Annotated in this window: 41 protein-coding genes, 1 other RNA gene, 5 pseudogenes and 1 CRISPR repeat array (2 of these 48 running past the window's edge); of the genes and pseudogenes, 26 read left to right on the top strand and 21 right to left on the bottom strand. The window is 45.7% G+C overall.

The window, feature by feature from the left end:
* From rnr to ssrA, 3 genes are all read left to right on the top strand, one after another.
* Window positions 1-994, top strand: the final stretch of a protein-coding gene (rnr, locus tag ACTID9_RS26440) for a ribonuclease R (RefSeq protein ID WP_441068283.1). The gene continues 1,466 nt to the left of window position 1, outside the view; the window shows 994 of its 2,460 coding nt (coding positions 1,467-2,460); its start codon lies off the left edge, out of view; its stop codon occupies window positions 992-994.
* A gap of 140 nt (window positions 995-1,134) precedes the next feature.
* A complete protein-coding gene (gene smpB / locus ACTID9_RS26435) occupies window positions 1,135-1,602 on the top strand; it encodes an SsrA-binding protein SmpB (RefSeq protein ID WP_441068281.1) in 468 nt (155 codons plus the stop codon).
* 259 nt (window positions 1,603-1,861) lie between these two features.
* Window positions 1,862-2,217: a transfer-messenger RNA gene (gene ssrA / locus ACTID9_RS26430) on the top strand.
* 497 nt (window positions 2,218-2,714) lie between these two features.
* Here the strand turns inward: ssrA and ACTID9_RS26425 are convergent.
* From ACTID9_RS26425 to ACTID9_RS26360, 14 genes and pseudogenes are all read right to left on the bottom strand, one after another.
* Window positions 2,715-3,734 (bottom strand): annotated as a pseudogene (locus ACTID9_RS26425) (recombinase family protein); the annotation flags it as partial.
* A gap of 61 nt (window positions 3,735-3,795) precedes the next feature.
* The gene (locus tag ACTID9_RS26420) at window positions 3,796-3,969 is read right to left on the bottom strand and encodes a hypothetical protein (RefSeq protein WP_441068279.1); all 174 of its coding nucleotides are present in this window, start codon (window positions 3,967-3,969) and stop codon (window positions 3,796-3,798) included.
* 289 nt (window positions 3,970-4,258) lie between these two features.
* Entirely contained in the window at window positions 4,259-6,802 is a 2,544-nt protein-coding gene (locus ACTID9_RS26415; RefSeq protein ID WP_441068277.1) for a hypothetical protein, read from the bottom strand.
* 72 nt (window positions 6,803-6,874) lie between these two features.
* The gene (locus ACTID9_RS26410; RefSeq protein WP_441068275.1) at window positions 6,875-7,405 is read right to left on the bottom strand and encodes a hypothetical protein; all 531 of its coding nucleotides are present in this window, start codon (window positions 7,403-7,405) and stop codon (window positions 6,875-6,877) included.
* A 129-nt stretch (window positions 7,406-7,534) separates the two neighbouring features.
* Entirely contained in the window at window positions 7,535-8,107 is a 573-nt protein-coding gene (locus ACTID9_RS26405; protein ID WP_441068273.1) for a hypothetical protein, read from the bottom strand.
* Window positions 8,108-8,320: 213 nt separating this feature from the next.
* Window positions 8,321-9,244: a hypothetical protein gene (locus ACTID9_RS26400; RefSeq protein WP_441068271.1), complete on the bottom strand. Its 924-nt coding sequence runs from the start codon at window positions 9,242-9,244 to the stop codon at window positions 8,321-8,323.
* A gap of 251 nt (window positions 9,245-9,495) precedes the next feature.
* Window positions 9,496-9,975, bottom strand: coding sequence for a CopG family transcriptional regulator (locus ACTID9_RS26395; protein WP_441068269.1), 480 nt, complete (start codon window positions 9,973-9,975; stop codon window positions 9,496-9,498).
* A 146-nt stretch (window positions 9,976-10,121) separates the two neighbouring features.
* Complete coding sequence (locus tag ACTID9_RS26390) at window positions 10,122-10,259, bottom strand: hypothetical protein (RefSeq protein ID WP_441068267.1); 138 nt, start codon at window positions 10,257-10,259, stop codon at window positions 10,122-10,124.
* Window positions 10,260-10,354: 95 nt separating this feature from the next.
* A complete protein-coding gene (locus ACTID9_RS26385) occupies window positions 10,355-10,681 on the bottom strand; it encodes a DUF960 family protein (RefSeq protein ID WP_441068265.1) in 327 nt (108 codons plus the stop codon).
* Window positions 10,682-10,683: 2 nt separating this feature from the next.
* Complete coding sequence (locus tag ACTID9_RS26380) at window positions 10,684-11,145, bottom strand: JAB domain-containing protein (protein WP_441068263.1); 462 nt, start codon at window positions 11,143-11,145, stop codon at window positions 10,684-10,686.
* Window positions 11,142-11,546: a hypothetical protein gene (locus ACTID9_RS26375; RefSeq protein WP_441068261.1), complete on the bottom strand. Its 405-nt coding sequence runs from the start codon at window positions 11,544-11,546 to the stop codon at window positions 11,142-11,144. Before ACTID9_RS26375 ends, ACTID9_RS26380 begins: the two co-directional genes overlap by 4 nt.
* Window positions 11,547-11,865: 319 nt before the next feature.
* A complete protein-coding gene (locus tag ACTID9_RS26370) occupies window positions 11,866-12,738 on the bottom strand; it encodes a hypothetical protein (RefSeq protein ID WP_441068259.1) in 873 nt (290 codons plus the stop codon).
* 106 nt (window positions 12,739-12,844) lie between these two features.
* Window positions 12,845-13,723, bottom strand: a complete 879-nt coding sequence (locus tag ACTID9_RS26365; protein WP_441068258.1) for a hypothetical protein — start codon at window positions 13,721-13,723, stop codon at window positions 12,845-12,847.
* Between the two features lie 45 nt (window positions 13,724-13,768).
* Window positions 13,769-15,097, bottom strand: coding sequence for an Ig-like domain-containing protein (locus ACTID9_RS26360; RefSeq protein ID WP_441068256.1), 1,329 nt, complete (start codon window positions 15,095-15,097; stop codon window positions 13,769-13,771).
* Between the two features lie 154 nt (window positions 15,098-15,251).
* Here ACTID9_RS26360 and ACTID9_RS26355 point away from each other — a divergent pair, with 154 nt between their 5' ends.
* Window positions 15,252-15,614 (top strand): helix-turn-helix domain-containing protein, encoded by a 363-nt coding sequence (locus ACTID9_RS26355; RefSeq protein WP_441068254.1) that lies wholly within the window; start codon window positions 15,252-15,254, stop codon window positions 15,612-15,614.
* Between the two features lie 37 nt (window positions 15,615-15,651).
* On the opposite strand, the gene ACTID9_RS26350 is transcribed toward ACTID9_RS26355, so the two are convergent.
* From ACTID9_RS26350 to ACTID9_RS26340, 3 genes are all read right to left on the bottom strand, one after another.
* The gene (locus tag ACTID9_RS26350) at window positions 15,652-15,831 is read right to left on the bottom strand and encodes a hypothetical protein (protein ID WP_441068252.1); all 180 of its coding nucleotides are present in this window, start codon (window positions 15,829-15,831) and stop codon (window positions 15,652-15,654) included.
* A 10-nt stretch (window positions 15,832-15,841) separates the two neighbouring features.
* Window positions 15,842-17,008, bottom strand: a complete 1,167-nt coding sequence (locus ACTID9_RS26345; protein WP_441068250.1) for a hypothetical protein — start codon at window positions 17,006-17,008, stop codon at window positions 15,842-15,844.
* Window positions 17,009-17,238: 230 nt separating this feature from the next.
* Window positions 17,239-17,643, bottom strand: coding sequence for a hypothetical protein (locus ACTID9_RS26340; RefSeq protein WP_441068248.1), 405 nt, complete (start codon window positions 17,641-17,643; stop codon window positions 17,239-17,241).
* 761 nt (window positions 17,644-18,404) lie between these two features.
* On the opposite strand from ACTID9_RS26340, the gene ACTID9_RS26335 reads away from it, so the two are divergent.
* The 3 genes and pseudogenes from ACTID9_RS26335 to ACTID9_RS26325 all read left to right on the top strand — a co-directional run bounded on the left by ACTID9_RS26335 (window position 18,405) and on the right by ACTID9_RS26325 (window position 20,568).
* Window positions 18,405-19,025, top strand: a complete 621-nt coding sequence (locus tag ACTID9_RS26335; RefSeq protein WP_441068246.1) for a MamI family restriction endonuclease — start codon at window positions 18,405-18,407, stop codon at window positions 19,023-19,025.
* Between the two features lie 70 nt (window positions 19,026-19,095).
* Window positions 19,096-19,323: pseudogene (locus tag ACTID9_RS26330) on the top strand (ATP-binding protein); the annotation flags it as partial.
* Between the two features lie 399 nt (window positions 19,324-19,722).
* Window positions 19,723-20,568, top strand: coding sequence for a MamI family restriction endonuclease (locus ACTID9_RS26325; RefSeq protein WP_441068244.1), 846 nt, complete (start codon window positions 19,723-19,725; stop codon window positions 20,566-20,568).
* A gap of 46 nt (window positions 20,569-20,614) precedes the next feature.
* Here the strand turns inward: ACTID9_RS26325 and ACTID9_RS26320 are convergent, their stop codons facing one another.
* Window positions 20,615-22,696 carry an N-6 DNA methylase gene (locus tag ACTID9_RS26320; protein ID WP_441068242.1) on the bottom strand — a complete coding sequence of 694 codons (2,082 nt, stop codon included), beginning with the start codon at window positions 22,694-22,696 and terminating at the stop codon, window positions 20,615-20,617.
* Between the two features lie 576 nt (window positions 22,697-23,272).
* Between ACTID9_RS26320 and cas1 the strand changes: the two genes are divergently transcribed.
* The 12 genes and pseudogenes from cas1 to ACTID9_RS26260 all read left to right on the top strand — a co-directional run bounded on the left by cas1 (window position 23,273) and on the right by ACTID9_RS26260 (window position 43,138).
* Entirely contained in the window at window positions 23,273-24,283 is a 1,011-nt protein-coding gene (gene cas1 / locus ACTID9_RS26315; RefSeq protein WP_441068240.1) for a CRISPR-associated endonuclease Cas1, read from the top strand.
* Between the two features lie 3 nt (window positions 24,284-24,286).
* Window positions 24,287-24,541 carry a CRISPR-associated endonuclease Cas2 gene (gene cas2 / locus ACTID9_RS26310; RefSeq protein ID WP_441068238.1) on the top strand — a complete coding sequence of 85 codons (255 nt, stop codon included), beginning with the start codon at window positions 24,287-24,289 and terminating at the stop codon, window positions 24,539-24,541.
* The gene (gene cas4 / locus ACTID9_RS26305) at window positions 24,525-25,148 is read left to right on the top strand and encodes a CRISPR-associated protein Cas4 (protein ID WP_441072738.1); all 624 of its coding nucleotides are present in this window, start codon (window positions 24,525-24,527) and stop codon (window positions 25,146-25,148) included. Before cas2 ends, cas4 begins: the two co-directional genes overlap by 17 nt.
* A complete protein-coding gene (locus tag ACTID9_RS26300; RefSeq protein ID WP_441068236.1) occupies window positions 25,135-27,906 on the top strand; it encodes a PD-(D/E)XK nuclease family protein in 2,772 nt (923 codons plus the stop codon). The genes cas4 and ACTID9_RS26300 overlap by 14 nt, the downstream gene beginning before the upstream one ends.
* A gap of 4 nt (window positions 27,907-27,910) precedes the next feature.
* On the top strand, window positions 27,911-31,189 hold the full coding sequence (locus tag ACTID9_RS26295) for a UvrD-helicase domain-containing protein (protein WP_441068234.1): 3,279 nt from the start codon (window positions 27,911-27,913) through the stop codon (window positions 31,187-31,189).
* Between the two features lie 129 nt (window positions 31,190-31,318).
* Entirely contained in the window at window positions 31,319-32,290 is a 972-nt protein-coding gene (gene cas6 / locus ACTID9_RS26290) for a CRISPR system precrRNA processing endoribonuclease RAMP protein Cas6 (RefSeq protein ID WP_441068232.1), read from the top strand.
* 381 nt (window positions 32,291-32,671) lie between these two features.
* Complete coding sequence (cas3, locus tag ACTID9_RS26285; RefSeq protein WP_441068230.1) at window positions 32,672-35,122, top strand: CRISPR-associated helicase Cas3'; 2,451 nt, start codon at window positions 32,672-32,674, stop codon at window positions 35,120-35,122.
* The gene (locus ACTID9_RS26280; RefSeq protein ID WP_441068228.1) at window positions 35,106-36,842 is read left to right on the top strand and encodes a hypothetical protein; all 1,737 of its coding nucleotides are present in this window, start codon (window positions 35,106-35,108) and stop codon (window positions 36,840-36,842) included. Before cas3 ends, ACTID9_RS26280 begins: the two co-directional genes overlap by 17 nt.
* Window positions 36,839-37,783 (top strand): DevR family CRISPR-associated autoregulator, encoded by a 945-nt coding sequence (locus tag ACTID9_RS26275; RefSeq protein ID WP_441068226.1) that lies wholly within the window; start codon window positions 36,839-36,841, stop codon window positions 37,781-37,783. The genes ACTID9_RS26280 and ACTID9_RS26275 overlap by 4 nt, the downstream gene beginning before the upstream one ends.
* A 100-nt stretch (window positions 37,784-37,883) precedes the next feature.
* Window positions 37,884-38,477 carry a type I-A CRISPR-associated protein Cas5 gene (locus tag ACTID9_RS26270; protein WP_441068224.1) on the top strand — a complete coding sequence of 198 codons (594 nt, stop codon included), beginning with the start codon at window positions 37,884-37,886 and terminating at the stop codon, window positions 38,475-38,477.
* Between the two features lie 320 nt (window positions 38,478-38,797).
* A CRISPR array of direct repeats spans window positions 38,798-40,686; the repeat unit is 37 nt; unit sequence GTTACATTACGGACCCGAGGAACGAGGGGACTGAAAC.
* 30 nt (window positions 40,687-40,716) lie between these two features.
* Window positions 40,717-42,071, top strand: a pseudogene (locus ACTID9_RS26265) (IS1182 family transposase); the annotation flags it as partial.
* 467 nt (window positions 42,072-42,538) lie between these two features.
* Window positions 42,539-43,138, top strand: a complete 600-nt coding sequence (locus tag ACTID9_RS26260; RefSeq protein ID WP_441068221.1) for a hypothetical protein — start codon at window positions 42,539-42,541, stop codon at window positions 43,136-43,138.
* A 387-nt stretch (window positions 43,139-43,525) separates the two neighbouring features.
* Here the strand turns inward: ACTID9_RS26260 and ACTID9_RS26255 are convergent.
* The 3 genes and pseudogenes from ACTID9_RS26255 to ACTID9_RS26245 all read right to left on the bottom strand — a co-directional run.
* Window positions 43,526-44,331, bottom strand: a pseudogene (locus ACTID9_RS26255) (IS30 family transposase); the annotation flags it as partial.
* A gap of 233 nt (window positions 44,332-44,564) precedes the next feature.
* A pseudogene (locus ACTID9_RS26250) lies at window positions 44,565-44,690 on the bottom strand (IS701 family transposase); the annotation flags it as partial.
* Window positions 44,691-45,335: 645 nt separating this feature from the next.
* Window positions 45,336-46,256, bottom strand: coding sequence for a transposase (locus tag ACTID9_RS26245; protein WP_441068219.1), 921 nt, complete (start codon window positions 46,254-46,256; stop codon window positions 45,336-45,338).
* A gap of 177 nt (window positions 46,257-46,433) precedes the next feature.
* Between ACTID9_RS26245 and ACTID9_RS26240 the strand changes: the two genes are divergently transcribed.
* The 7 genes from ACTID9_RS26240 to ACTID9_RS26210 all read left to right on the top strand — a co-directional run.
* Window positions 46,434-47,948: a TIGR02677 family protein gene (locus tag ACTID9_RS26240; RefSeq protein WP_441068217.1), complete on the top strand. Its 1,515-nt coding sequence runs from the start codon at window positions 46,434-46,436 to the stop codon at window positions 47,946-47,948.
* Complete coding sequence (locus ACTID9_RS26235) at window positions 47,941-49,167, top strand: TIGR02678 family protein (protein WP_441068215.1); 1,227 nt, start codon at window positions 47,941-47,943, stop codon at window positions 49,165-49,167. Before ACTID9_RS26240 ends, ACTID9_RS26235 begins: the two co-directional genes overlap by 8 nt.
* A gap of 15 nt (window positions 49,168-49,182) precedes the next feature.
* Complete coding sequence (locus tag ACTID9_RS26230; protein ID WP_441068213.1) at window positions 49,183-51,885, top strand: TIGR02680 family protein; 2,703 nt, start codon at window positions 49,183-49,185, stop codon at window positions 51,883-51,885.
* The gene (locus ACTID9_RS26225; RefSeq protein ID WP_441068211.1) at window positions 51,851-53,356 is read left to right on the top strand and encodes an SbcC/MukB-like Walker B domain-containing protein; all 1,506 of its coding nucleotides are present in this window, start codon (window positions 51,851-51,853) and stop codon (window positions 53,354-53,356) included. Before ACTID9_RS26230 ends, ACTID9_RS26225 begins: the two co-directional genes overlap by 35 nt.
* Before the next feature lie 5 nt (window positions 53,357-53,361).
* Entirely contained in the window at window positions 53,362-54,783 is a 1,422-nt protein-coding gene (locus ACTID9_RS26220; protein WP_441068209.1) for a TIGR02679 domain-containing protein, read from the top strand.
* A gap of 6 nt (window positions 54,784-54,789) precedes the next feature.
* Window positions 54,790-55,290, top strand: a complete 501-nt coding sequence (locus ACTID9_RS26215; RefSeq protein ID WP_441068207.1) for a type II toxin-antitoxin system PemK/MazF family toxin — start codon at window positions 54,790-54,792, stop codon at window positions 55,288-55,290.
* A gap of 819 nt (window positions 55,291-56,109) precedes the next feature.
* Window positions 56,110-57,671: the 5' portion of an SWIM zinc finger family protein gene (locus ACTID9_RS26210; RefSeq protein ID WP_441068205.1), read on the top strand. The gene runs 139 nt beyond the window's last position; 1,562 of the gene's 1,701 nt are visible here — the first part of the coding sequence; its start codon is at window positions 56,110-56,112; the stop codon falls past the right edge of the window.

Raw genomic sequence — 57,671 nt, 5'->3', positions numbered from 1 at the left:
CGGCTATTCTGTTCGCGGCAGAGGAAACACCGTTCATCCACGCGCGCTGCAGCAGCTGTTGGAGGAAGTGAAAGGAACGCCGGAAGAAGTGATCATCAGCACCGTGCTGCTGCGCTCGATGAAGCAGGCGCGCTATGATGCGGAAAGCCTCGGACACTTCGGCTTGGCAACCGACTTTTACACGCACTTCACTTCACCGATCCGCCGCTACCCCGACCTTATCGTCCATCGCCTGATTCGCGAATGGGTGGAACACGGCGTAATGAGCGGCAAGCGCGAAGAGCAATGGGCAGAGCGATTGCCGGAAATCGCGGAGCATACATCTCGACGTGAACGCGTCGCAGTGGATGCCGAGCGGGAAACGGACGATCTGAAGAAAGCGGAATTCATGCTGGAGCACCTCGGTGAAGAATTCGAAGGCGTCATTTCCGGGGTCACCTCGTTCGGGCTGTTCATCGAGCTGCCGAATACGATAGAAGGCTTGGTCCACGTCAGCTTTTTGACCGACGATTATTACCACTATCACGAAAAAGCATACGCTCTCGTCGGCGAACGTACCGGCAAGCAGTACCGCATCGGGGACGTCGTGGAAGTGCGCGTCGCGAATGTGAATGTGGAAGAGCGCGCCATCGATTTTGAAATCGTCGGCATGAAAAAAGCCAATACGTTCCGTCATGAAGGAAGAAGCCGTGGAGCCAAAGTCATCGATGGCGGTGGCAGCAAAGGCGGACGCGGAGGGAAGCGGGAAAAAGGCCGTCGCAAAGATGTCGAACCCGCTGCAGCGAAGCGCAAACGCGCCAATGAACGCGGAGGCCGCAAGCAGGGCACAGGTGCTCAAGGCGCGGGCGTCGTTTCATTTAAAGGCAATGGTTCCGGTTCGGCAGAGGGCGGCGAATCAGCGCAAAAGCCTAAGCAATTTTGGGAAGACCTCGTGAATGCGAAAAAGAAACGCAAAAACAGCGTGGCCAAACAAGCCAAGCGCAAACGCAGGTAATATATAATAAGGAAGGAAAGGGGGAGGCACGAGTCGGACTCCTCCTTTCCGGGTCCTCCTGATGTAGGAGGCTATTGCCCGATGGTGCAGTTTGTGCTAAACTAACATTTACCAATCTGGCTAAAACCGAGGTGATCCACATGTCTGGAAAAGGGACCAAAACGTTGGCGCAAAACCGCAAAGCACGCCATGACTATCACATTGAGGACGTCTACGAAACCGGTATCGCCTTGACAGGCACGGAGATCAAGTCGGTGCGCGCTGGACGCGTGCAGTTGAAGGACAGCTTTGCCCGCGTGGAAAACGGACAAGTCATGCTGCACAACATGCACATCAGCCCGTACGATCAGGGCAATCGCTTTAATCATGAACCGGAGCGGACACGCAAGCTGTTGATGCACCGTTTGGAAATCCTCAAGCTGATCGGGCTGACTCGCGAAAAAGGCTATTCGCTCGTGCCGCTGAGCATTTATTTGAAAGGTGGCTGGGCCAAAGTGGAGCTGGGTCTGGCGAAAGGGAAGAAGAACTACGACAAGCGCGAGGATCTCAAGAAAAAGGATGCCATGCGCGAGGTCGAACGTGCGCTGCGGGAACGGCAGAAAGGATAAGACAGGGAAGAAGGAGATGCTTTCCCTGGTTGGCACAATCTCCTGCTGTTGGCGTAAACTCCCGTTGATTCACGAATAACGGAAGTGCTATAGTTATTACACGAAGCGAAATACTTTCGGATTCGCTTCAAGAAAAGAATGGCATCGGTAACGTTGTACGCTGTACCACCAACTCGTAGTGGAAGCTTTGCCTACACCATGGTGCCGGGCTTGTCTGCTGAAAGACGCAGCCATGTACCGTTGCATGCATGATGATCATGGGGGCGTTCTGGATTCGACGGGGATGGTAGAGCATAAGAAGCGAGCCGGGGGGTTGCGGACCTCGTCATCAACGCAAACGCCATTAACTGGCAACAAACAACTTTCTCTCGCTGCTTAATAACCAGTGAGGCGCTACCACTCCATCGCCCATGTGGCGTGACTAGCGCTCAACTTTAGTGGGATACGCCGGAGACCTCCGCCTGGGGTCAAAGGAAGAAGATCAATCAGGCTAGGTTACGGGTCAGCGCGTCACTCCGCGAATCCATCACCGAAACTCTAAATGAGTGACTGCGCTCGGAGATGCTTATGTATCGCTGTTTTCGGACGGGGGTTCGAATCCCCCCGCCTCCACCTAATAAATCCACAATTTTAATCTTGAAGATAACATCTACATGCTCTTTGTAGACGATCACCTTTTCGACATAGCTACCGATGAACTTTTTGATCTCGGGAATGTTTTTCTCAGCTACATAATACTTGAACATGCCAAACAGTTGTCGCAGGATTTCCTCCGTGATGACTGTTTTTTTGTTGTCCAATTCCAGCTCTTTGATGCTGAACGTAAGTTTGTTTTTCTGTTCCTCCAATTCCGTCATTTTCTCCAGGAAAGACGTTTGGGTAAAGCCTTGTACAACTGCCGAAACGATATTGTCGAGCTGCTTGCTGACGTCTTGCAGATTTGCTTTTAGTGCCGTCAGTTCCTCTTGCCTTTCGGTATTCAACGAATTCTGGTGTTCGTTTAGCTGCTCGACGAGTTGGGGAATCACATCGTCATTGAAAATTTTGTTGTGCAGCTCTGAGATGACGTAATTTTCGATGTGTTCCCGGCGCAATTCCTTGTTGTCACAGTTTTTCTTATTGTCTCGGTTGCCGCAGCGGTAGGTGACGTACTTCATTTTGTTTCTACCAATCGGGCGGCAGTTGCCCATCATGGCAAAGTTTTGGCCTTGTTTCTCCAAACACTCACCGCAAACAATCAAGCCGCTGAGGAGGTAGGATTCTTTTGCTTTGTAAGCGGCAGGGGAGCGTTTGTTTGCATTCATTTTTTCCACGACCTTTTGGTAGTCCTCGGGGGAGACAAGAGCGGGCATACCATCAGGAATGCGAATCACGTCTTCATCGCTTTTTACAGAATGACTGTTTCGCTTGCCGAATGCGTCTTTGCTTGCTGTTTTATTGAAAACATACACACCGGAATACTTTTCGTTCCGCAGGATGTCGTGAATACTGTTTTTGCCGAACGGCCTGCCCAATTTTGTCCTGTACCCCTTGGCGCTGAGTGCATCGAGGATTTTACTGTAGCCGTAGCCGTCGAGGTACATAGAAAAGATCAGTTTGATCGGTGCTGCCTCTCTTTCATTGATGATGTACTGCTTTGTTGTTGGGTCTACATCGTATCCAAGGGGAGCGAGGCCGCCTGTATGTTTGCACTGGTAGGCGTTTTCCCTCATGCCTTTCATCACTTCTCGGGCAAGGTTTTTGCTGTAGTATTCAGCCATCCCTTCCAGCAGGGATTCGAGAATGACACTTTCCGGTGAACCGTCCAAGTTTTCCGTTACACTAACCAGCTTGATTCCGTTTTGCTTCAGTTTTCGTTTGTAGGTGGCGCTGTCGTACTTGTCACGGCTGAAACGGTCTAGCTTGTGAACGATGACTACTTCAAACAGGCCGAGTGAGCTGTCCTGAATCATCTTTTGAAACTCGGGACGCTTGTCAGATGTGGCGCTTTTGGCGCGATCGGCGTACACCTTTACGATGTCGTAGTTGTTACGTTTAGCGTAATCCTCGATGGCGCGGATTTGCGCGTCGATTGATTCGTCACGCTGATTGTCGCTGGAGAAGCGAGCGTAGATGGCTGCTTTTTTGTTCATGTCTGGTTTCTCCTCTCTTGAAGTAAGCTCCCCTCCCCAGTTGGAGGGGAGGGGACATTGGTTATCGGTTCAACTCATGGTACATCTTGCCGAGCAGAGCAACTGCGGGTTCGTAGTAGCGGCGATTAGCGTCGTAATCAATGGGTGCCTCCTTGATCACGGTCAGTTTCTCAGGCAGGTACTGGCCGCTTTTCAGGCTTTTGCGAGAGATGGTTGTTTTGTATGAATGGATCATCGTATTATGCCTCCCATATTAGTTCGTTAGTTTTCAAAATCCCTAGCGTATCAGTAAGGATCAAATTTATGATATATGTCTGAATATTTAGTTTTTTCATTTTTCAACTTGCCTGCTTTCGCTCGGTGATGTTAACTCCCGTCACAATGACCTGCAAGTAGCGTCAGCAGGGTCAGTACCGACAACAGACAGGAATGGCACACTGTCGGTACTTCCGCTTCTGACGGTACACTAGGAGCATCACAGGTCGGTTCTATTCCTCATCCACGAACAGACCTTCCAAATCAGTCTATTCACTGTTGGCAAGTTGTGGCCGTGTTCTTGGCAGGGAGTTTTCATTCACTGGACTAGGCTCATTGTCACTGTTTCCTTGCGCTGGACTTAGTTTTTCGATGCGAATCACCTTTGCATCCCCAGCATGGCGAATGTCGTACACAATCCCCAACTGCTTCAAGTTCGATTTCACTTCCTTCAAACGACGACTCAGCATGTGAGCGGCTTTCGGGAAGGATGGGACAAACACGTTGATTTTCTCTTTCAGCGCAACCATTTCCAGAGCTTTCAGCAGTTCTGCCACCGTCCCCTTGTACTTGACTCTGTCATTCATCAACGCTACGACAGCAGCAGCGACTGGATGGGCAGAAACAGCCTCATCATTGGATTTGTTTTGATTGCTGAAATACGCCTCAAGGAATCGCTTTCCACCTAACCCTAGCGCTTCTGCGATGGCGTACCCCCAACGTGTAAAGTCTGCCATCCGTGCCAGTTTGTCCAATTGCAGAGTAGGGTGGATCTCCATCGCTTTGGAAAGTGCCTGAAGTGCGCCACCGACGATGAATGGCTTGTCGGCATTAAATGCCTTCCATACTTCTTTCTCTTCCTTACGCTCACTTTCGTCAATTCGCTCCAGTTCAATCACGATGGAACGATCCAACAGGTCAGCCCTTGTGGCTACAACATTGATCCCATTCAGTCCGACACATCGACGAAAATCCAAAATGGTTTCGTCATCGTCACTGTAGAGCGTGCGCTTGCTGAATCCTCCTCCAGTCGAGGCGATACAGAGCAGGTCACTTTTTTCGGCAGAAAGCGTGTCGAGATTGTCAAAGCAGGGCATGTAGTTGTTGGCGAGGGAGAGTGCCAGATCATTCTTACTATTAGGCATGGTAAGTAAATCACGAACGGCTGGGTCAATAATGGCCCTCGTCATTCTCATCGTTGTGGATTTCGACGCTCCCTTCTCCCCACTCAATACGAGAACAGGGTGGGGGATGTTCGGGATCAAGCAGGCGACAAGATAGACACGGTAGAGTAGTTGGTCATCAGCATCTTTTAATCGTACATGGTTAAGGACAAGGCTTAATTCTCCGTCAAAGTCAGGCTCTACCTGAGCTTTCAAATTCTTGTTTCGCAAAAAAAGAGTGGGGGGATCGTCTAAAATGCTACAACCCTGTGGTGTGATTTCTACTACCCTCCGTCTTGCGTCAGCAAGGTCGTAGTAAAATGCGTCATCAAGTTCTGCCACTCGCAACTGAAGCGAATGCCGATCTCCTTTAAACAGGGCTGTACTCTCCATGACACCGAGCGCTTGATTCATGGCATCGGTTCCAGGTGCTTTGCCTGTCGTCTCAAAAAACTTCTTTATCAGCCACAATTTGAAGGAACGACTCCTCACTTTCCATTGTTCCGTGTGGCCGTTGATCTCCACAGATGCGAAAGCTTCCTCGATTTCGTTGCTGAAAAAGGTAGCCTCATTCCCAAGTCGAATGAGAATGTCGGATTGCGTCTCTTCTCCACCCTTTGATTCGTCTGAAGTCTGTCTCCAGTCTGGTTCCAGAGAATCACGCAGCGTTTCCCATGTGTGATGGGAACAACTGTTGTGATGGCAGCCAGCCGCAATGCCTCCGCTGTCAAATTGGACGATGAAAGCACTCCGATTGGTGTGGGCTTCGTTCCACGGACACGTTTCCAGCACATATTTCGTTGCTTTGTTTTGCCAAGGTGATTTCAATGCCACATCGATTTCATGCTCGGCTAGCCACGATTCGAGGTCAAAATTAGAACGATTTGCTGCTGCCTTCTTTGCCTTTTTCTGAGGTTCCTTGACTGTTGGAACTTGGTTGGCTACCGTTTGCAATTGCTCAACAGACACCGGGACTAATTCTTCGGGACAATTAAGAATTAGTGACAAGCGATGGGGACGGTCTTGCGTATTGTCTCCTTTGCATGCAATCGTTCCGTACAGTTTGCAAATACGTGCAGCGTTATACGTTGTCGTGTCGATCTGTACCTGATCCGTACTGAATTGCAAATCGAGGGCTTGCAGAACCTTTTTGACAAGCTCTGTACTTTCATGGGTGTTGGGCAAGTCGATGTAGTAGAGTAGGTGAGCGCCATTCCCACTATCTGCAAGAACGGGAGCAGGCCACTCCTGTCCACGGAGAGCAGCTTCGACCTGTTCTGCCAGCTTCACTGCCGCCTGATGCTCTTCTTTAGTAGAAGAAATACCTGACGGACGTACAGGATCAAAATCGACGAGAAGCCAATACCGATGGGCAATGTCTGCATCGCTTGTGGTTTGCTTGGCTCGTTCCATGACCCGATTATCTGCCCGCGCAAGTAATGCTGGCATAACAGGATTTAGGGTCACGTAGACAGGAAACTTACCATTGTAGTCCTGCGCTGCTTCTGCAAGTGCGTCGTTGTCGCTAAAGTACCCACTCACTGTACCTTTATTTGTATGAAGTACGCGTAGCTCTCTCACTTCATCCGGATTGCTCAAGATCGCGAGCATTTGTATCATCTCAGCATATGATTTTTCCGTGTCAAACATGATGTTTCTCCTCTCTTTGTCTCAAGCATGGTGAAAAGGTCCCCCTGTAAATAACTTACAGGGGACAAGTGGTTACTCTTTTCCTTCTGCTAGATCCTCCAGTTCCAAATTCAAATTCTGATCGTCATCGTCAAAGAAATTGTCTTCATCCACTTCAACCGGTTTGATTGCTCTTTTTGTAGGGACGGGTGGCTTTGGTATAACAGCGGCCTTTCGTTTTGTCATTTTTACGATGTTGCTGTAGGTCTGGCCGTCTTTTTCGGTGTTCTCGACAACAACAGTCACTTTCATGCCTGTTAAACGATCCAAATCTAGTTCATCTCCTGGCTCTGGTAGTGATTCAAGATCGTCTAGCTGCTTGATAAACTTTCCTTTCAAGCTCCACGTAAAGGTAGGGGAGACGTACAAGGTTTCCGTTTCATCATCTAGAAGCTTGACGTTGACCTTGAAATTGACCACTTCACGTTTCCCATCGGGATGAAAGCGGCTTTCCATTTCTTTGATCTCTACCGATTCGAGCAGGCCGTCGTAAACGCCATCTGGTACGTTAGGTTGGGCAGAAACAGGACGCTCAAGAATACGCTTGTTCGTTGGCTTAAACATGTGGCAGGTCTCCTTTTTTTTGTTTTGGTCACCCGTTGTCCAGTATGTAGCGTCAGTAGCAACCATAGAGTCGGTTGGAATGGACGCTATTGCTGCTACTGACAGTATTTTAGGAACAAAGGAGGGGGGTTAGACGGACGCTACATTGTTGGTCAACCAAACCGTTTGATGTTCCTTTTTCTCTTTGGTAATCAGCTGGACAAACGCAACCGGAATGTCTTCCAGGTACGTGATGGCGAGTAGGGCGTTTGGCTGCCTCTTGACCATCCGGTATGCCTTATTAATGGCAGCTTCAACCATCACCATGAGCGTTTCCTGTAAAGGCAGATCGCTTTCTACGACAATCGACTGACACAATTCTTGGATACTTGCCGTTAGGATTTTTACAAAACGATTGGCCTCGCTTTGCTGCTTAAAGAACAGGGGAGTGGAAGCTGCCCACTTCACCATCACGGTTTTGCTCGTACCCGTTGGAGCAGAAGCGATTTCATTCCAATCAATGTACGATGGTACGATCACTCGATCGGAGCAATCATGGCAGGTAGATGGATCAAGCTCAAAGGTGATTTCCTTCGAGATGTTTTCAGCTACTTGTTCATTCACAAGTTCCCAGCTTGGAATTTTCTTCCCACTAAGAACGGTGTACGCTTTGTTCGCGATGCCCCATTTCGTTGTTACGGTGAGATTTTTCATGGCGATCATGTGAGCTACCTCCCAAAATTTTTTTAGTTTTCAAGGATCGTGGATTGCTTCGCTGTTGCTGTGTCTCCATTGTAAAAAAAATGCGATTCCGTTATTACGACAGCTTTGTTTTTCTTTTTTGTCGCATTGAAGATCCCAGTCCCCATGCGGCTTTCCCCTACTTTTTGAAAAAAAGAAAAGACAGGAGAAGCGACTTCTCCTGCCCATCTTGACCTATTCATCTTGTGCTTTAATAATTTTCTCCCACTTGTGCCACTTTTCATCTATTCTCCGATGCGCGGACGCAGAAGCAAATTTTTTTAGATCGATCCTTGCTAAATCATCGTAAGGAATTTCTACATCAGCTAGGTCTACTTCCATGAACTCACCAATCGCTTGTTCTTCTTCTGGCTCAAACAAAGACAACCTCACCCTGTCATTTCCACCAACGTCATCCTCGGTCATGTCGTCAACAACAGCCTCTTCCACTTCTACTAGGCGGTTGATGGACACTCTCCATTGTTGCGAAAAGTCCTGCATAGCTTTTCTGTACTGATCGAGTAGCTGCATCCGCAACTGGACGTTCAACAATCGGTTAAGTGTTTCCCAGTCCTCACCAATGGTAGCTTCGACTTCTTTTTTGATCTGGTACAACCGCTGTCTCCTGCTGAAACCTGTATAAAAATCCAGGAGCGCTAACTCTGCTGCTCTATCCTTTTCAGCCACACTCTTTTGGATCGCCTGCTCTACTTTCCCGATGAGCTGGTTAAAGTCGTCGAATGAGACTTGTGTAAGTCGCTTGGTTCTCATCTTTTTCAGAAAAGGGGACATGTACTCACGAAGGAGGGTTTTCACGAGCCACACTTCATTCTCTGGAATCAGGTAATCATCATTCGGTTGCTTGATGGTATCTTTCCCGAAAGAAAACAGGTTTTCAGCATAGCGGAGGATGTTCCGGTAGTAGTTGTCAAAGTCATACTTCTTTTCTAGTTTATCGAGCTCTTCTCTGTCCTTCTTGGGCAACTTTTTCCCTATTTCGAGGTTATGCTCCTTTTCTCTCAGTCTGTTATATTCATGATCCGCTTCTCTTTCTTCATTTCGTAGCTCCAATGCGATTTTGTGCATAGGGATTCCCGGAAGTTGTTCCTGCTCTGACATGATAGCTTAGCCTCCTACTGTGAGTGGTCACATTCAACAGTAGCAGACATTTTAACATCTGGATACTACCGCCCCCTAATCTCTGCGAGTAGCGTCAGTACCAGCAGAAGTGTCACTCAGGAAAGCAAAGTTGACGACACTGCTGCTTTTGACGCTACGTGAGGGGAATCGGAGGATCAACTTTTTTCACTGCACATCAAGCATTGGTGCATCCATCATTTTCAATGGATGTACCAATGCGGTTTTGTAATTCACTTTCGATGCTCCTGCTCCTGCAGGTAGAAACGGACTGCCTCTGCTACCAACCAGCTGTAGCTTGGAATGTACCGTTCCTTTTTTAAGTTTTCCATCATTTTCATTAGCTCTCGGTCTACGTAGATGGTCATCTTCTTATGGTGCTCGTAAAAATCCGGTCGTTTTTGTAGTCCGGGGTAGGAAGGAGTAGGCTGACCAAAATCCGCGTTTTTCACGTTTTGCCGTTCTGAAAATGCCAGTACAGACTGGGCTTTAGGCGGGTGCTGTCTGAGATTTTCGCATTCTGGTTCTATTACAGTCTCCTCGTCGGCTTCTTCCCACACACAGCCTACGCCCCTGTTGTCTGTTGACTCAATCGTTTTGCCTTTCTCGCGCGATTGAGTCCTGTCCCAGTTGATGCCGTGTGTCGATTGACCGTTTCTAATTTGCTCTTTTGCCCCTGACAAATCCAAATTTCGTTTTCGTCGCTGAAACATTCTGATCCCTCCGCTTCTTTGCATATCGAAGTCGACGTCGTCGGAAAAGTCGACTTTTATCAAAATGTTTCTCTGCGTGTGAAAGTAAAAAAATAGGGCAAGCCAATGGCTGCCCTTGAATCTGCCATCATGACCTGATAGGTCACCTAAAGCAGTTTTGCACGAAGCTCTTCTTGGTTGAGCCCATACTCTTTTGCTACTTTCGCAATCGCCAGTTCCCGACTCATGCCAGCAAGAACCAGTTTCGCAAGTATCCAGATCAATTCATTTAATGGTGGATACACGGAAAATATCCCTTTCGTTTTTTACTTTTTTTGCGCCAAATAGAATATGCAGAATGGCGAGAATGAGCTCGATGGTGAACATGTCTTTGCCTTCACTAATATTCCTGTGGTAGGAGCATTGTGCTATACTCTCCAGAATCGATAACCCAAATCGTAACTCCGATGGCCAAATTTTCGATGTGATTAACGTAGATCACTTCCTGATGGTAAGGTTGTTCTTGCCGATTCAAGATCTTCTGCAACGGCTCCCCGTCTACAAACTCTGCTGAAAGTTCAAAAACCTCTAGGTAATCCAGTTGATCTCCTTGTTCTTGTCTTTTCTCAAGGATACTCCATAGGAGGAGTTGCAGTTCAAACGGCACGAGTTCGTTCACACCTCGTGTGACATATCGATCTGAGGAAAACATGGCTCTGTTACTCATGTTTACATGTACCCCTTTTCCTTCAAGCTCACAAAGGTACCCTCGGAACCCACGATAATGTGATCCAAAACAGTGATACCCAGCAAATCGCCTGCTTGCATAAGTGTTTTAGTTAGGGAGATGTCCTCCTGACTGGGTGTGGGATCGCCCGATGGATGGTTGTGAGCAACGATGATTGAACTGGCATTAGCCAAGAATGCAACTTTAAAGGTCTCACGGGGATGCACAATACTGGCACTCAGTGAGCCAACGGACACTGTGTGAATGGCAGTCGGTTCATTTTTGGATGAAAGGCAAAGCAACAGGAATTGCTCTCGGTCCGCTTCATCCAGAAACTTCTGAAACAGTCCGACAGCATCCCCAGCCGTTCTAATTCGCCGTTGCGGGTACAGGAGGCTTGATTCTCGCACCATTTTCACTCGGACGATGTTAACCCGTTTCGCTGCTTCTTTGATCGTCTTCATTCCACATGCGCCTCCAGCCAAGTTTGGATTTCTTCATCATCGGTAATAGCCACCTCAGGAAGGTAGAACGCCATGCCGTACTCATTGGTGTAAATAACGACAATCTTGTACCATAGCTCTTGATCGTACTCCACCTTTTCAATGAATTCCGGTAGGCTGCCAAGCAAGCCGCCGTTTAGTCTGTTTAGACCGACAATGCTAAGATCCCGTAGATTATCTCCTTTCTCAAGAACGACCATGAAGCCGTGTAAATCCAGAGTGAATGCCATGTCCGCACCATCGAAATCGAATGCCTCTTTCAACTCTAAAAATTGATCCTCCAAAAACTTGGAAAATTGCTCGGGAAAAACTCGTGCTTTTTGCAAGGAGCGTATATCTTGTATGGTTTTGATGGTTCTCATTTTCGTCCTCCTAAATCGAGAGAGGCACCTTTCCCCAGAGTCGTTAGGGGAAGGTGCCTCTCTCGATTTTTATTGATTAGTAGAAGTTGTTATTTGCTGAACCACATTCGTCCGTCGTTCAGTACATCCATCTTTTTGGTTTTCGATCATTCTCCTTTCCGTAAATATAAAAGAGCCATCCACTTGAGAGTGAATGGCTTTGTCGGTCAATCGCGTATTTGCAATACATCGATTGCAAAATAATAATATCTGCTTGAATAATACTTCATTACATATCGAGCAAGAATAAGGATCAATAGAGGTTTATGACCACAGTAGGTTAATTTTGAACAAATGGCTCCCATACTTGTTGCCCTCGTAGTAATATAACATGCCCATCTTTAAAACCTACCTTAAAGACTTCCGGCCCGGAATCTGTATCAAACTCAAGGTTACCTTCTTTAAAGTGCCAAAACTTATTACATATAGAGCAAGATGCTCCATGAGGAATGATCCATTGATCGCTTTCGTCAAACATGCCATTTTCGTAAAGAGTAAGAATCTCATGCCTTTCATAGTTGGCCCATTGACCGATAAAATCTTCTGGACTAAGTAAATAAACAAATAGAGACTTGCTATCATTTTCTTCGGTAGGGATACCGAGTTGCGTTTTGTACTCACTAAATGAAATTGTTCCGTTTGGAGAGTGAAGGAACATATCACCACTAGTAGTATCAACGATATAAGAAATGCCTTCTGCTTTTTCAGTTCGTGAGATCGGATCAAATGAATAATATTCTTTACCATCGATCTCAATTGTAGGTCCATTTGTGCTTAAGGCTAATCCGATAGCTTTCTTGATAATCGCCTCAGCCTGCTTAGCTGAAAGTTTAGTAGTTGCCTGCTGTTCGTTGTTTTTTTGTTCATATGCAACTGTACTTGAGTTAATATCCGGTTTGGTAACAGTTGAACTGGGAGATGTTTTTGGGGAGCTAGTTTCTGATTTCTCTCCAACATCAGTTTTTGTTGCAAAAGGTGTATCTGACGAAGGGGCATATTCCATATTGGCAGAAACGATCATCACAACAAAGCAGACAAAAGAAAGGAATACATTTCTTTTAGTAGTACCTTTTCTTTTAAACAAACTAATTACAGCCAGTATGAAGAAAGCTATCATCGCAATGAAAGCTAACAAAAATATGAAAATCCACATTATTTGGTACTCCTTCTATAATTTATTGGGTATATATACGTTGATGTAAAGAGAAAAGCCGACCTACTGGTCAGCTTTTCATGATTTCAGTAACTAACAACTATCGTTAAAGAATATCAATAGCTACCACTACACCATCTACAATCGTCAAATTCAGAAGCATGTTTGCTTGGAGCTTTGTCCACTCGCTTGGATGACCGCTTTCGGTAACTTCAACATTTGATGCTACTGGGTACTCCTTTTCTTGGTCATTTACAAGAACGACAACCATCCCTTCCGGAAAGGCAACAGCTAAGCCCTCAACAATTGTTTCAGATGGGGAGCTTTCAGATGGACTAAGATCTGTTGCTTGTTGGTCAGGGGTGTTCACCGCCGTATTTTGGGTTTCGGAAGTTGTTACTGTGTTCGGCTGGTCGGGTGTAACCTGAGAATCTGTTACAGCATTTTCGGTCGCTTCAATTTCTTTACCCTCAAACACTTTCGCCAATAATGCTACCTGCATAAGTTTGTTTTGCGGTATGTCATTGAAACCAATCGTATGGATTTCAAATGATCCTGATTCGGGATTGACGATAAATTGCATCCTTGCCTTCACTTGTTGCTGTTGATAGGTAAAATCCCCTGTAAACTCAACAATCTTTTGCCCAGTGTCTGAGTTGAACGCTGTCCACTTGGGTGATCCGAAAAACTTGTCAAACGAATCACCGATTTTTTGGTTAGGTCTCGCCTTAAAGTTTCCTTCCCTTACAATATCAACGTATTTTTGTTCGGCAGAAAACTGTGAAATAAGATTATCAATGGGGGTAGCCAAATCGATCCCGATCCATGAGAGAACTTTCAGTAGGAACACAAAGGCAACAATTGCATAGAAAATTGTTTTTACTACCTTGAAAACCTTTTTCCATGCGGGTATTTTTTTCTGATCATTAACTGGTTCGGTGGGTGTTTGTGATGTCATATTTTCTTCATTTTGTATTGTATTCATGACAGTTGTTCCTTTCTGCGTGATCTTAATGAATAAGGGGGGCTACTATCTTTTGGAAATCCAATTGTTAAATTCTCTCTCTATGTCGGAGTACGAGCCGAATTCCTTGTTGAAAGCTTTCTCCCAAGTGGATTCGCTGCTCATGAGCATTTTGTGAACTCTGTTTTCTCCATAACGCTCATACAGGAAGAAGGAGAGAACAGTACCATCGGCATATGCATCCCTAGCGCTGATTCCTTTTGAAGAGAAGGTGATTCGACTCTTATCTTTCTTAACGTTGTTGATCAAAATGTTTACGGAATCCATGTCATTGCCATAGTGGAATCCGAAATACTCCTCAATCCCTTGTGTAAACCAGTCAGGTGCTACATAGATGTCATTCCATCCTTGACTCTTTTCACGAATTACTTTTCGGAGGGGGATTGTCATGATCTCGTGAACAGTTGTCGTACGGAAGTAGGTATCATCAAAGGTCTTTCCAGTGTTCGTGCAGCAGTTAGACCGGTGAGCATCTTTTGCAAGCAAATGCAATGTGAATGACCCGTCATTATTACCCCAGAGGCTCCATAGACCAACATCAGCCAGATCTGTCGGCTTGTCATAAAGAATGACTTGAACAGGTTTTGGTTCTTTCAACCATTGTTCAACGTTGCCCAGTTTACCAAACTCCTCCTTAGAGGACTTCATAGCCAGTTCTAGATACCTATACATTGCATCCGCATCTTTTTTGTACCCTTTTGGATATTCAACAGTGAAGTATTCGTTCTTAAGAGGAGCGTTGTCCTGATCGCTTCCTCCACCATTACCGTTTTCAAGCTCATGGATTCGTTCCTTTAATCGTTCAATCGCTTCTTTTAGCTTCTTGTTTTCCTCAAGAAGTTTTTTGTTCTCTGCACGAAGTTGATCGATCTCCCCGCCGACATTGCCTCCTTCGGTTACAAAATTAATTTCCTGAGTCTTAGTAGAGGATGAGGTGCCTGTAGTAAAGTGAACAATCATTGTCCCGTGAGACTCGCCGCTGTTGTCCTTCAGACTATTAAGGGTTAGAAAGAATTCACCTTTCTTGGTAAGTGAGGTTTTTGGTTTCACTTGGATGTATTTCTTGCTGGAATTATAAGTAACGGTAACAGACTGAGTTGTACCGTCCTTGTTGGTGATCGTGATATTATTTGTGTTAACAGTCGACTTATCAATGTCCTTGTCGAACAGAACTTTCCAGGTGGTCCTGGTTGATAGATTGCTGAAATCGTAGGAGTAATCCGATGTAGAAGAAGAGTTTTCTTTAGCGACAGCAGTGCTAACGGGATTTAGGCTTGTCACTGTTGCAAAAACTAGTGTGAAGGCGGTTAATATGGGTAGAAGGCGCTTAAACAAGTAAATATTCTCCTTTCAAATGTCGAATTTTGGAATGTTTTAGCATATTCCTATTATAAGAACTTATAAGTTCTTTAACAACATAAACCGATAGTTTGGTATTCTTTCGAGCTTGCAACACCCCCTCTACCATTGGAAAGAAGGGGTGATAGATGTGTCTGACCTTCGGAAGTTAGTGGGTGCCCAAATCCGTGTGTTGCGAAAGCAGAAAGGGCTGTCTCAATTAGAATTGGCCACAAAGGCCGGGCTTCAAGATACATACGTGGGTGGAGTGGAGAGGGGTACCCGTAACATTTCCCTTGAAACCTTGGAAAAGATTGTTGGCGCTTTGGAGGTTGAGCCAGCGGAAGTGTTCCATTTTGGGAACATTGATGTGGAGACTGAACTGCACGAAAAGAAGCAGGTCTTGGATGTTCACCGTTCATTTTTAATGAACAGAAGTCTGGAAGAAGTGAAAATGGTTCAACGAGTTGTCAAGGACATGTTTAGCACGATTGATTCAGAAAAACGGAAGTGATTACTGCTCTATTAGTTGTATTGAAAGGAACAGATTTTCAATCCGAATCCCCAGTACGTTGTCTTCCAGACTCTTCTCGATGGCCTGTATGGATGAAAGGATTCTTTTTGTGGCACAGAGATGAAGCGTTTCGTTGCTGTGTCTGACAAAATCCAGTAAAGCCACGACCAGTAGCTGGGCATGTGTCGATTTGCTTCAGCAGATCATCTTCTTTCATGTGTTTTCCCCTAAGGTCTTTCATTTGCTATTCCTCGCTTTCTTTTCCCATCGTTAAGCTGATATTTCGGGTTTATGGCAACTGATTCGTCTAAATTTTGCTTCCAAAAATTCATGTTGCGAGCCGAGTTGTTGGCTTCTTTGGTGAAGGCTTCTTTTAGGGCCGGATTGTTCATCTGAAAGTAATCTCTGCCTTTTTGGCAGCCGAAAAGGGCAATCATGGCGTACTGGTAGCTTGCAGGATTGCAGATGCCCCCAGTGCCGAGAGGGATGAGCTCGGCAATCTGGCTGATCGTCAGAGTCGCGCCCGCTTGATCGCTTTGCTCTAATGCGAGCAGAAGGCAAGCGAACAGAACATCGGCGTTGGAGCGGAGCTTGATCTTGCTCAGGTCGAACCGCTTTGAGGACGCCGTTTCCCAAGAAAACTCGCGGATTCTCGGCTCGATCGTCCGGAAAGCCGCTGCTACATTCCTGTAGGCGTGCCGATTGCCGTAAGCTTTGAGGAAGCGATCCAACTTGTTGCGCGAATCCGATCCATAGGGTAGCTTCGGAAGGATGAGCCGGAAAAACTGGCTGTACTGCTCCAAAGCGGCGAACGAGAGGGGATGAGGATGCTCGCCGACTGGGAGTCCTGCTGTTTTCATTAGCTCACGCATGGCGCTGATCCGGTGTGAATCGACGATCTCGATAGCGTCGGGGTGCATCAGGTGCAGGAGGAATGCGACGGCGTTGAAGCCGTTTTGCCAATCCGTGAGTTTCTGCTGCCAGAAGCGAAAGACTTCCGATGGCTCGAAAGCTGTGTTTTCGGTAAATTCCGGCCACGACTTGATGAAGGCGTTGATTGTCCGGCTGTGTGCCGAAGGCAAGTCATTTCTTGCCCAGCCGCCGAGGGGCCACCGAAGCACCTGACGGAGCGTTTCCAATGGGAGGGATTTCGGGTCGGAAAAGGTTCGCCTCCAGGGCTCCAGCGGCTCGACCGGGTATCTGGCGTACGGGAAGTGTGCCAAGTGCTCGTCGATCCGATCTTGGATGAGAGCTGAGATTGCACGTTTTTCTTTCTCGTTGGGGTTGATGGACATTTTGATCACTCCATTTTCAAATTTATAAAGCGAAAGTACCGTCTTTTGCTCCTTTAGGACACTTTTGACAGTACTTTCGCTTTCGATGGAACGTTTCACGGCTAAGGTCAACTTATTGATGTCACCGGGATCGACTAAGCAACCTCCCAAAACATCCTGAGCAACACGGGACGGGGAATTGTTGTTTTGCCTAGCTGGGGATCAGTTATTAGAACCCGAGGATTTCAATGTTGTTTCAAAGAAATAATATATGTTCCAAAGCAGGATCGTTTCGGTAATGAAAAAATCCCCTTTTGCCCAGAATGAGCAAAGGGGAGTACGTTGAATGATTACCTTCTTAGTTTGTTATTCATTTCACGGATTTTTAAATATTTTTCTATCTTTTCTGCAATAGGGGTCTGAAGAAGTTGATCAACCAGATCGTTTAAGAACGCGTTACCAGTTAGTACCTTCAAATATGTGCTATTAATTTTCTCTTTCTCAATAATTGAAATTATTACCTCAGTCAATTCTTCTTTACTTAAAAAATTCCGTACAAACACCCATGCTTTCGGAGTTAGTTTTAAAGACTTAACAGCATTTTCTTTTGTTGGCTCAAACAAGAATAGTTCACATGCCCTCTTTTGACGATCCGTGAAGGCATACTTCCGATAAACATCTCTAATTCTTTCAATGTAACTGCTCTCCTTGTTATCCTGTAAAACACTGTTCAGTACATGCAAATTTTTGCTCATGTCATTTTCATCCTTTCGTTTGAAATGAGGCAATACTTCATTCGGTGAACACAAAAAAACACTCATTACAAAAAAATCCCAAAGTAGTTTTGAGATGCTTTTGTAATCAGCGTTATTATCCAAACCTAGTATGTAGGTTTTACCAAATAACTTCGTCCTGCCTTTTGGTTATCCTCAGCTAGTTTAGTTAGAGGTTGTCCACTGGCTCAGGTGCTGAAGTGTTGTATTCATTATATTAATAATAAGTCTTTTTGGAGAAAATTGCAATTATCAATATGGGGATGTATAAGATGAATGGCTTCAATTTGAATAGTTAGCTGTTAGCGGGGAACGTTTAAAAGGAATACTTGATGTAAGGGAATTGGTAGTAAAATATTTCCTTGCATTGTAAAATAGTGTTGAATGTTAAGAAGAAGACAGGAGTTCGTCATGGAAGCTATCGAATGGATAATTGGTGCCATCATTATATTTGGATTTGTTGCCCCTGCGATAAAATCAAGTAGTAAGAAGCGTAAAAGTAACAAAAAGAAGAAACATTGCCTCTTAATTTGTTATTCTATATCACGGATTTTAATGTATTTTTCAATCTTTTTTTGCACAAGGGGTTTGAAGAAGTTGACAAACAAGATCATGTAAATACTCATTACCTATTAGAATCTATAAATATAAGCTACAATCTTTCTCTTTTTTGGAAAATATCTCGAAATTTGTTATTCTAAATAATGAGAAAGTAAGATTAAGTGAAAGAAGGGTCCAATAGTATGAAAAATGTATTAGATTTTCTAAAAATGCATCACGAAGCTTTTTTTCAAGCAAAACCATATGCCGATTTTACAGGTCAGCCAACTCCAGAAGACTCTAGGGCCTGGTCCCAAATTCTGGTCAGTTTACTTACTGGAATTAAAGGTCCTGGTAGGAAAAAGGGTGCGGACTTGATAGACGGTTCCGATGTTAAAGCGGCAAATACCTGGGGAGCTATCGATACACCAAGATTCAATGGAGTTATAAAAGCTGGCACAAAAAGTAGTAAGTCTGGTAATATGGCTTCTCTTGATGCAATGCCACTTCTGTTCTTTGTTTTATGGGATAATGAACCAAATTCAAATAGAGAAAGGGTTAGAGTCTGGGTTGTCAGAACACAGAAGGATGAAGTTTTTAGGGAAATGTGTAGGAAGTGGTATAAACAAGTAGAAAGCGGTCAGATCATAAGTACAAATTTTCAACTTCATCCACCGAGAAATAAAAATTCTAATGAATTTAGAAATACCTGTGGAAACCTTGATTATCCTTTACTTTTGAACGCGATTTGGGATGGATCGAAATATGAATTAATACATTATGATCCAGATGCTTTAAACAGTGGAATGTGTACTCCTAGGTAAAAACAGAGGGTAGCGATTTGCTCGCTACCCTCATTTTTTATATTGATCAGATTATTTTTTTACTGATAGGGTTCCATTTCACAAGAACGGTGCTAATCTCTTTTTCCATGTAATCTCAGAATGTTATGAGCTGACCAGCGTCATCGTCACCTAAAATTTGGGATTTAGCAAATGGAATACGGTTTTCGGAGATAACCCCTTAACCGCAGCATTGATTAACCGCCTTGTGCATCATGCTCACATCGTAGCCTTCACAGGAGAGAGTTATTGCCTTCAGCATGCTCTATCACACCGCTAATTTTTATAAATTTAGTCTGGCATGGCTATGCACAAAATGGTTGCCGAACTCTGCACTTTTTGCTTGCCAAATACAGGTCAACCGTGTATTTGCAATACATCGATTGCAAAATATATTTGCTTCAAAAACTTTTTCATTACTTACTGTAGGAACAATTGAATGCCCGATTCATTATTGCTTTTTAAGAAATTGGCTTTCTACATAGTCATAATCTTCGTATAGACCTTGTGAACAGAAAGGAACAGTTTGCTTCAGATTGGACTTTGTAATGGAAAAATTAAGCACACAATAGTTATTCAGTGCACGGAGAATAAAATATGATAGCACTCAATAAAAAAGTTGATAGCACTCATTTGATGGTATATAATGTAAACACAACCAACCGAGGGGGAATTTATCGTGTTTACATTTATGGATGAACAAACGGTTAGAGAAACCATCGAGAGTATTTATTCAAGAGGCCTTAATGAGGAACGGGAAATCCAGGATATTACAATGGATATTACAGCCAGATTCAATGTAAGAGCACTAAGCGTTGAAGAACGTGTGATGTTATCACGGATTATTTTGGGGATGTTTAGTAAACGCGATAGAATGGAACTTGCAAAGAATCTATTAGAAGAGCAAGTTGTTGATCAAAGAAAGAGATTGGCACTTTGGAGTACGACAACAAGCCAATCAGCGCAAATTGATACTGGCTATATTGCTCAGCATCTTGTGTCCCTCGTTACGCAGGTTCCTGGACAGGGGATGAGGGGAAGAGGCGATGACCTAATAGATGGATCTGAAGTGAAGTCTGCAAATTTTTTAGATTCACTAGATAAGAAAGGCGCAGTAGCGCCTCGGTGGAATTTTACGGCAAACAATACGGAAATCATGGAAGGTTTTTTGAATTACACTAAACTTTATCTAGTATCAATGGATCTAACACCTGAAGGAAAATTCAGAGTGAGGATTTGGATGGCCAATGTTCAAGAGCATGAGGTTTTAAGGGAAAGGTACATCGAATGGATGGATAAGCTTGGTTATCCGAAATTCCAAAATATGACGCGTAGAGCAGATGTTAATTTTCAACTGTTCCCGCCAAGAAATCGCACAAATGATGATTTTGCTCGTCATGGCAACGGACGTGAAGATGGGTTCGAGAAACTGAGAGTGGAACTGGAAAATACTGAGGGATCAAGATTGATTTTTCATGCCGAGGAAGACTCGAATGGAGACGTTCAGATCCATAAGTTTGAATAGTAAAAGGAAAGAAGCGGGGTATATTTTGTTCCCGCTTCTTTCTTTCTTAAACACCAAGTAACTCCTTCAAATGAAGCTTTTGCTCCAGTAACTCCCTTGTTGCACTGTACTTTTGTTGAATAACACGACGACTTCTGTCTCCGAGTGCCAGTAGATCATTGTAAATTGTAGTTCCTTTTTTTGGCATGGGAATAAGTATACCGCTAAGTTGATCTCTTTTAATCCGATTGTGAGAGGAGGAGGTACCAGCTGTCAAACACTCTATTTGATTTCTAACCAATTCCATATTAAGTAGCATTAGAAGTAAATAAGGATCGACACCATTTTTTGCTACAAGGATCTCAAACTCATTGGAACACACAAGCTTTTTGTTAAACTCGGGGACAACAGCTACCCGGGGGATTCTTGGATTTATCTTTGAAAGTATGACATCCCCTTCAAAACACTCATTTCCTTTAGTTACGGGTTGGAATTCGTTTACTGCTTCAAAATCGATTGTATAATCGGGGTTTATATGCAGTACGCTAATATGTCGAATATCATCATTAACATGCAGGGCTTTTCTTTTCTTATTTACAAATTCCGCAATTTCCCCAAGCTCTTTTACATCAAAAAGGGTCCGGTCTATACGTTCAAGCAGAATCATAGTTTTAAGACGGTCAGACTTATAAAAATTAGGAGTAAGAAAATTATCAAGAAGATGTTGTTCATTAATCAGAGAGCACGAAGGATCATCTAATTCAATTCTATATATCTGAGATTGGATTAATTCCTTTTTAGAATGAGTATAGGCTTTTGAGATAATAGGCATTTGATTTATGCCTTTTTCCAGTTTTACAGGTACACCTTTTCTTTCCTTTACGTCATATCCAATATCATCACAAACGGACATAAAAATACTATTATTATTACTTTTTTTCTTTTGTAAGTATAGAATCACACACTTTGTTCTTGTGCCAGCTTGTGCAAAGGTAACCCCGGGCAAATCTATTATCGCTTTAATGTCACATGTTTTGAGTATTTCGTCTCTAAAATTAGAGTATATTCCTTTTGCTGACACAACACTATCGGGTAAAACAATGACGAGTCTACCTAGAGGTTTTAACAATTTGATACACCTATCCAGCAAAATTAATTCTGAATCGATATTAGAAAATTCACTGTCTAAGTTGTTAAGTATTGAATATATAGTTGTATTTTTTACCTCCTGAATATTATAAACAGCGCCAAAAGGAGGATTTGTAATAATTAAATCTACTTTCTCTATAAAGTCATCTAAATTTGATCCGTTGGTTATACTATTTCCATGATAAATATTTGATATATTCGCTCCCATAAATAACATATTTATTTTCGATAACCTAACCATTCTATCTACTTTATCTTGCCCAATTGCACCATTGGTTTTTAGATTTCCAATTATTTTCTTTTTGTTTGATTCAGGAATATCAAGGGATTCTACATGTTTCAACAAATATCTTAATCCTTCGATTAAAAATGTACCTACTCCACATGTGGGATCCATCATTAAAAATTTACCTTCTGTTTTGATAAGAGAATTATTAAAATCCGCGTCCTGAAAAATATCATGGAACACCATATCAAGAACGGGGTAGATGATTTCTTGAGGTGTCATGTATTGCCCATCTTCTTTGTTATTCCGGAAGTTATCTCTAACAAAATGGCCGAAACATTCATTAATAATATCAAAATCAGAATGGATGCCGCTGTGTAACAGAGAGCTAAAATCAATCTTACTAATTTCCTTTACTAGATTAATAGCAAATTCGTTTTCAGATGGTTGGATATTTAAGCTTGGATTGGGTCCAAAAATATTAGTACCATCGTTATTGAAAAACATAGGTTTGCTGCTGACGTCTTCAAATACAAATCTTAAAGCTTTTGAAATGGCTTCTTTTGCCCCGTACATTTCTTGTGCAATGCGCTCTAAGCTATTTAACTCAAACCGATTAGTTCCTACCATTGATTCGTAATAGCTTGTTACAAGTAATTTTACAATTTCATCTAGCTTTGCATTAGAATCATCAAGTCTTCCGTTACGATAAAATTCTTCTCTCAGATTCATAAGTACTTCATAAAATACTTGATAATTGATAACCTTTTGCATAATAGGCATCTCCTAGTTCAACAGATTATATAAAACTATACAGGAACATGCGTTCTAAATCAAGATACACATCCTGATTTAGGATGTGTATCTTGATGATTATTGTACCATAATCGGTTTTTAATACAATACTCTAAAAGTGGGCTTCTGCTAATGGATCAATTTCTAGGCTGCAATCTTGGACATACGTAGTAGCACTGTACGCCTAATTGTGGTTTTAAACTGCCACGACCCGCCTCCACCATACATTTCAGTGATGCCACCTGTAGAGGTGGCTTTTTTTGTTTATGGCAGAGGCTCGCTATTCATTGCGGTTTGAGAAGTGCGTCATATCAAGGCTTTTTGTTAGTTGGTCAATGTATAGCGGGCTAAATCTGATGTTATTCGAGTCGAGCAACTATGATCGGGAGTCAGGCAAGTGCAGAAGTAGCTTCTTGCACATATTGAAAAATAGTTTTAGATAAGAACCTCTCTGCCGGTTTTCCACAGAGAGTATTTGTTTTTTCCTGATTTCGTTTACTCCTCCAATTTTCTGACGACACTGAATCTATCCTGATAAATATGGAGTGAATGCTTGTGCAGGTTGTGATTGATGAATATGGCTATGCCTTGCGTAAGACCAGTGAACGTTTGGTGATTCGGGACAAGGAGAGAAAAGTTGTACAGGAAATCCCGTTTTTCCAAGTGGATGATGTTGTCATTTCCTCGAAGGGAGTGTCCATTTCCTCAGATGTCGTAGAACAGTGTATCGAAAACGGGATCCATATTCATTTTTTATCCAATAGAGGAGAACCTTTTGCCAAACTTGTGTCACCATCTTTGCAAGCAACAGTTGCCACAAGAAGAGCACAATTACAGGCTTACAACGATGAACGTGGTGTGGGAGTCAGCAAGCATTTTGTGCGGGCAAAAATAAGAGCGCAAGTCAATCTCGTAAAATACTGGGCTAAAAACCGGAAAGACAAGAGTGAGAATCTACAAAGCCTATTTCAAACGACAATAACGAATATGGAACAAAGGTTGGATGAATTAGAACACATTCAAGGCAACAAAGTGGATGATATACGCAGCGCGATAATGTCAGTAGAGGGACGGGCAGCGTACGCTTATTGGGAAATGGTAAAGCAATTGCTACATCGGGATTTGGGATTTCAGGGAAGGGAGCATCGGGGGGCAAAGGATTCCGTGAACCTCGTACTGAACTATGGGTACGGTTGCTTGAAAAATGAAGTAGCGAAAGCAGTGTTATTGGCAGGTTTGGAGGAGTGTGCAGGGTTTCTTCATGTCGATCGGTCAGGGAGGCCTTCTTTCGTACTTGATTTTATGGAAGAGTTTCGCCAGTCCGTCGTGGATAGAACTGTGCTTTCCATGTTTACAAAAGGGTTTGTACCCAAACTGGATGAAGAAGGGTTGCATGTGGAAAGCCGCCGTGTGATTGCACGAGAAATTCAGGAACGTCTGGAGAGCAAAGACAGGTACGAAGGGAAAAAATATCAGCTGAAAACAATCATCCAGAGACAAGCCTATCATCTCGCCACCTATTTTAGAGGAGAACGAGATTACAAACCATTTGTTTGGAGTTGGTAGAGGGTGCATTTACTGGTGATCTACGATGTTCAAGAGGATAAAGTCAGGACAAGAGTAGCTGAAGCCTGTAAAGACTATGGATTGTGTCGTGTTCAAAAAAGCGCATTTAAAGGCGAACTTTCCAATAATCGCTTGCAAGAGTTGTATTTGCGTTTACATAAAATTCTCGGTGTAGATGTTGGAAACATCCAGATGTACCCATTGTGTGAAAAAGATAGCAAGCAGGTGAAAGAAATTGAAAATGTCCCCTTTAATTGAAGAGAATGTTGCTTTTGCTAACAATGTGGAGTTGAATGTTACGGATTTAAAGCAGCATTTGTACTGTGCACGTATTCCTTACTATTTTTATGTAATGCCAGTTCCGCGTCCCGTATCTTACAAGATGAAGCATGGGGTCGTCCAGCATCTTGAATTGGATCGGTTGGAGAAACGAAGAGGATACCGTTCCTATGGTCTAACAGAAGGAGAGAGGTTGTTTCACCTGCAAGTGAAGAGTGAATCACTGGGGATATACGGCAAGCTGGATTTGACGATTGCGTACCAGAAAAAGGGGACAACACACTATATACCCGTTGAGTTTAAGTACACCGAAAATCGGATTTTTACCAATGCGAAATACCAGGCGACTGCGTACGCTATGTTGTTGGAGGAACATTTTCAAGTGCCTGTTCATGAGGCTATCATTTATCAAATTCCTACGAAGACGGTTCATCCTGTGAAAATAAATGATGGCATGCGCAAACATGTGAAAGATAGTTTAACCGTTATTCGTCGCATGTTGGAGAGCGAGTCTTTCCCGGAACCAACTTCGCGTGCCCGCTGTCATGACTGCGAGTACAGGAGATATTGCAATGACATTCAATGAAAAGAAAAGCGTTACCCTCCTCACTGAGGCTGTCAAAAAGCAACAAAGAGTTTTGTTTGTAGGCAGTCATCCCTTGCTAATCCAGCAGAGACAGCAAGAACTCCTGCAGGTGACAGGGGGATACATCGGGATTCAATGGCTAACTCTCCACCAGTTGGTTGAGCGTTTGATGCAGCAAAATGGGCAGGGATATGTTCGGATCGATCAACCGCTACGGGAGGACCTGATCGAGACCGTCATGTTGCAGCTTGAAGGCGAAGGTAAGCTTCCTTTACTCAGTGGAAGTCTACGGCATGCAGGGATGACCAAATCTGTTGCCTTGTGGATCGAAGACCTGGAAAAACGATCACAAGAAGACTGGCTCCCCGCTTTTCAAAAGAGGACGGAGCCTGTCCTACAAGAACTTGGTCTCGTGTATGGCGGATACGATGAGCTGATTCACAATCGCGATATCCCTTACAAGGAATCCGAACAGCTCATGTATCTGGCTATAGAATATTTGAAGGAGCTGCCTAATGCAATCGACATGTCGGCTGACCTTGTCGTTGTTGAGGGAGAGTTCCCCGCCTTTCCTGGTGTTGTTCGGTTGATGGAGGCTATTGCGAGACTCCCTGCGCAGGTCGTTTTTATCTCAGCTTCTTCCTCGGCTTTGCTACCTGTTTCCCGTGGAAAAGCGAAATGCCTGATTGGGATGAGCAGCAACGATGAAATTGATCAAGTGGGGGAAGCTATCATTCAACAGCTTGAAGAAGGGGTTTCCACGAATGAAATTGCTATCGTGACACCGAATGTTGCTTATCTCCAGAAGGTCCATCGCGAACTGCGCAAGAGAGGAGTTCGAATAAGAGGGCAGAGGAGCTTATCCTTGCTGAATTTGTCTCTGGCGAAACGGCTGTTGGCCATGCTGCAATTACAAAAATATAACTGGCAACGCAAGCATCTCTTGACGTGTACAAGCCTGTACGCCACCATGATGGGGATGTCTGATACGGAAATTGCCTGGGGACGGGCTGTCATCAAGGAATCGGGAGTGCCTGCCGAATTTGGAAGATGGCTTTCTCTTTTTAAGGGACGAGAAACGAGAAGCCGCCTCAGAACCATGCATCTACTAGAAAATGGGGAATTTCATATCGCGCCACCGTTCGAGGCTTATGCTCAAAAGTGGATCAGATTTCTTTTTTGGTTGAGAAGACGACTTCAATCTGTCTTTCTCGAAGAGACGTGGGAAACCCATCTAAATGGTTTGTTGGAAATGGTAGATGCAGACGAAACGCTAGCGCGAAAACACCGAGGCCACTCCCAGCAATGCACAGAGTACGAAGCTGTGCGGAATGCCCTTCGAACAAGACGAGAAATTGCTTTGATTTATAAAGACCCGAAAAAAGGCAGATTGATTAAACTGGATCGTTTCGTGAAATGGTTTCGTGAACGGATGACCTTTCTTCAATTGTCTATGCCTTTGGAGACGAAGTATGATGGCTTGCATGTTCTTTTGGCCGATCAAATCTATGGAGCAGAGTTCGCTTATGTATATATTGTCGGCTTGGCAGAAGGAATTTGGCCAAGGTCGTCTAGTCCACACTGGATTTGGCAATGCCTTGAACAGAATGGATTCCTAAATGGTGTAAAAGCTCCTTCAGTAGATGAGCTGGTTGAGGAAGATGACCGGCTTTTTGGCTGGGCAGTGATGTCTGCCCAACGAGAGGCCATCCTGTCTATGCCATTGCGTGCAGAGCGAGGGCGTCCCGCGGTCCCATCAAGCTATATAAAAGAATGGAGTGAAGAATCGGAGTTTGGGCAAGGAACGACTAGAAAAAGCGAACGGGATTTACCAACCGGTTGCAAGAAAATCAGTAGCAAGACTAAGGCAGTAGCTACTCCTTCTTTTTTTGATCCGGCAATTCCGATTAGTGTGACGGGCATGAATGAATATGCGAAATGCCCGTTTTCTTATTTTTCTTATCGCGTATTGGCAGTGAGGGAGGAAGTAGAGCGTCAGGAGAAACTGCTACCAACAGATATAGGCAGCATTCTGCATCACGTGCTTAGAATGTTGAGTGGGGAGAAGTTGAAAACTGTCGATGAGCTAGTACATCAGGCTGTTATCTTTTTGGACGAGGAATTGCATCGGTATGAAAGGACATATGGTTTCCGTGGTTCAAAATGGGAGGGGCAACGCAACAGTCTAAGAAAAAAATTGCAATTGTTCCTTCGTACAGAAAATGAGCAACTGGTAGATAAAGACGGAGTAGTACAAATGGCCGAATGGGGCTTTGGACGTGTTCATGCGGAGAAAATGGATGTTTGTTCATGCGAGGAGCCTTTGCTATTCAAGCAAGATCAGAGGGAATTGCGTCTTTCCGGTATCATTGACAGAGTCGATTTAAGTGACAAAGGATTTACGATTGTAGATTACAAGCTATCCCAAAGCCCGACCAATCGAGAGATAGAGGGGGGCTTAGACCTACAAATGGCCTTGTATTTGATTGCATTTGAAAGCATGGGTGGTGTAGAAAGTTCACCATTAGAAGGAAGATTCGCTGTTCTGAAAGATCCCGGAAAAGGTGGACGGATTACTTTTTCGGCGAAAAGTGAATTTGAAGCATATAAAGCAAGAGTAACACAGCACCTTTTTCAATTGGTAGATGCGATGGCTTCGGGAGACGTCTTGCCACTCCCGCGTCATGTCGCAGCGTGCAAGCATTGTTCTCTGCAAGCTGTTTGCCGAAGAGATGAGTATGCAAAAAGAGAGGAGTGAAGGGATGGAAAGATTAACGGCATCACAACGTCAGGCAGTCGAGGCAAAAGGCTCACGGATTCTGGTTTCAGCGGGGGCAGGATCTGGGAAAACAAGAGTGCTGGTTGAACGAGTACATCACTTGACTTCTCACAGAGGTGTCGCACCGGAACGAATTCTGGCTCTTACGTTCACGGATCAATCTGCAAACGAGATGAAGGCGCGAATAGATCGCAAAATGGGTAACGCTGGGGTTGCTGTCCTGACTTTTCATCGTTTTTGCGGCAGGATCGTCAGAGATAACCCGTTGCTGGCAGACGTGGATCCTGCTTTTACCTTGCTAGATGAGGCAACAGCAAAAGCATATATACGAGAAGTGATCGATCGGGAACTATATCTGACGGATTCCAGTGAACTGATCGAATGGATAGAGGAGTGCGGTGAAAAGACGGCGCTGGAGCTGTTCCATTCTTTTTATGAGTCGTGGCGGGAGAGCCCACTTGACTTGGATGAGCTTCGTGAAAAAACGGAAGTGCGGCTAGCCGCTGAGTTAAAGCAGTGTCGGGAAGAGTTGCAAGTGATCATGGCACAACTGGGAGATCTTTATCATTCCGGTACGATAACTGCATCAGCTACATTGGTACGAATGAAAAAAATGATGATTTCCTGGGAGGATTTTACCCGGTTAGGTGGGTGGCGTTCTTCTCTTAAAGACGAAGGGATATATTTGCAGGCAGAGAGATGCTTGCATGATTTATTTAGTGAAGTGACGAAAAATGTGTCGCGGGAAGCCAAAGCGCATTTTGAGAAGTTGTCGATATGGAAAAAAGATCAGCTTTGGAGAGAATTTCTACTGGACAACGCGGTACGTTTTCGAGAAAGCATCTTTAGCTTGATGAAGCGAGTCGATCAGGCTTATCGGGTATGGAAAGAAGAATACGGATGGTGTGACTTTGCGGATTTGCAGAGGAAAGCATATGGGCTGCTCCACAATCATAGGGAGATATGCGTCAAGTACGGAAGGATGTACGATCATATTTTGGTGGATGAGTTTCAGGATACCAGTCAGATTCAACAGGGAATTCTGGACAAACTAGAAGCAGGAAGTAACCGCTTGGCATCTCTGTTTATGGTAGGGGATGCGAGACAGTCTATTTATCGGTTTCGTGGGGCAGACGTAAGTGGATTTGAGCGAATACGAAAGCAGTTGGGAAAGAACGATTCGTTTGTTTCTTTACGGGAAAATTTCCGCTCATCGCCTTCACTGGTAGCATTCTTCGCTGAAATGACCAAAGGATTGTTTGGAGATGAGGGAACTGCGCCGCCGGGTTTATCGGAAGACGTAAACGCTGGGAACACTGCCATTGAATTAATGATCCCTTCCCCGGACGAAACGGATGATCCGAGAGAAGTGGAAGCACAGTTAATCGCTCAGCGAATTGTGGCATTCGGCCCAGCATTGTGGGGGGATATTGCCATCCTTTTGCAGACCCGAACTCATCTAGCCAGATATCAGCAAGCGCTCGATCATAAAGGGATTCCGTATGTCGTTTACGCAGGGACTGGTTATTGGAAGCAGCAAGAGGTGCAAGACCTCTATCATCTATTACGCACGGTGGAGAATATCGAGGATGATATTTCGTTGCTTGGATTTTTGCGAGGACCGCTTGTTGGACTATCTGAGCATGGGATGTGGAAAATAGCAGAACAAGCAGGACTGAGGCAAGGATTTTTGAATTTCATGGCTCATGAAGACACATGTTGCAGTGGAGAAGATCGAAACCGTTTGCTTGAGGCAAAAAGAATCATATGGAGAGTAAGGAGTTTAATTAATCGTGCGGGGTTAGGAGATTGGCTCCATTCGGTTTTATACGAAGAAGGGATTGCGGAGAAATTGGGTTTTCTGAGCTTTGAGCCTGTGATTGAATTGGCTGATGAATTGGAGCGGCGAGGAGAGTTTCAGTTAGCTGATTTATTACTCTGGTGGCAACGACTTCGAGAAGGGGACGATAAGGAGGAGACGCACCTAAAGGAAGCTGCAAACGGAAAGGTCAGGATCATGACCATCCATGCAGCAAAAGGACTAGAGTTCCCGATTGTAATCGTTCCTGATCTTACCCACCGCTATTCAAAAGGATTAGGCAGGCTGCATTTCAGTCGTGATTGGGGTTTAGCCAATCAGTATTATCATCAGAAAAGCAAAGAGTGGTTGCCAACACTAAGCTATTGTCGGGCTCAGGAAGAAGAGCGACGAGCAATTGCTGAAGAACAAAAACGCTTGCTTTATGTCGCCATAACACGCGCGCAGGAACGGCTGATTTTCTCTGGAGCTGCTGCAGCCTTTACCGACAAGCCTTCTATTGAAGAATGTTCCAACTGGTTTGATTGGTTCCCGTTTCTGGTGCCTGAATTGAGGAAGGGGGTAAGCGAGCAAATCGTGAGGAGACAAAATTGGAGTTTGCTGGTCAAAATAGGAACAGAGCCGAGTCCATTCAAGAAGGAGATGCACAAGACTCACGCGATGGAAAAACTTGTATTCCGAAACCAGGAGAGGCAGTTGAAGAAGGGGAAAAGCTATTTTTCCAATCGAATGTGGAGCGTAACAGAGTGGGTCGAGCTGTTGGCAGATGACCAGAAAAACAAGAAAAGGGAAGGTAACAGCTCATTTCGTGGCCGAGGACAAAATAAATTGGAAGTATATGAATGGGGCCGTGTTTTGCACCGGGTTTTGGAGCACTTGCGAAAGGACCACGATTTGAAACATATACGTGAACATCTTTTTAAAATGGCACTGGCCTCTGTGGGTGTGACGAGTCAGGAAGCCCATGTATTCGCGTGGGGAAAGCTGCAGAATGACATTATTACATTTCTGAATAGTGAGTTGCATACCGAATGCTGTCATGGAAAGTTGGTTTACAGCGAAATGCCGTTTGCTATTCGGTTATTTGAGAATGTTCAGGAAAAGCGGGCTTTGTCGTTGAATGGAGTCATCGACAAAGTGTGGCTAAAGCCAGATGGCAAGGCAACCATCGTAGACTTCAAGACACATCAGTATAAAAATGCTGTACAGCTTAAACGAATTGTTGAAAAATATACGCCACAGCTCCAATTATATTCGTATGCGGTAGAGAAGTGTTTGCATTGGCAAGTGGACCGTGCAGGCTTGTACATGACTGCTACTGGGAATTTTGTGGAGGTACCATGTGACTCTCAGTCGAGAGAAAGACTGTGGGAAAAAATGTACGACCTTTGGAGCAGAATTGAAGGTCCGACAAGAGAAAACGAAAAACGCCTTTTTTCATAATAAAGGCGTTTTTTTACGGTTAGTGCATGGAGGGAAATAAGGAGGGACACCGAATTATCCAATATATGTAAAAGTGAAAATACGCTGATCAATGACCCGTTAAAGGGGACAAGTAGGGAGGACGAAGTATTGTTTGAGGAACTGAGAGTGGCGCAATACCGGTTTACAATAGAGGCGGGGGAGCGGGGGTTGGAACTGCCAGTCTGGAAGGCATCAACCTTTCGAGGGGCGTTTGGTCACGTTTTTAGACGCTTGTCCTGTGTGCATGCGGAGCAAGCTTGCGCCTCCTGTACCGCTTTATCCTATTGTGCTTATCCCTATATTTTTGAAACAAGACCGGATCAGGAAGATGGGTTTATGGGAAAATACGATCAAGTTCCCCGCCCCTATCTTTTCGAGGTGCCACAGGATAAACAGGTGCATTATGAGGCTGGAGATCTGCTGACTTTTGATTTGCGCCTGTTTGGCAAGGCAATTGATTATGCGCCGTTGTTTGTGACGACTTTCAAAAACCTGGGACGAGAAGGGATCGGTACAGGCAGAAAACCGTATCGGCTCCTTCATGTGGAAAACAGAGATGAGTACAGAGGTTGCCACCGTAGAGTGTACATGGATCTGGAGAGCGGGATGGTGCATCAGCCGATTGTCATCACAGGGAAAGAGATTATAGAACGGGAACGTGCTCGGATAGAGGGAGCTGGTGATGCGGGAAAAATGATCATTTTTTTCGAGACGCCCCTGCGATTGAAATGGAAGGGAAAGTATACCGACGATGTACAGTTTCATGTGCTGTTTCGCAACCTCTTGCGCCGTATGACAGGCTTGCTGCAATTTCATCATGATGTAAAGCCTGAGTGGCCGATTCGCGAGCTGGTGGAGCGTGCGGAGAAAGTGAGACTTGTGGATAAACAAGTGAAGTGGCTGGATTATGAGCGATATTCTGCAAGGCAGGATGTCAAGATGATGATGGGGGGAATAGTTGGGTGGGCTGTGTATGAAGGGGAACTTGCGGAGTTTATGCCGTGGCTGAAGGCAGCGGAGCTTATTCACTGTGGGAAGAATACGGCGTTCGATTTGGGACGAGTGAAAGTGTCGTTTTAATTTGCCCCTTATTTTTGGAACTAAATTGGATGTGTTAAAAATCTTTGTATTCTAAAAATAAATCCTCATCACATATAAATTAGGTATGTCTGTGAATGAGGGGAGGAACGGTGGTGAACTTTTTCATTTTTCTAATCATCATTAGACCAGAGAAGACAACACAACGGTTCTGGAAGCGTCATAAGTAAGTAACGCTTCCTGGAGAGGTGATTAGAGGGATCACCTCTCCAAAATATAATATGTGTAGAGAAATTTGAAAATAACCCGTATTTAAACGAGGGGACTGAAACTTATTCTTGGAATCCATGTTGGTTGTGTTTGTAATGAATGACCCGCCAAAAGGGGACAAACGATGCTTCATTACAATAAGGAGGTCCGATCATGCAGAACTTTTTTTCCGAACTCCTCAAAGCCAAGCCAGAAGATAATTCAATCGAACCTCATCCCTACCAGCTTCAAGTAGCAAAACGCCTGTTAGAGGGCCGCAACCTAGTCCTAACCACCCCCACTGGAGCAGGCAAGACGTGGGCAGCTCTTCTCCCTTTTTTGTACGCACGCAAGCAAAAGTTGGAGTTTGCAGATAGAGTTATCTATTGCTTGCCATTACGCACGCTGGCCTCCTCCTTATATGATTCTACAAAGCAAGCGCTCGAAAGAAATGATTTTAAATCAACCTTGAATATCGAAGTTACTCTCCAAATGGGCAACCAGCCAAACGACCCGTTGTTTCAGGGGGATGTCATTTTCACAACCATTGACCAACTGCTCAGCGCCTATATCGGCTTGCCTTTCGGAACGTCAAAGGCAGCGGCCAACATTCCCGCCGGCGCTTTGATCGGCGCGTATGTCGTCATTGATGAATTTCATTTGCTGTCGTATACGGAAGCGTTGCCGACATTTTTGGATATGATGAAGCGACTGCAGCCTTACACGCGTTTTTTACTGATGACGGCTACTTCTCCTGAGCCTGTAGTTTCGGTGCTAGAGAAGCATCTGGATGGGATGAGCGTGAAATTGCAAACAGAGGAATTGAACAAGCTGTCCACGAGAAAGCGCAGCTTGTACTGGCGCGACAAGCGGATGAGCGGACAAGATATTGCGAGCAGGCACCAGGGTGGTCGAACGCTGGTTATCGTCAATGAAGTCAAGCGTGCGCAAAGCTTGTATTTCGAGCTGGCAAGCATCTTGCAACAAGAAGGACGAGCGATAGAGGTACGCGTATTGCATTCGCGAATGTTCCCCACCCATCGCGAGGGTGTAGAGTCGTGGATAATGCAAGCTTTTTCTCAGGAATCGAAAGAAGAAGCTATCCTGATCGCAACGCAGGTGGTAGAAGCAGGGCTAGATATTTCCGCTACGCTTCTGCTGACGGATTTGTGTCCGGCGAATGCGTTTTTGCAACGAGCAGGAAGGTGTGCGCGTTTTGCCGCTCAGGAAGGGACGGTAGAGGTGTACTCGCTAAGAGAGGGAGGTGTCGAGCATTTTCTTCCGTATGTCTCCCGCCAGTATCAAAAGGAAGAAAGCGACGACTACCAGATTATGCTCAGAACGGAGCGGGCGTTAAAGGAGCTTGCACCGGGGACAATCATCACGCATGAATTGGAAAAACAACTGATAGAGACCGTACATGGCGAAATAGACAAGAAACGAATCGCGCTAGTCATGCACGATCTGTTCTTGCGGGAAGATCAAATTACACGGGCTTTGATACGCGGAGATGCAGAGATGGGCGAACTAGTCCGGGCCATCGATAATATTTCCATCATTATTCATCATTTACCTGAAGAAGTGGATTTGCACCGGAAACCAGAAATGGTATCGATGGGACGAAAAGGGCTTTACTTTTTTCTGAACGGCTTGGAATGGACAAAGGAAAAATGGGAGAACCAGCAACTGATTTTGATTCCCCAGTTTCCCGATTCACAGGATATTTCCGCGCGTGTTACATGGAAGCCGATCCAGTCCCCCAAAGAAGTTCTTGCTCATATGACGGTGCTTTTATCGCCAGAGCTGGCGAAGTATCACCCGGTCGTGGGGTTGCAGTTGAAGAAAGAGTCGCAGAACCAGAAACAAACTGACGAGCGGGTGTCGAAATTTTTGGACGACGAGAAAAAGGCGGCGACCCAACGCTTTAGCTACCAACGGGAATCTTATCTGGAGCATGTACAAGACATACGCAGAATAAACCGGGAAGAGAAAGGAAAATATTCACAGTCGACGAATTTCCTTTCCAGAAGGTTTCGAATGACTCCAGATCAGATAGAGGAAATAGCCGATTTGGTGACAGCCTTGCACGACGTGGGAAAACTAGGAGTAGAGGTACAGCGCAAGATGCGTCGCTGGCAGACGGAGTACAAACGGAAAGAAGAGCTGGAATTGCTCGCCCACACTGATTTTGATGGTACGAATCAGGAAGAGCGGGATGCCTATCGGTTAGGGAAATATAAGCCGCCACATCATGCAGTGGAAGGTGCAGTTGCTTTGCAGGAATGGTGTGGAAAGACATTTGACAGAAAAATCGCCGTCCCGATCCTGCTTGCCATCATGCGCCATCACAACGCGTACAGCAAGAAGTCTGACAAAATTGTCTTTTGCAAGGGAGCCAGAGAGCATGTGTTAAAAAGCTTGCATGGATTGCCATATGAGCCAGTTTTGAAGCCGCATTCGATTCAGTATCGCCCGGACGAGCTTGTAAGTTGGTTGCGAAACAATGATGTGCTGGCATTGTACTGGTATTTGTCACGCAGATTGCGACTCGCAGATCGGGCTTCACAACAGTTGAAAAACCGGAAGCAGAACGGAAAGGAGGGGACGGATGACTGTTTATCGTGAGTTTTACATCGGGAAGAGAACAGGAACCTATGCTGATACGCTTGCTGCTGTAGGTTTGACGAAAATGCTCCGAGTCTTGCAAGGAGGTGACAGCTCACTGGTATCTGTTACGGAGCAAAGCAGTCGATTTGGCGTAAAGCTGGCAAAACCTCTCGAGTTGAATGAAGAAGGAGTCTCTATACTGCAGCGGGACCCGCTCTACTATTTTATCGCGACAAAGCCAGGGGAAAATGCTCCTGAAGGGATCGTCCCCTATGATTATGTGGCGAACAAGGCAATCATAGATGCCTATCATGAGGCGCGCAAACGAAAAAAGGGAGGAGAAGAGCAGGAGGAGCTTCCGAATGTGTCATCCAAGTTTTATGTCTATCAGAAAGTTCATATACTGCAAGGAATCAGCGCGAGGAATAAATTGTTGGAGGAAATTGTTTTCGCAAAACAGGAAGAGCTGGCTCAGGCGGTGATTGCGAAACTGGAAGCTCTTGCAAACGGGAAGCTTCCCGGTGAGGTCGCAACCAAATTCAATCCCAAAGTCGCTGCCGTACAAGTATTTAATCCGAGCGTAGGAAAAGGGGTTAACCGCCTGAAAGCAGATGGTGCAGCACGCGGTCCATTGCCGTCTTCGTTTATCGACTGGTTCGAGGAATGGCTGCGTTTTATTGGCTCAGATATCGTCTTGTCTGGAAATTCCATTGGTGACGACATCAAAATGAACGTGGTGGTTCCTGCAAAAGCGAGCTACCGTCATCTAAACGAGTTGGAAGAACTCAAGTTCAGCTATGTGCGTACATCGCGTAAAGCAGACATATTGGCTGTATTTGACCTTGTACTTTTTCTGGTAGGTAAAGCCGATGTTCCTACAGACAGTGAATGGGGCTACAGAGTACATGTTGGCGAGACGCCGAGGGATGTTTTTTCAGCCGTGCAGACTGCCTATTTCAAGTCTTTAGGTTCAGCCAAGCCCATTTCCAATATTGCTAGCATCGGCTTGCCGCAATGGTTTAAGGTGCAGGGCGAAGCGGATATCGTACGATGGGAAACACTTATCAAGGAGCATCGCGATGTGCTGTTTTTGCTGAATGAGGATTTTACGGAAGAAGCAGAGCTCCTCCATCTGTATCGCGATTTTCTCTCTAGCGATGAGTGGCAGTCGTTTCTCCGATTTCTTGGCAGTTATGGCTGCTGGTGTATGAAACGCAGGGAAGCTGATAAACCGGCAAGATCTTTTATGAAAAATCATTTGGAGGAGTTGTTTACATTGAGTCAACCTCGGTTGCCTGTGGTGGAAATCATCAATAACAAAGGCTTTCAAAACATCGCCAAGGCGATTAGACAAGCGACGGTCAGCGAGCAATATGCAAAAGCAAAAGGCAGGCAAATTTTTGAAGTCAAATACGGGCTGTTTCAGGAAATTAAAAGAAAGGCCAAATTTCGCGAGGAGCTGTTAGCGGTCATTAGCGATTTTATAAACGAGTTCAATTATGAAAATGCCAGACGTGAGGAGCAACTACGAGAAGCACCAGGACGTCGGCGCAAACGGGTATCTATGCAAGACCTCCAGGAGTTTGCCGAATTGATGGACCGTTTCCCGAATCAAAAGGAAACAGAAGCGATTGCGATGCTGTTGATTGCCTTTGCCTCGTGTAAAGATGACAAAGGAGCAGATACAGAAGATCAGGAAGTAGAATTGACTTATACTAATGAGGAGGTAGAAATATGAGTATCCCCTTTCAATCTTTGTCAATCTCTGGATTGCTTACTCTCGATATGCATGCGTTGAACAATGAGGGGGCTGAGGGCAATCAGCTTCAGACACGTATGGTTCATATTGTGGATGGAGACGGTGAACCTACAGTCGTCAACGCGATCTCTGGAGATATGCTGAAACATATGCAAGCCGAGCATTTGCATGGACTCGCAGTAGAAAAGGGTTTGGTTTTGTGCGCAGGATGCCAGAAATTTAATGCAAACCGGATCAATGCAGATAGCGATTTTATTCAAACACTCGGAGATAAAAATGCCATCAGTGATACTGTGAAGAAAGTTCTCCAGCATTGCGCCGTGGATGATCTTGAAGGCGTGTTGATTACCCAAGGTGGGCGCTCTACTCCACGTAAGTCTACGGTCGAGTTTGGGTGGATGGTCGGACTCCCGGAAAAAACAAGGACCGAGTCCTATTTTCACGTGAAGTTTGATCCGAATCGCGGACAGGGATCGGGTAGTGAATCTGGAGCCAATCTCGGACAAAACATTTTTTACAGACCTGCAAGCTCAGGGGAGTATGCGGTTGTCATGAATGCGGAATTATCCCGAGTTGGGTTTAATGATGTCGAGCGGGAATATCAAATTTCGATTGAGGATCGCAAGGAAAGAGTAAAGGCGCTGCTCGAGAGTGTTTTGCTCACTTTTATCAAGCCGCTTGGCGCACATAGAAACACGCAATTCCCGCACATTTTGAACTTTACAGGTGTTGTCTCTACCTCTACATCTACTGTGCCGGCTCCGACGGTCAGTCCTTTGAAAAAGCACTTTTCTCAAGAGTTGCTGGGAATACAGGAACAACTAAATCGGTTGTATCCCGAGGCAATTACCACCTACAACTTTTCGTCCCAGGCAGAATTTACAAAGATTATGGTCGACTTGATCGAACAGGTAGGGTAAAGGTATGTGGCTCGTGACTACGTACTCGCCTAACTCCCTTTTTTCCTTGAGGACATCATCGTCGACCAGCTCTGGTGGAAAAACGAATCTGGTCCCGACGATGTATAGTGTAAAAATGGCGTTGCTAGATGCAGCTTTCCGTAAAGGAATCGATGGAAGGGAAGTATTTCCTTGGATTCGCAATCTGGATATACGGTTTGAACCACCTAAGCAAGCCATTGTAAATAACAGCTTCATTAAAATCCAAACGGAGCCAAAGGACAAGAAAGCAGGACCGGCTTTCATCTCCTCTGTAGGGTTTCGCGAGTATGTTTTCTTTGACGGTGAGCTTGCCATAGCGATTCAAACAAAGGAGCTTACCGAACAGCTGGTATTCTTATTGAAGGAGCTGCTTCTCCATTTGCATTACTTGGGGAAACGGGGGAGCTTCTTGCAAGCGACGAATCAAGAAGTGCGACAGGAGCTAGGTGAAAGCTTCAGTTCCTATTTGGGGGAACCGGCGTCATTTAGCGAGTGTGTCGTGATGCAATACCTCGATGACATGGGGCCCAAGGCGACTTTTGAAAGCATCAGCTCTTTTGATGATGCCAGTGCAAAAATGGGACGGGACAGGGTCATGAAAACGGTATTTATTCCGTATCAACAAAAGCGGGCAAGCAGGGATTTTACTTGGTATTCTCGGGAAAAAGGCTGATTCGTGAGTTTAAGGAGAAGGAGGTAAGTTTTTTCTCCTTCTCTTCATAAATGGGAAGGTGGGGTGATTGCAGGAGGAGATGATGAGGGGCTTATAAAAAGAAGGCAAATGCCTTATTATTGTCGTGAGAGTACATAATTATACTCTTGAGAGCGAATACTAATGGCAGACGAGTAAAGCAACTGAGAAAAAACGATTTTCGAGGATTGAGCCTGTTTTTTGACAAAAAGATCATGCTCGAAAATAATAAGGAATGTTGAGCACTTTGACTGCGAGTAAAGCCTTGGCATTGCTGGATTTATTTATGCCGATTGAGGTCGGTTACATTACGGACCCGAGGAACGAGGGGACTGAAACCTGTAGCAAAATGATGGCACGGTGTGTAGGGTTATATAAGTTACATTACGGACCCGAGGAACGAGGGGACTGAAACTCCCGACGCACCGTTTCCCTTGTCGACCGCCTTGCCGTTACATTACGGACCCGAGGAACGAGGGGACTGAAACCCTAGTTGCCAAAGGAGGAAGTTCGGGTGGAGCGTAAGTTACATTACGGACCCGAGGAACGAGGGGACTGAAACCAAAAAACGTACCTTGCTTCTTGTTAATCTCCTTCAGTTACATTACGGACCCGAGGAACGAGGGGACTGAAACTGCTGTATTTAAGCGATTGACTGGATATTCTGGCAGGTTACATTACGGACCCGAGGAACGAGGGGACTGAAACCGCATTGTAGGACCGTACAACATGTGTATTACACACATGTTACATTACGGACCCGAGGAACGAGGGGACTGAAACCAGATTGTATCCATTGGGCTTGCTTCTACCAAAGTAGTTGTTACATTACGGACCCGAGGAACGAGGGGACTGAAACAGCTCGACGTTTTGGCATCACTCATAGGCAAAATTATGTTACATTACGGACCCGAGGAACGAGGGGACTGAAACTATGTGTGGATACTATCCGCGTCACGAGTGCCGGTGCGTTACATTACGGACCCGAGGAACGAGGGGACTGAAACACAAAAATCAAAATTAAGCCAAACGATAGATACCATAGTTACATTACGGACCCGAGGAACGAGGGGACTGAAACTGATCTGTACGAACCGGCGGAAGCGTCGGGCATGCGGAAGTTACATTACGGACCCGAGGAACGAGGGGACTGAAACATCAGCCGCGTGCTGGCGTTCGAGGAGCTTACAACCGTTACATTACGGACCCGAGGAACGAGGGGACTGAAACTCTAAAATCATTGCATTAATAGAATCGGTTTCCATAGTTACATTACGGACCCGAGGAACGAGGGGACTGAAACATACGGCTATGAAGCCGTGGTTGTTCCACGCGGAAGTTGTTACATTACGGACCCGAGGAACGAGGGGACTGAAACAGTTCGTATTGCCGATGTGGTCAATCCTGTTGAATCGTTACATTACGGACCCGAGGAACGAGGGGACTGAAACTTGGGATGCAGTACCGGCAGCCATTGTCGGACAAGGTTACATTACGGACCCGAGGAACGAGGGGACTGAAACTACTGAACTACTTATTTTTTCATGTCTTCTGCGATTCGGTTACATTACGGACCCGAGGAACGAGGGGACTGAAACGGGTAAGCTTAAGTTGGATGACGGCACGTATTGCGGGGTTACATTACGGACCCGAGGAACGAGGGGACTGAAACCTTTGCCTGCGAGCTGGTATTGGGCGGCACGGCTTATGGTTACATTACGGACCCGAGGAACGAGGGGACTGAAACAAGCGCCGACTCGTAGTTCGTCAGGTTCAGATCGTTGTTACATTACGGACCCGAGGAACGAGGGGACTGAAACTCGTATTCGCTCAGTGCTCGAAAATTACCCCTTGGTCGTTACATTACGGACCCGAGGAACGAGGGGACTGAAACCTTGCTGATGGAGAAGCGGCGCCGCAACCAGACGACCGTTACATTACGGACCCGAGGAACGAGGGGACTGAAACTAGGAGTGAAAATAGAATTTTCCAGGTACATGTTCTCAGTTACATTACGGACCCGAGGAACGAGGGGACTGAAACGGAAAAGAGCATCAAAAAACCGGCTGCCTGTAGCGCCGTTACATTACGGACCCGAGGAACGAGGGGACTGAAACAGAGCAAGGAATTGAGTACGACTCGCGCGGCCGACTGGTTACATTACGGACCCGAGGAACGAGGGGACTGAAACAGCTTCCGCAACGTCTTTGCCCACTTTTCCTACTCTTCTCGCCAGATCGCCAAAGCTGCCCGTGAAAACATGATGTTCATGTGGATCACAGGCAGACAACGTCCGGACTTCCGTACCATCAACCGGTTTCGCTCAGACCGGATGAAAACCGTACTCGAGACCGTATTTGCCGCAGTTCTTCATTTCCTGGTCGAAGAGAATTACGTCCAACTGGAGCATTACTTTGTGGACGGTACCAAGATCGAAGCCAATGCGAACCGGTATACGTTTGTTTGGGGAAAAGCGGTCGTCAAGTACAAAGCCAAGCTCCAGGAGAAAGTACGGACCTTGTTCGCCACCATTGAGGAAGCCGAGAAGCAAGAAGAAGGAGAGCACGGGGGCCGGGATCTTCTCGAGTTGGGCGAGTCCTCCACCATCACAGGTGAAAAGCTGGAGCATGCCGGTAAGCAATTGGAGAAGCGCCTGCAGGAGAAGCCAAAAGACAAGTCCCTAAAGAAGGCCGTGCGCATGATCCGCAAAGACCTGCTTCCTCGCCTCCAAAAGCACGAGACACATGAGACGATTTTAGGCAATCGTGTTACAGCAAAACGGACCATGACGCGACATTTATGCGAATGAAAGAAGACCACATGCGAAATGGCCAACTCAAGCCTGGCTACAATGTGCAGATCGGCACCGAAAACCAATTCATAGTCGGCTACAGTGTGCACCAGCGGCCGACCGATACGCGCTGCCTTATCCCTCACCTTGAAAAAGTAAAGTCGCAGGTAGGCAAGCTGCCAAGAAGCGTTATCGCAGATGCGGGGTATGGCGGCGAAGAGAATGATGATTATCTCGAGCAGAACGAAGTCGAAGCTATCGTCAAATACAGCACCCATCACCGCGAAAAAAGCAAGTCATGGCAAAGAGACATCATCAAGATCGACAACTGGACGTATAACAGCGAGCAAGATACGTGGACATGCGCAGCAGGACAAACGCTTCATTTCCGTAGAGAGAGCAAGGAAAAAACGGAAAGTGGATGCGAAATCGTGTACCGTCATTACAGAAGCGCCGGTTGCGAAACCTGTCCGTTAAAACCGCAGTGTACGAAAGCCCAAGGCAATCGCGAAGTCAAAGTCAGCATGAAGTATTTGCGGCTAAAGAGCCAAGCAAGTCGGAAGCTCCGGAGCGAAGAAGGCTATGCCCTGGCAGTGCGGCGCATGATTGAGCCGGAGCCCGTGTTTGGTGCGATGAAGAACAACCGAGGTTTCAAAAGGTTCCTGCTTCGAGACTTACCGAAAGTAAGTCTGAAGGTCGGGTGGCTTTCGCTTGCCCACAATTTGCTGAAGCAAGCAGCCGTGGATGCCAAAAACCAGGGAGCTACGCGTTTACAGTCCGCTTAGCTCCCTGATTTTTCATTATTTTCAACATATCGTGTTGCTGAGGGTGTTCCGAAGTTTACTTTTGGGACACCCTCTTTGTTTTTACAGAAACCGTAACCGTTTTGCAGTGCTCTCCTCATGTGGGTGCTTTTTTTGTTATGTATCAAAGACGATGATTAGATCGTGCAAGTCCGAATCGGACGGAAGGCTCGGTCGCGGAGGAGCGATAGCGACAAAGCGTGTCGGAATCAACCAATGAAAAGCTCTGCGTTGAAATTTCTACTAGCGATTAATCAAGCTTCCGGCTAAATCGATACTAATTGCGTTCTAAGTGTTAAAGGTTTCACCTAGTTAGAAGTTGTATTTCTATCTCATTCGTGCAGATTCAACTAAAAACGGGAACTTGTGTTTGTATTTTGGGTTATCTTACCTTATTATAAAATTATAGGAAATGTACTTATATTCCCGAATAATTGGGGGAGTAAAGGATGAAATACACTATAGAAAGTATCTCTCAACAAATTAGAGACAAGGTGGAGGGAAAATTTCAAATACTTCTGAATAGGTTAGCGGTGGATCTAGCATATGACTTCATTTTCCGTCCCAAATATATAGTTACTCATGAATTTGATTCACCTTGGGACTACTCGGGTACTCTTCTTCGACTAGATGAGGGATTTTCATTAGATGATTACCCTTGTATAGGAGATTTTCTTGAGGAATATACCGGGAATTCAATTGCATCTTATATCAGTGGTTGTGGATTCTTTCATGATACCTATGAAGAAAAATATGAACAGTTGATTTCTGAGTTTATTTTTGATTGCTATAATGAGGTTCTGTCTCATATTGACGTCCAGGTTTTAGTTGATCTACTTTTGAAGAATGGATGTGAAATATCGGAAGATGATAAAACCGACATTATTCAAACGATCATTGATTTTGAGTTGTTTGAAGAGGTGCATTGGTATCATTTGGATCTGTTAGAACGAATTAAGCCGATGAGTTTTAAGCTATTGATTTTTCGTGGCAAAGATGAGGCAATTAAACAATATAATGATAATTTGCTGTCTATGAAAAAGAGATAAGAAGAACTAGACATAAAAAAAGAAATCACAAACAAATTATGGTGCAAAATTCAAAAATTATATCGGATGTACACAGGCGAAGCTTTACAAAAAGTTGAGATAAAGGACTATGCAATGTTTAAAGATTTTTTGGATCATTATGAGATATCGAAAGAGGAAAGAGCACACTTAGCTGATCATATGAGTCAATATTTTTCCCGAAGAGTTTGTTACTATCTGAAAAATACCGAAACATAGTAGTAAACCTAATAAGTGCTTCCATTCCAACTATTATCAATCTGATTATCACCCGCCCACACCAAAAGTGTAATATGGAGCACTGCTCGAAACGTGAGTGGTGTTTTTTTATTTGTCTTCCGTAAAGAGCTTTTTGGGGATGACGGATTGTCAAGCCAAGTGCGACAGAGCTTTTATGAATGATTCGTGAGCTGTCTTCCAGCCCAGACATTCTCTTGGACGGTTGTTCATGAGATGGAATTCTTGAAAACAAGCTCTTCCTCAGAGACCTCCGCAAAGTAAATGGCTAGATCATGTGCTGACTCTAACCGTTCATAGCAGGCAAATTCTTTCCCCCGATCAACGGTGGCGGTTTGAAACGTCCCTTTGGGAAAAGAATCCGCGACCACTCCAAATGCCTTCTCTAAAGAGGATGGGGTGCGATCAGGCATCTTCACGGCAAGATAGAGGCGGGTCTTATGTTCAGCGAACGTAGCGACGCATGCTTTGTTTTTGCCCCGACCTGAAACAACCGTATCCAGCTCCCAGTGACCAAAACTCCGACGTGTTCTTACTTCGTTGGGGCGCTGCGAAATGGACTTGCCTACGTTGAAGCGGCCACGCGTTTCGACAGGACCTCGGCGGTTGCCTTTGTGGCGTAGAACAACAGTATCTCCTTTAACCAGAAGACCTTGATACAGCCAGCGATAGATGGTTTTAAACGAAACCTGCTGTTCGGGGCATTCTTGACTCGTTCGTCCGGCAATCTGCTCGGGAGACAGTTTTGGGCAACTTCCCGGCAATGTATTGCTCCCGTTCGGTTGTCCATTTGCCACGAGAAATCGAGCGTTTACGTCGTTTCTCATAAGCCACATGAGCAGCCTCAGCCTGGTATTCTTCTGCCCGTACCCTCGTTTTAACTCACGAGTAATGGTAGAATGATGCCGTTTGAGTTCTGTAGCAATCGCACGGGTAGATCATCCCAAGCGATGGAGGGGATGGTAGTGTGATTGGGGGATAGCAGGCTAATGCTAATGCAATGACCGCGTTTATCCAGGAGCACATCGGCATACCATACGACCTCTGGCAGACGATCACGAATGGCTTGTATTTGCTGACGGGCTTGCCGATCCGCTATGCTCCCAACCGGATGAATTGTAGCGAGACTGTTGACCGGATGTTCGCCGTTGCCGGGATCAGGCTGACGGCAGCCCCAAACAGGCTTTCCTACCGCATGCGAATGTTGGAAGGTTGCGCCCTGTATTGTGCGCTGAGCCTGTGGCGAAGGGGTGGTTTTCTGGCAGTCAGTATCGTCTAGGAGTACGAAAATGGGTGTATTTGACTGATTCGCTTGATGAAAACGCTTTTCCAAGAATGGTGCTGAGCAATACGTAGAAGAAATGATTCGTTCCAATTGCCGTGTGCAAGGACATGGCTCAAGGTACGCCGATCTCGATGATGGCGACTTTCACGGTGAATATGCCTGTGCATCCTTTGCTACGTATCCCGTCCAGATAGCGAACGATGTGATTCATAACGGGTTTCGAGAAATACAGAGGTAATTTCCAGTCTCGTAAAATGTTGTTCAAATCTTCTTGATGTGCTACCCATAAACGTATGAGACATGCTGGATTTTCCTCTGCGTAGAAGTGGTTGGTGGTACTTCTATTTTTACACAGAGAAAAGCTAACTGTCTCTTTTTCTATACAATTGTAAATTTGTGCTACTGGTTATGAGCACGTACAGGTTTTACCAAGAATGCATACGCATTGAACGTAGCGAACAGTTCTCGCAGAATATTCTCTGTGATAGCTGTTTTTATTTTATAGCAAAAATTTAGTTTTATCGAAAATTTACCTATAAAAATAAATGTATATGAAAATCAAACTATATAACTTAAATGTGGCAAAAAAACAAAGGTTGAACCGTTCGAAATATTGTCACAATTTTTCGGGAGGACTTCCCAGCAGACGATCCGATATCAATTGGAAACCAGCTTATGTGCCGCACTCATATTATTCGTCAGCAGCGTGTATATAAAGAACGCTTTTCTTTGTTCCCTTGTGCTTCCATGCAGTTTATGTTTTAATGCCGACAAACTAAGAAATCCTATCAGATATTTGCTTGATACGCTTCGATACTTCGAACTGGTTTGGGCGAAATGGTTAAGAAACTCACACATCGAACTATTCCATTCTCGTTTTTCTACTGTCTCCCTACCTTCTGATGGACCAAAGAACATTACATCTTTAGGAAGAATGATGTTCGGCAGTCCTGATTTAGGAACATTTGCATGTATTGTTGACTTCTTTTGAACGCGTTGCAAAAATGCTCTCCATAGCTTAGTACGGTTGCGCTTTATCCGGAAAAGGCAGTTGCCCAATCGATCCTTGGCAACTAGTAAATAGACTTGCTTATGATCTATCCGCTCATTTTTTGCATGTTGAATAAAATTGGGTTTGAGATGAGGGGGAATCTCGAACTCCTCCGCTTCAATGATTCCCTGCAGTCGCTCTTGATAAAGTTCCGTAGCGAGCTGCATGAACTTTTTTCTCCAACGGTAAAGAGTTACCTTGCTCAGGCCTAATTCCTTCGACATTTGTCCCAAACTTTCTCCTTTAAGCACCATTTCCATAAAATCAAGCCATTTTTTGGGATGGCGGCTGCGGTGCATGAGAGATTGCGACAAATCATTAACAGTAGTTCCACATTTACACTTATAGCGTTTACGTCCTCGATAATAAGCATGGAACACAAAGGCGTCTTTTCGTTTGCATTTCGGACATTGGAGACCACCATATTGAGCATATGACCGATATTGTTTCCAATTCCTTTGAATATCTGCCCATAAATGTTGATTTTCTGCCACTCTGCGTTCCTCGTCGGGTCTTCGTTGAGTCATTGTTTCCCTCCTCGCTACAATCCCATATTTTTATTCTAGCATGTTCCGATACTCATAAACCACAATTAAAGTAATAAGTGTAAAGGTGATAAATTGGTAAAAATTAACAATATGGCATTTTCCCATATTCACCATTACCATATTCGATAAGAAAAATCGGACGGGAGGATCGTCATCTTGGACCATTCTATGTCGCCTGCGATGCTTCGGGGCGTTCCCGAATTTCGCTATTTAAATGCAGACAATGTCGCTCGCTATCGAGCAGTGATGCGCTATTTCTACCAGGAATACCAACGGCTTCGGTACTGGCTTCGGGTAGAAGAGGTATTCGAAGGTGTAAAGCTGTGGGGGATTCTCGAAGGATATACGGTTGAACAGTGCCAGGCAGATCTGGAACAGCTTAAGGAATGGCGCAATCTTGCCTCCAGGCACGATGGCGGCCGAGCTCAGACCGTTGAAGAGTACATGAGAAAGAAGAGTCAGTATGTGCTGACGCCCTATTCAATCGAGATCGAGCGAATGCTGCAAACGCTAGAAACCATCAAGGGATATGGAGGTTCGCTGGAGACGACTTATCTGGATACGATAGCGGAGTGTCTAGTAGCTGTGAGGGAGAGCGGTGGCTTTTTTAAAGAAGGGGAAGCTGCGGCTTGTTGGGGAAAGCTGTATCAAGCTTTTAAGACCATGCATGAGAATGCTGCTGACTTCATCGCCAGCATGAACTCGATTCAAGCGGAACAGATGATGGCTACGGAAGCTTTTTTGCTGATGAAGGACAAGCTGACCGACTATTTGCAGCATTTTATCAAAGGGCTTCAGAAAAAAGCTTATCAAATCGAAGGGCATTTGCAGAGAATCTCCCGTATTGTGGCGGAAACGTTCATAGAGCATGCAATAGGCGACGAGATGAGAAAGCCTCGGTTGGAGGAAAGTTTCTCAAGTGAAGAGATGGCCGCTTCTTTGCAGCAAGGCTGGCAAAATCTGCGTAGATGGTTTTTGGGGGAAGGAAGCGAGCAAAGCGAGCTTGTACTGCTGGAGCGTGCAACCAAAGAGACGATTGCGAAAGTGGTCCGTTGTGCAGTGAGGCTGCAGGAGCGAAAACGGGCCGGGATCAGCAGGAAGAAGGAATTGGAGTATTTGGCCCAGTGGTTTGACCGTCTGACTTCGATGGATGAGGCCCACTGCCTAGCCGCTTATGCATTTGGGCTGTTCCCTAGCAGACATCTGCAAGGCGAGGATGAGCGCACAACCGATCTAACTGATATCTCCATGTGGCATGAAGTACCCAAGATTCGGCCCGTTCGTTCACGAAGTCGGAAAAGACTTTCACGTTCTGAGACGGAGCCGGTTCGGCAATCGGGGAGCAGGAAGCAGGCTGCACGGGCCGTTATTGAGCGGCAGCTGCAGGAGGAGCGCGAGTTTGTTCATCGGATGGCCAGTAAGAAACAGGTACGCATCTCTGAATTGGGGGTCCTCGATGCCAAGACGCGTTTGCGGTTATTGCAATGGATTGGCCGTTGCATGGGTAATTCTTCCCGCACGTTCGTGACAGCAGAGGGAGTCAAAGTACGGTTGCAATTGGCCCAGGCCAGCGAGATGACAACACTGGTGTGTGAAGACGGCATATTGGACATGCCGAACTATACGCTCTTGTTTGATGCGCCATATAAGGAGGAGACGGTTCATGGGTAGAGGAGGGACTCGGTCATGGGCTTTGCGGCGGATGCGGATGCAAGGCAGATCAGGCGATGATATTTGGCGGGAACGACGCCAGACATGCGCCCTGGCACTGCTCAATCGACCGTGGATTACAAAGGAGGAAGACCCGGAACTGTTTTATTGGATTCGTGACCAGTATCGGGAACTGAGGGACTGGTTTGCGGAATACGCCGGATTTTCCCTGATGCTGACGAGGTCGATGGCAAAATTGGACAAGGCACCGTTGCGGGCATTTCCTTGGATGGGCATCCAGGAATTTCGGGAGCCGCGTGATTATACCTTTTTCACTTATGGACTATGGTATTTGGAAGGGAAAACGGAGCTTGACCAATTCCTGTTAAAAGACATGGTGGTACAGATACAGGAACAGATGGTTGGAACGGGGCTGCATGTCGATTGGGAACTGTATCAGCACCGTTTGTCGATGGTGCGTGCGTTAAAGAAACTCAAGCAGTTTGGGGTGCTGATTGCGGTGGATGGCGATGAACAGGATTGGGCCCATAACGATGAAAATAACGTCCTCTACGAATGCACCCCCAATGTTCGATATGTGCTGCGTCAATTTCCGGAGGAGCTATCCCGATTTACTGACATCCATGAGCTTAACGCCCAGATGGTCTATACAGACACACCGGACGGAGAGATGAGGAAGCGCCGTCATCGCGTCTACAGAAGACTTTTGCTAGAACCAGTCATCCTGGATCAGGAATGGGACGCTGATGATTTGTACTATGTCATTACCCAAAGGAGATCGTTGATCGAGCAGCTTCGCATGATGTTTGGCTGGGAAGGCAGTCGGTACCGGGAAGGATTGCTGTTTTTTCATCCTGACGCTACGAGTGATGGGGAGCTTTTTCCCACCTTGGCGTCAATTTCTGATCTGGTATTGCTGTTGGCGGGAGAATTGAGACGGCTGCAGCACGCCGAGTCCTCGCTGTGGTACGTGGAAGCCAATGGGGAGTTGGTGTTGGGGCGTGCAGATTTGGAGAATCTGTTGCTTGTTTTGCGCCAGCGCCACAAGGAATATTGGAGCAAGGAGCACAAGGAAATGACAGCGGCAGAATTGGCGGAAGCACTGACCAAGCATCTGAACGAGTGGGGATTGGGTCGATGGCGGGATGAGAACCGGTTCGCCATTTCTCCGGTTCTTGGCCGTTGGAATGGCGTCTATCAAGCGACAGATACGGAATAAGGGGGAGGGAGATCGATGCAACTAGAAAATGAATCAAAGAATGAGTCTTTCGATAACGTTGCGGAGCATCAGAAACGCAACCGCTGGGAGATGACCCGGGCAGGCATCTTCAATTTTTGGGTGTACGATGACGAAGAAATCTCGCTGGAGGAAGGTCGTCTCATCCTGCGGGGGACAAACGGCGCCGGAAAATCCGTGACGATGCAAAGCTTCCTTCCGCTGGTGCTGGATGGCGACAAGCGGCCGCAGAGGTTGGACCCGTTTGGTTCAAGGGATCGCCGCATTGAATATTATTTGCTTGGGGAAGACGGGGAGCATTCGAACCGGATCGGGTATTTATGGATGGAATTCCACCATCCCCAAAAAGGCCTATACAAAACGATCGGCATCGGGCTGCGTGCTCGCAGAGGGGCATCCCAGGTTAGTTTCTGGGGATTTTTGCTGGATGATGGGCGCCGGGTGAACCAGGACTTCTGGTTGTATGACCGGATTGCCTGGTTGGAGGGGAAAGGAAAGTATCCTCTGGATCGCCGGGAACTCGAAAACAAGATCGCCGCTGGGGGGCAAGTGGTACAGGAGCAAAAAGCGTACCGCGACCTGGTGAACAAAGCGTTGTTTGGGTTTTATGACAGCGAGGCATTTACCGATTTGATGAATTTGATCATCCAGCTTCGCAGCCCGAAGTTGTCCAAGGATTTCAAACCATCGGCGATTTATCACATTTTGACGGAAGCGCTCCCGCCGCTTCAGGAAGATGATCTGCGACCGCTTTCCGAAGTCTTGGAAGATATGGACCAGATTGCGGATCGTTTGGATGAGCTGAAGCTGCATCAAAGCGAGCTGGAAAAGCTGGAAAAATCGTATGACCGCTATAATCGGGTTCTCCTCTATCAAGCATCAGAAGAAGTGCTCGATGCCAAAGCAAAAGCGGACGAAGAAGCGAAGGAAGTAGAAAAGGTTCAGTCTCAATGCAACGAAATGGGACAGAAATTGGCGAAATCCCATGAGCGTTTGCAAGGATATCGCGGACGGTTGCAAGAAGTGGACGCCGACCTCGATGTCCTGAATCGGCATGAAGCGGTGGAAAAGCAGAAAGAATTGCAAGCGTTGGAAAGGAATTTTGCCGAAACCGGTCAGTATTTGGATAAATCGCGCGCACGCATTGATGCACTAATGCTGCGCAAAGATCGAATACAATCGGCATTGGAGCGAAATGAAGGTCTGAAGTTGGAGCACCTGCGCGCCCAGGAAGATCAGTTGCTGGAGCTTGAGAGTTTGGCAAGGGAGATGGAATTTTCCGAGCATGATATCTACCATCGCTATTGGTACCAGCATCCGCCTGATGAAGACGGGTTTGTTCTGGAATGGAAAAAGGATGTGGCCCGCCACCGCGATGCTATCGAATATGCACGGAAGATAGCCCAGGCCGAGCGGGATGCATGGAACAGCCTGCAGGAATTGGAGAAGGAACTGGGAGCCATCCGGCAGGAAAGGGACGTAGCCGAACTGGCGAAGGTTGAATCTGAAAAGCAGACAGAAGCGGCTCTGCAGCACCTGAAAGAGGAGATTGTTCAGTGGAAACAGCGTGTAAAAGGACTTTCTGTAGAAGAAGGGAAGTTTCAACGAATTTTGCAGGCGGTTTCCGCTATTTCCGTGGAAAACCGGAATTTCGCCGATGTGAAGCAGCCTGCCATCGAAGCAGCGGAAGAGGTTCGGAGACAATGGAAGGAACAGGAATGGCAGCTTCGCCACGACATACAGCGAATTGAAGAAGAGCGGGCCACGTTCAAGCGAGAGCAGCAGGCGTGGAAGGAGAGCCGTGAGCCGGAGCCGGTACGAAACGGCCAACGAACATCCGCTCGTATAAACCGGGGGGCAAGGGGAGGGGCTCCGTTGTATGACGTTTGCGATTTCCTGGATCACTGGACCGAGGAGGAGCGGGCACGCATCGAAGGTGTGCTCGGTGCATGCGGTCTTCTTGACGCATGGGTAGCACCGGATGGTTGCCTTGGTAGAGTCGATGAAGGGGAAGAGGTATGGGTTGTTCCCTCACCAGTAGAGTGGGGATACACCCTCGCTGATGTGCTAAAGCCTGTCCCCTCGCCGGAAAGCGGCCTGGATGAAGCGATGATCGATGCGGTACTGCGGTCGTTTGCCTGGAGAGAAACAGAAGACACCCCGCCATTTGAAGAGTTGGACGCAACGTCGATCTGGATCGGTTCTTCCTTCTTTCAATTGGGGCCGGTTCGCGGATGTGTAACCGATACCCAACCAGCCCGTTTTATTGGTAAGGAGGCCCGGCGCCGCTTCAAAATGTCCGAGATTGAACGATTGCAGGTAGAGATAGAGGCATGTGAGCAACAACTGGGGGAAATGACAAAGCAAGTAAGCGAAATCCAAAGGGCGATTGCTCAGGTAGATGAAGATGTGAAGTCGTTCCCAAATGACAAGCAGCTTCAAGAACGATTGAATGTGCTATCGGAAGCCGTGCACCGATTCAGTGCTGTAATGACCCAGGTCCAACGGATGGCCGATCGCGTGCGGGAAAAGAACAATCAATGGCAGCAGTTGAAAATCGAGTTGGAAGTGAGCACGGAGCAATGGTCACGCCTCAAAAACCTGAGAGAATTGCAAGCAGCAAGAGAAACGATTCAGCATTATTTGAACGGCATTTCCGAATTGCATGGAGAGTGGAAAGAGTATAGGAAGGCATTCTGAATCCATTCGGAGGTTTCAAGAAGAGACAGAGGAACTTTTGGCGGAACTTGAAATTGAATCTGAACAGGTGGATGAGTTGGAGGAGAAATATCACTCTTTGAAAGTAAAGGTCGAGAGCCTGCGTCGCCACATGCAGGAATTGGGCATTCACGATCTGTATGAGCGCATCTCCCAGTTAGACAAAGAAAAACGTGATTTGGTACGACGGATCACTGATGAAAACGAATGCATAAGAAAGGATGAAGCCGAACAGGCGCGGCTAGCGGAGCGGCTCGAAACAAGAATGGGCCGATTCGACGAACATCAACAGGCCGTAGATGAAGCTTTACGACGGTGGAACGGGGAAATTTCTTTAGGTCTCGTAACGGATTGGACGGATTTATCCGGAGCGGGACAGGACAAAATTGATGTTTTCCGGCTTTGCAAAACTATCTTTCATGAACTGCAGCCTTCCTCGGCAGGTAGAAACCGTGAAAGTGTGACTTCTTCGCTATTTGATCAGTTCAATACAGTCCGCCATTTATTGATGGATTACGTACTGGAAGCCATGGTGAATGACAAGACAGGGCGGATAACGGTTTTATCTATGCGCGATCGATTGCGGCCGCAAACACCATCTGCCCTGTTGGGGGAGATCAATGCGTTGATTACGGAGCAGTCCGATTTACTGGATGAAAAGGACAGGCAGCTCTATGAAGAAATTATCTTGCGCAGTGTAGGCAAGACGGTTCGCCAGCGCATTATGCGTGCCGAACAATGGATCAAGGAAATGAATCGGCTGATGGCAGAGCGCAACACCTCAAGCGGCTTGAAATTGCAGCTGCAATGGGTCCCCAAAGCCGCTCAGTCAGAGAAGGAGATGAACGCCGAACAATTGGTGGAGCTTTTGCGCAGGGATGCGCGGCTGCTGCGGGAAGACGAGGTTGAACGAATGATCCAGCATTTCCGCTCGCGGATCCAATGGGCAAAGCAGGGAGCGCAAGAAGAGCGGGAGTCGCTTCGTAAACACATCTACGAGATCCTGGATTACAGGACGTGGTTCCAGTTTAATCTCCGGTACAAAAAAGGCGGGGAAACAGGATACAAAGAGTTAACCGATTCAAAATTTAACGTAATGAGCGGTGGCGAAAAAGCAATGTCCATGTACATCCCGCTGTTTGCCGCAACTTATTCCCGATACGCGGACGCCAGCCCGGAAGCGCCCAAAATCATCTCTCTCGACGAGGCGTTTGCCGGTGTTGACGAAGAAAACATCCGTGACTTGTTCAAGCTTCTGACCGAAATGGATTTCGACTATATGATGACCTCACAGGTGCTTTGGGGGTGCTATGATACGGTTCCGAGCTTGTCTGTGGTAGAAATCTATCGGCCCAATGATGCCGACTTTGTCACGCTGTTCCGCTATCGCTGGAATGGGAAAAGGATCGAGCTATTACAGAACGATGAATCGGCTGCTACGAGTGAGGAGTAGTGGCTATGGACGAAAAACAAAAGAATGAGATTCGGGCATTTTTTTCCGAACCGGGGCTTATACGATTTATCGATGCTGTTCGAGACACATATCGCCGGCGTAATGTGTCCGGATTCGTTCGGCTCCCGCAGCTATCTGCCGAAGAAAGTGAATCGCTTACAGGATTGCTGGAGGGACTTTGGAAGCCAGGGGAAGATTTGAAATTCTCGATGAAGAGATTGGATACCCTTTTACAGCAAAGTGGTTATGAAATCACGATTCGAGAATTGCTTGCCTGTCTGGACGGTCAAGAAGTGTTGACCCGTGCGGAAGAGGAACAACAAGCAGAGCAAAATTGGAACCTCTTTATCGATGAGGCGCTGCAGGCAGTGGGAGGTGGGCAGTTACCGGTCCAAATTGTTGAATGGATGGAATCGTTACGGAAAGGGGCGGCACCAGGAAGCCGGATTTTGCGAAAAATGCATGTGCAAAATGCGGAGGAAGCACACCAGCAACTTGTTTACTGCTTGGTAGCACTTTGTCGTGTCTGGGAGTTGAAGCAAACAAAGGATGCACAGGTTGAATGTGAAGCCCCTGAGATGGTGATCCGCCTCCCCGTTCTGGCTGCAAAGGTTGCTAAAAATGCACACGCGTTCGATATCAAGAATCCTGCCGGTCGGTTGCTGTGGTACGGTCTTCAGGAGATTTTTTCACGGAAACCGGATGACAAGTCAAGTGACTCACTTGATACGTTGGAATTGAATAGCGGGTTCGGCGAGAATGATGCGGCTGATCCGGTTAGAAGCTTGGAAATCCGGAAAACGTATCGCTTCGCAAACATTGCTGACGATGATATCTCTTCCCAGGTCATGCTTTTTGCGCCCCACTTGACCGGAAGGAAAGAAGAACTCGTAATGACACTGCGACAAGTAGAGAGATTGCCTGTTATGCCGAAATTTTCCGGGTTGTATGTGGTGGAGAACCCCTCGGTGTTTGCAACATTGCTGGATGGAACGTTGCAACGTGAGAAGCGAAATAACCGTACCATCTACGACACTCTTCCGATTTTACTATGTTTAAATGGGCAGCCAAGTGCGGCAACCATTCGGTTTATAGACCGCTGCTTGGAGGCAAGAGACCAAAGTAACTTATGGCTTTACTATTCCGGAGATTTTGATGTAAAAGGAGTTGCGATTGCACAAGGGCTTGCTCGGCGATATGCAAAGTATTTTGTGCCATGGCGGATGCGTTTTGCAGATTACGAGAGGCATACAGAATACGGATTGCCTTTGTCGGTGAAGGAGAAAGAGCAACTGCAAAATATGAGGGTAGATTGGGATGACCGACTTTGTTCCAATATGCTCTTGCTTGGTGTGAAAATTCACCAAGAAGTTTTTGTCGAAGAACTGATGCAAGATTGGGTAGATGCTAATGGGGGGCAGGTGTAGGGATTGTTGCAGGGATCACAAGAAGAGGATATTGAGAAAGTATGGAGTGAGTTAAAAGATTTCCTAACGATTCAAACAGATCGTGAAAAAATAGTGAAATTTGTTAAGTGGATGAAGCAAAAAGCTGACTTAGCATTCGGTTCGGAGCCTGCCTTTCAATTTCCGATTTTTCGAAAGGGAATTTATTGGGCGGAATTAGGAGAAAACATCGGAAGCGAAGAAAATAAGCATCGTCCGGTTGTCCTTCTATGGAGCACAAAAGAAGCCCCGATCGCAGTTGTTGTGCCACTTACTACTCAACGTTTAAATGATGAGTACTTTTTCCATATTGATCTGGAACATTTTAATAACACAGTGCTTATTGAACAAATTCGAACGATAAGTTTGAGGAGAATCACCTATCCGCTACGAGCAAAAGGAAGGGTAGCTTCCGTAAGTAATCAGGATATAGTGAAGATTGATGATGCGATCAGGATGTTATTTACCACAAGACACAACGTTACTTGACAGAGACTTTTTTTCGTGCAATAATTCAAAGTGAAAGCATTGATCCCGTGAACGATCACGTACACCTTAATTGATCCCAAAAGAGCAACTATCATAGTTGCTCTTTTGTCATATTTCATGGTTTACTGCATACAATATGATTACATTGATCCCATAGCATTTGCTATGTACAGGATTGATCTAGGGGAAAGCCTGGAAGACCTCCTTTGAAATAAGGAGGTCTTCTTACCATGACACTGTGGATTATGAATTGAACTGCCACGACGCGCCTCCACTATACACATCATTATTCTTTTTACACCGCATAAGAGCGGTGTTTTTCTATTACGTTTGCTAAAATAAGTGATCATGATCATCAGCGGGGAACGGTTGACATGCCATTAATGGATGAACTTGTAGACCTATTTAGATAACAGCGATGAGCATCGGTACTACTTAGATGTACAGACCGGACAAGTAATTCTGGAAATGGATGAAGCCTATACGGGAGAGCCCGGAATCGATTGGGACGATGAGGAGATTATGCCGAAGAGGAAATTAAAGATTGGTTGGAACGGTTCGGCTTGTCATATGAGCAACTTGTCGAGGCATATAACAGCAACTGCCCTTGAGTGGGTATAAAGAAAGGAGCGCTTGACAAGAATTGCAGAACAAGGTTAGACATTCGGTGCATCAGTTGATTTTGGAAAATGGATACGTGAGTCCGTTGGAGTTGCTCTTGAAGATGGAGAAGATCTCACCCAAACTTGTAGAGGAAACGGCGTTACTCTACGCATTATGTAAAACGCAAAAAAACATGTCTGGGAGAAGTGAACAATCATGAAGCTCAGCAATCTTAACAACTTCATAGATCCTGTCATATTGGAACGAGGGCAGGAGTACATCTTCGGCGGACATGTCCTGTCGATTGAGGAAACAGGCGATTTGGTTTTTCGGGCAGAGGTTCAAGGTAGCGAACGATATGAGGTTTATGTAGAGTTGACCAACGATGGAACCGTCCTTTCCACGGAATGCGATTGTCCGTATGATTATGGGCCGGTTTGCAAACATCAGGCTGCGGTTTTACTCAGGCTTCGTGATGACAAGGCAGGGCTTGCAACATCCAAGAAAAGTGAGTTGCCGATGAGTCAGCACAAAAATTTGAGGAAACTGCTGGAGGCCGAGAACAAAAAAAGCCTGATTGACATCATTCTTTCCCTCGCATCTGATGATGAGTCTGTGGAGCAGCGAATCAAGTGTAAAGTTTCCAGAGCCGGAGGAAAAAATGTTTTGGGAGAGTACAGGAAACTGATTCGTTCGCACATGAAGAGCTACGCTGACAAACATGGATTTATCAGCTGGAGGAATGTTACAGGTGCCGTTAAAGGTGCGGAACTGGTGGCGGAAAAGGCACGGGAAGCTGCAGAGAATACCGATTGGATTGGGGCAGTGAGAATCAACCTCTGTATCTTGGAAGAAATGGTGGATATGGTTCAAATGGCGGATGACTCGGGAGGAATTGTCGGTTTTATCATTGATGAAAGCTTGGAGCGAATTCATGAATTGACGTCGGCCAGTGAGTTCATCCCTCAAGCAGATCATAAGACTTTGTTCCACTTGCTGTTGGAGGAATCGAAACAATCCCGATTTGACGGATGGCCGGATTTTCAGTTGGCATTACTGGGACATGCCTCCAATGTGGCGACGAACAGTGATCTGCGAAAGGAATGGGATGAGCATGCTTCCCGGATGAGCAAGGAACAAAAGGGGAGTAGTTGGGACAAAAATTATTTCGCAGAGCAAATCGCTTTGATGCGTTACCGGCACATGCAAGAAAACGCGGGAGAGAAGCGGGCGAGTGAATATTTGTACGATCAGCTCCACTTTTCGGAGTTTAGGGAAATGGCCATACAGCATGCATTAAACAGTGGGAACTTCACGGAGGTCATTCAGTTAGCTGAAGCAGGGGAAAAATCGGATGAAGCGAAAGGGTTGCCCGGGCTGGTTAAACAATGGAAAAAATATCGGTTTGAAGCTTATCAACGTTCCGGGCAGATCGAACAGCTTCGTGAACTAGGTGAGGAACTCGTACTGGACGGAGAATATCCATGCTATCAAAAGATAAAGGACACGTATTCTCCGGTAGATTGGCCGCCTGTTTACAAGAAATTAATGCAAAGTCTTGCGAAAAAGGGTGGATGGAACGATGACGTCTACACGCGAATTCTTTTGGAAGAGCATGATACGGAGCTGCTTCTGGAGTATGTCGCGAAAAGGCCGGACAGGATCGAAGAATACTATCCTTATTTAATGGAGCAATTTCCGGAGCAAGTAAAGGAATTGTTTGGAGCTTTTATTGCAGCAAAAGCAGAGCAAGCAAGCAATCGGAAACAATATTGGAA

It is taken from the genome of Brevibacillus fluminis, from assembly GCF_052072235.1.
GTDB classification, from domain to species: Bacteria; Bacillota; Bacilli; order Brevibacillales; family Brevibacillaceae; genus Brevibacillus_D; species Brevibacillus_D fluminis_A.
Note: the sequence above shows the minus strand (reverse complement) of the source record. Positions and strands in the feature narration are given on the sequence as shown.

Coding starts and splice junctions, on each gene's coding strand:
- smpB (WP_441068281.1), top strand. CDS start 1,135: ATGTCTGGAAAAGGGACCAAAACGTTGGCGCAAAACCGCAAAGCACGC.
- ACTID9_RS26420 (WP_441068279.1), bottom strand. CDS start 3,969: ATGATCCATTCATACAAAACAACCATCTCTCGCAAAAGCCTGAAAAGC.
- ACTID9_RS26415 (WP_441068277.1), bottom strand. CDS start 6,802: ATGTTTGACACGGAAAAATCATATGCTGAGATGATACAAATGCTCGCG.
- ACTID9_RS26410 (WP_441068275.1), bottom strand. CDS start 7,405: ATGTTTAAGCCAACGAACAAGCGTATTCTTGAGCGTCCTGTTTCTGCC.
- ACTID9_RS26405 (WP_441068273.1), bottom strand. CDS start 8,107: ATGATCGCCATGAAAAATCTCACCGTAACAACGAAATGGGGCATCGCG.
- ACTID9_RS26400 (WP_441068271.1), bottom strand. CDS start 9,244: ATGTCAGAGCAGGAACAACTTCCGGGAATCCCTATGCACAAAATCGCA.
- ACTID9_RS26395 (WP_441068269.1), bottom strand. CDS start 9,975: ATGTTTCAGCGACGAAAACGAAATTTGGATTTGTCAGGGGCAAAAGAG.
- ACTID9_RS26385 (WP_441068265.1), bottom strand. CDS start 10,681: ATGAGTAACAGAGCCATGTTTTCCTCAGATCGATATGTCACACGAGGT.
- ACTID9_RS26380 (WP_441068263.1), bottom strand. CDS start 11,145: ATGAAGACGATCAAAGAAGCAGCGAAACGGGTTAACATCGTCCGAGTG.
- ACTID9_RS26375 (WP_441068261.1), bottom strand. CDS start 11,546: ATGAGAACCATCAAAACCATACAAGATATACGCTCCTTGCAAAAAGCA.
- ACTID9_RS26370 (WP_441068259.1), bottom strand. CDS start 12,738: ATGTGGATTTTCATATTTTTGTTAGCTTTCATTGCGATGATAGCTTTC.
- ACTID9_RS26365 (WP_441068258.1), bottom strand. CDS start 13,723: ATGAATACAATACAAAATGAAGAAAATATGACATCACAAACACCCACC.
- ACTID9_RS26350 (WP_441068252.1), bottom strand. CDS start 15,831: ATGAAAGAAGATGATCTGCTGAAGCAAATCGACACATGCCCAGCTACT.
- ACTID9_RS26340 (WP_441068248.1), bottom strand. CDS start 17,643: ATGAGCAAAAATTTGCATGTACTGAACAGTGTTTTACAGGATAACAAG.
- ACTID9_RS26335 (WP_441068246.1), top strand. CDS start 18,405: ATGAAAAATGTATTAGATTTTCTAAAAATGCATCACGAAGCTTTTTTT.
- ACTID9_RS26320 (WP_441068242.1), bottom strand. CDS start 22,696: ATGCAAAAGGTTATCAATTATCAAGTATTTTATGAAGTACTTATGAAT.
- cas4 (WP_441072738.1), top strand. CDS start 24,525: ATGTCCCCTTTAATTGAAGAGAATGTTGCTTTTGCTAACAATGTGGAG.
- ACTID9_RS26300 (WP_441068236.1), top strand. CDS start 25,135: ATGACATTCAATGAAAAGAAAAGCGTTACCCTCCTCACTGAGGCTGTC.
- ACTID9_RS26295 (WP_441068234.1), top strand. CDS start 27,911: ATGGAAAGATTAACGGCATCACAACGTCAGGCAGTCGAGGCAAAAGGC.
- cas3 (WP_441068230.1), top strand. CDS start 32,672: ATGCAGAACTTTTTTTCCGAACTCCTCAAAGCCAAGCCAGAAGATAAT.
- ACTID9_RS26280 (WP_441068228.1), top strand. CDS start 35,106: ATGACTGTTTATCGTGAGTTTTACATCGGGAAGAGAACAGGAACCTAT.
- ACTID9_RS26275 (WP_441068226.1), top strand. CDS start 36,839: ATGAGTATCCCCTTTCAATCTTTGTCAATCTCTGGATTGCTTACTCTC.
- ACTID9_RS26270 (WP_441068224.1), top strand. CDS start 37,884: ATGTATAGTGTAAAAATGGCGTTGCTAGATGCAGCTTTCCGTAAAGGA.
- ACTID9_RS26260 (WP_441068221.1), top strand. CDS start 42,539: ATGAAATACACTATAGAAAGTATCTCTCAACAAATTAGAGACAAGGTG.
- ACTID9_RS26245 (WP_441068219.1), bottom strand. CDS start 46,256: ATGACTCAACGAAGACCCGACGAGGAACGCAGAGTGGCAGAAAATCAA.
- ACTID9_RS26235 (WP_441068215.1), top strand. CDS start 47,941: ATGGGTAGAGGAGGGACTCGGTCATGGGCTTTGCGGCGGATGCGGATG.
- ACTID9_RS26230 (WP_441068213.1), top strand. CDS start 49,183: ATGCAACTAGAAAATGAATCAAAGAATGAGTCTTTCGATAACGTTGCG.
- ACTID9_RS26225 (WP_441068211.1), top strand. CDS start 51,851: ATGGAGAGTGGAAAGAGTATAGGAAGGCATTCTGAATCCATTCGGAGG.
- ACTID9_RS26220 (WP_441068209.1), top strand. CDS start 53,362: ATGGACGAAAAACAAAAGAATGAGATTCGGGCATTTTTTTCCGAACCG.